The sequence below is a fragment of the Nostoc sp. genome, assembly GCF_036919595.1.
Lineage (GTDB): Bacteria > Cyanobacteriota > Cyanobacteriia > Cyanobacteriales > Nostocaceae > Nostoc.
In genome coordinates this window covers 1-57671 of sequence record NZ_JBALCO010000159.1, presented here as the reverse complement: position 1 = coordinate 57671, position 57671 = coordinate 1, and the positions used below count along the sequence as shown (strand labels likewise).

The 57671-nt window shown below is 42.1% G+C and carries 49 protein-coding genes, 1 tRNA gene and 7 pseudogenes; 31 read left to right on the top strand and 26 right to left on the bottom strand.

The genetic code is table 11. The features are described 5' to 3' along the window. Positions 1-128: 128 nt before the first annotated feature. Entirely contained in the window at positions 129-446 is a 318-nt protein-coding gene (locus V7K21_RS24900) for a hypothetical protein (protein WP_335177962.1), read from the bottom strand. A gap of 85 nt (positions 447-531) precedes the next feature. On the opposite strand from V7K21_RS24900, the gene V7K21_RS24895 reads away from it, so the two are divergent. The 7 genes and pseudogenes from V7K21_RS24895 to V7K21_RS24870 all read left to right on the top strand — a co-directional run bounded on the left by V7K21_RS24895 (position 532) and on the right by V7K21_RS24870 (position 5616). Further along, entirely contained in the window at positions 532-1875 is a 1344-nt protein-coding gene (locus V7K21_RS24895) for an adenylosuccinate synthase (protein ID WP_335177960.1), read from the top strand. A 216-nt stretch (positions 1876-2091) separates the two neighbouring features. Beyond that, positions 2092-2709: a 50S ribosomal protein L25/general stress protein Ctc gene (locus V7K21_RS24890; protein ID WP_335177958.1), complete on the top strand. Its 618-nt coding sequence runs from the start codon at positions 2092-2094 to the stop codon at positions 2707-2709. A 75-nt stretch (positions 2710-2784) separates the two neighbouring features. After that, positions 2785-4329, top strand: coding sequence for a bifunctional aminoglycoside phosphotransferase/ATP-binding protein (locus V7K21_RS24885; RefSeq protein ID WP_335177956.1), 1545 nt, complete (start codon positions 2785-2787; stop codon positions 4327-4329). 12 nt (positions 4330-4341) lie between these two features. Further along, positions 4342-4848, top strand: coding sequence for a hypothetical protein (locus V7K21_RS24880; RefSeq protein ID WP_335177954.1), 507 nt, complete (start codon positions 4342-4344; stop codon positions 4846-4848). A 9-nt stretch (positions 4849-4857) separates the two neighbouring features. Continuing rightward, positions 4858-5163 carry a hypothetical protein gene (locus tag V7K21_RS30885; protein ID WP_442948917.1) on the top strand — a complete coding sequence of 102 codons (306 nt, stop codon included), beginning with the start codon at positions 4858-4860 and terminating at the stop codon, positions 5161-5163. Further along, a pseudogene (locus V7K21_RS24875) lies at positions 5129-5341 on the top strand (YdcF family protein); the annotation flags it as partial. The gene V7K21_RS30885 and the pseudogene V7K21_RS24875, both read left to right, overlap by 35 nt. A 53-nt stretch (positions 5342-5394) precedes the next feature. Continuing rightward, positions 5395-5616 (top strand): hypothetical protein, encoded by a 222-nt coding sequence (locus V7K21_RS24870; protein WP_335177953.1) that lies wholly within the window; start codon positions 5395-5397, stop codon positions 5614-5616. A 5-nt stretch (positions 5617-5621) separates the two neighbouring features. Here V7K21_RS24870 and V7K21_RS24865 read toward each other — a convergent pair whose 3' ends face one another. The 4 genes from V7K21_RS24865 to bchI form a co-directional block, all read right to left on the bottom strand. Next, complete coding sequence (locus V7K21_RS24865; protein WP_335177951.1) at positions 5622-5864, bottom strand: ferredoxin-thioredoxin reductase variable chain; 243 nt, start codon at positions 5862-5864, stop codon at positions 5622-5624. Positions 5865-6133: 269 nt separating this feature from the next. After that, positions 6134-6358, bottom strand: coding sequence for a hypothetical protein (locus V7K21_RS24860; RefSeq protein WP_335177949.1), 225 nt, complete (start codon positions 6356-6358; stop codon positions 6134-6136). A gap of 258 nt (positions 6359-6616) precedes the next feature. Further along, positions 6617-6913 (bottom strand): hypothetical protein, encoded by a 297-nt coding sequence (locus V7K21_RS24855; protein ID WP_273767702.1) that lies wholly within the window; start codon positions 6911-6913, stop codon positions 6617-6619. Between the two features lie 204 nt (positions 6914-7117). Further along, on the bottom strand, positions 7118-8242 hold the full coding sequence (bchI, locus tag V7K21_RS24850) for a magnesium chelatase ATPase subunit I (RefSeq protein WP_335177947.1): 1125 nt from the start codon (positions 8240-8242) through the stop codon (positions 7118-7120). A gap of 58 nt (positions 8243-8300) precedes the next feature. On the opposite strand from bchI, the gene V7K21_RS24845 reads away from it, so the two are divergent. From V7K21_RS24845 to V7K21_RS24835, 3 genes are all read left to right on the top strand, one after another. After that, positions 8301-8429 (top strand): hypothetical protein, encoded by a 129-nt coding sequence (locus V7K21_RS24845; protein ID WP_335177945.1) that lies wholly within the window; start codon positions 8301-8303, stop codon positions 8427-8429. Positions 8430-8674: 245 nt separating this feature from the next. Next, a complete protein-coding gene (locus V7K21_RS24840; RefSeq protein WP_335177943.1) occupies positions 8675-9898 on the top strand; it encodes a glycoside hydrolase family 10 protein in 1224 nt (407 codons plus the stop codon). Between the two features lie 304 nt (positions 9899-10202). After that, on the top strand, positions 10203-12464 hold the full coding sequence (locus tag V7K21_RS24835; protein WP_335177941.1) for a DEAD/DEAH box helicase family protein: 2262 nt from the start codon (positions 10203-10205) through the stop codon (positions 12462-12464). Between the two features lie 3 nt (positions 12465-12467). On the opposite strand, the pseudogene V7K21_RS24830 reads toward V7K21_RS24835, so the two are convergent. Next, a pseudogene (locus tag V7K21_RS24830) lies at positions 12468-12715 on the bottom strand (ribbon-helix-helix domain-containing protein); the annotation flags it as partial. Between the two features lie 104 nt (positions 12716-12819). Beyond that, on the bottom strand, positions 12820-13557 hold the full coding sequence (locus V7K21_RS24825) for a Ycf66 family protein (RefSeq protein ID WP_335177939.1): 738 nt from the start codon (positions 13555-13557) through the stop codon (positions 12820-12822). Positions 13558-13772: 215 nt separating this feature from the next. Here V7K21_RS24825 and gndA point away from each other — a divergent pair, with 215 nt between their 5' ends. Beyond that, positions 13773-15257 carry an NADP-dependent phosphogluconate dehydrogenase gene (gndA, locus tag V7K21_RS24820; protein ID WP_335177937.1) on the top strand — a complete coding sequence of 495 codons (1485 nt, stop codon included), beginning with the start codon at positions 13773-13775 and terminating at the stop codon, positions 15255-15257. Positions 15258-15474: 217 nt separating this feature from the next. On the opposite strand, the gene V7K21_RS24815 is transcribed toward gndA, so the two are convergent. Continuing rightward, on the bottom strand, positions 15475-16629 hold the full coding sequence (locus tag V7K21_RS24815; RefSeq protein ID WP_335177935.1) for a serine/threonine-protein kinase: 1155 nt from the start codon (positions 16627-16629) through the stop codon (positions 15475-15477). A 414-nt stretch (positions 16630-17043) separates the two neighbouring features. On the opposite strand from V7K21_RS24815, the gene V7K21_RS24810 reads away from it, so the two are divergent. Beyond that, positions 17044-17472 (top strand): EamA family transporter, encoded by a 429-nt coding sequence (locus V7K21_RS24810; RefSeq protein WP_335177933.1) that lies wholly within the window; start codon positions 17044-17046, stop codon positions 17470-17472. A 341-nt stretch (positions 17473-17813) separates the two neighbouring features. Here V7K21_RS24810 and cax read toward each other — a convergent pair whose 3' ends face one another. Further along, on the bottom strand, positions 17814-18947 hold the full coding sequence (gene cax, locus V7K21_RS24805) for a calcium/proton exchanger (RefSeq protein ID WP_335177932.1): 1134 nt from the start codon (positions 18945-18947) through the stop codon (positions 17814-17816). 547 nt (positions 18948-19494) lie between these two features. Between cax and V7K21_RS24800 the strand changes: the two genes are divergently transcribed. Then, the gene (locus V7K21_RS24800; RefSeq protein ID WP_335177930.1) at positions 19495-22209 is read left to right on the top strand and encodes a DUF3536 domain-containing protein; all 2715 of its coding nucleotides are present in this window, start codon (positions 19495-19497) and stop codon (positions 22207-22209) included. A 53-nt stretch (positions 22210-22262) separates the two neighbouring features. Here the strand turns inward: V7K21_RS24800 and V7K21_RS30880 are convergent. From V7K21_RS30880 to V7K21_RS24785, 4 genes and pseudogenes are all read right to left on the bottom strand, one after another. After that, positions 22263-22508: pseudogene (locus tag V7K21_RS30880) on the bottom strand (hypothetical protein). 36 nt (positions 22509-22544) lie between these two features. Then, positions 22545-22790: an HNH endonuclease gene (locus V7K21_RS24795; protein WP_335177928.1), complete on the bottom strand. Its 246-nt coding sequence runs from the start codon at positions 22788-22790 to the stop codon at positions 22545-22547. A gap of 4 nt (positions 22791-22794) precedes the next feature. After that, complete coding sequence (locus V7K21_RS24790; protein WP_335177926.1) at positions 22795-23910, bottom strand: Gfo/Idh/MocA family protein; 1116 nt, start codon at positions 23908-23910, stop codon at positions 22795-22797. Between the two features lie 561 nt (positions 23911-24471). Next, a pseudogene (locus tag V7K21_RS24785) lies at positions 24472-24570 on the bottom strand (DUF1822 family protein); the annotation flags it as partial. A gap of 758 nt (positions 24571-25328) precedes the next feature. On the opposite strand from V7K21_RS24785, the gene V7K21_RS24780 reads away from it, so the two are divergent. Next, positions 25329-26840 carry a BamA/TamA family outer membrane protein gene (locus V7K21_RS24780; RefSeq protein WP_335177924.1) on the top strand — a complete coding sequence of 504 codons (1512 nt, stop codon included), beginning with the start codon at positions 25329-25331 and terminating at the stop codon, positions 26838-26840. A gap of 324 nt (positions 26841-27164) precedes the next feature. Here V7K21_RS24780 and V7K21_RS24775 read toward each other — a convergent pair. The 3 genes and pseudogenes from V7K21_RS24775 to V7K21_RS30875 form a co-directional block, all read right to left on the bottom strand. Further along, a tRNA-Phe gene (locus tag V7K21_RS24775) sits at positions 27165-27237 on the bottom strand. Between the two features lie 262 nt (positions 27238-27499). After that, a pseudogene (locus tag V7K21_RS24770) lies at positions 27500-27815 on the bottom strand (ABC transporter ATP-binding protein); the annotation flags it as partial. Between the two features lie 80 nt (positions 27816-27895). After that, positions 27896-27997, bottom strand: coding sequence for a hypothetical protein (locus tag V7K21_RS30875; RefSeq protein ID WP_442948919.1), 102 nt, complete (start codon positions 27995-27997; stop codon positions 27896-27898). Between the two features lie 348 nt (positions 27998-28345). Between V7K21_RS30875 and V7K21_RS24760 the strand changes: the two genes are divergently transcribed. Then, entirely contained in the window at positions 28346-29965 is a 1620-nt protein-coding gene (locus V7K21_RS24760; protein ID WP_335177922.1) for an iron uptake porin, read from the top strand. A gap of 153 nt (positions 29966-30118) precedes the next feature. On the opposite strand, the gene V7K21_RS24755 is transcribed toward V7K21_RS24760, so the two are convergent. Continuing rightward, complete coding sequence (locus V7K21_RS24755; RefSeq protein WP_335177920.1) at positions 30119-30835, bottom strand: Npun_F0296 family exosortase-dependent surface protein; 717 nt, start codon at positions 30833-30835, stop codon at positions 30119-30121. Between the two features lie 220 nt (positions 30836-31055). Here V7K21_RS24755 and V7K21_RS24750 point away from each other — a divergent pair. After that, positions 31056-31349: pseudogene (locus tag V7K21_RS24750) on the top strand (carbohydrate porin); the annotation flags it as partial. A gap of 218 nt (positions 31350-31567) precedes the next feature. Here V7K21_RS24750 and V7K21_RS24745 read toward each other — a convergent pair. Continuing rightward, positions 31568-31693: a hypothetical protein gene (locus V7K21_RS24745; RefSeq protein ID WP_335177918.1), complete on the bottom strand. Its 126-nt coding sequence runs from the start codon at positions 31691-31693 to the stop codon at positions 31568-31570. 231 nt (positions 31694-31924) lie between these two features. Between V7K21_RS24745 and V7K21_RS24740 the strand changes: the two genes are divergently transcribed. After that, positions 31925-32080: a hypothetical protein gene (locus V7K21_RS24740; RefSeq protein WP_335177916.1), complete on the top strand. Its 156-nt coding sequence runs from the start codon at positions 31925-31927 to the stop codon at positions 32078-32080. A 108-nt stretch (positions 32081-32188) separates the two neighbouring features. Here the strand turns inward: V7K21_RS24740 and V7K21_RS24735 are convergent, their stop codons facing one another. Both V7K21_RS24735 and V7K21_RS24730 read right to left on the bottom strand, forming a co-directional pair. Further along, positions 32189-32575, bottom strand: a complete 387-nt coding sequence (locus tag V7K21_RS24735) for a hypothetical protein (protein WP_335177914.1) — start codon at positions 32573-32575, stop codon at positions 32189-32191. 43 nt (positions 32576-32618) lie between these two features. Then, the gene (locus V7K21_RS24730) at positions 32619-32855 is read right to left on the bottom strand and encodes a hypothetical protein (RefSeq protein ID WP_335177912.1); all 237 of its coding nucleotides are present in this window, start codon (positions 32853-32855) and stop codon (positions 32619-32621) included. A gap of 483 nt (positions 32856-33338) precedes the next feature. Here V7K21_RS24730 and topA point away from each other — a divergent pair, with 483 nt between their 5' ends. From topA to V7K21_RS24705, 5 genes are all read left to right on the top strand, one after another. Continuing rightward, positions 33339-35990, top strand: coding sequence for a type I DNA topoisomerase (topA, locus tag V7K21_RS24725; RefSeq protein WP_335177910.1), 2652 nt, complete (start codon positions 33339-33341; stop codon positions 35988-35990). Positions 35991-36255: 265 nt separating this feature from the next. Next, the gene (locus V7K21_RS24720; RefSeq protein WP_273767644.1) at positions 36256-36396 is read left to right on the top strand and encodes a hypothetical protein; all 141 of its coding nucleotides are present in this window, start codon (positions 36256-36258) and stop codon (positions 36394-36396) included. A 7-nt stretch (positions 36397-36403) separates the two neighbouring features. Beyond that, the gene (aroQ, locus tag V7K21_RS24715; RefSeq protein ID WP_335177908.1) at positions 36404-36886 is read left to right on the top strand and encodes a type II 3-dehydroquinate dehydratase; all 483 of its coding nucleotides are present in this window, start codon (positions 36404-36406) and stop codon (positions 36884-36886) included. Positions 36887-37320: 434 nt separating this feature from the next. Beyond that, positions 37321-38262 (top strand): ADP-ribosylglycohydrolase family protein, encoded by a 942-nt coding sequence (locus V7K21_RS24710; RefSeq protein ID WP_335177906.1) that lies wholly within the window; start codon positions 37321-37323, stop codon positions 38260-38262. Between the two features lie 457 nt (positions 38263-38719). Beyond that, a complete protein-coding gene (locus V7K21_RS24705; RefSeq protein WP_335177904.1) occupies positions 38720-41452 on the top strand; it encodes an HD family phosphohydrolase in 2733 nt (910 codons plus the stop codon). A gap of 169 nt (positions 41453-41621) precedes the next feature. On the opposite strand, the pseudogene V7K21_RS24700 reads toward V7K21_RS24705, so the two are convergent. The 3 genes and pseudogenes from V7K21_RS24700 to V7K21_RS24690 all read right to left on the bottom strand — a co-directional run. Then, positions 41622-41744, bottom strand: a pseudogene (locus tag V7K21_RS24700) (DUF2808 domain-containing protein); the annotation flags it as partial. A 296-nt stretch (positions 41745-42040) separates the two neighbouring features. Next, on the bottom strand, positions 42041-42718 hold the full coding sequence (locus V7K21_RS24695) for a DUF6875 domain-containing protein (RefSeq protein ID WP_335177902.1): 678 nt from the start codon (positions 42716-42718) through the stop codon (positions 42041-42043). An 846-nt stretch (positions 42719-43564) separates the two neighbouring features. After that, a complete protein-coding gene (locus V7K21_RS24690) occupies positions 43565-45235 on the bottom strand; it encodes an alpha/beta hydrolase (protein ID WP_335177900.1) in 1671 nt (556 codons plus the stop codon). A 683-nt stretch (positions 45236-45918) separates the two neighbouring features. Between V7K21_RS24690 and V7K21_RS24685 the strand changes: the two genes are divergently transcribed. Continuing rightward, the gene (locus V7K21_RS24685) at positions 45919-46371 is read left to right on the top strand and encodes a hypothetical protein (RefSeq protein WP_335177898.1); all 453 of its coding nucleotides are present in this window, start codon (positions 45919-45921) and stop codon (positions 46369-46371) included. Positions 46372-46574: 203 nt separating this feature from the next. Here the strand turns inward: V7K21_RS24685 and V7K21_RS24680 are convergent, their stop codons facing one another. Further along, the gene (locus V7K21_RS24680) at positions 46575-47645 is read right to left on the bottom strand and encodes a M28 family peptidase (RefSeq protein ID WP_335177896.1); all 1071 of its coding nucleotides are present in this window, start codon (positions 47643-47645) and stop codon (positions 46575-46577) included. A 465-nt stretch (positions 47646-48110) separates the two neighbouring features. Between V7K21_RS24680 and V7K21_RS24675 the strand changes: the two genes are divergently transcribed. Together V7K21_RS24675 and V7K21_RS24670 are read left to right on the top strand one after the other, a co-directional pair. Continuing rightward, positions 48111-49382, top strand: a complete 1272-nt coding sequence (locus V7K21_RS24675) for an urease accessory protein UreH domain-containing protein (protein ID WP_335177895.1) — start codon at positions 48111-48113, stop codon at positions 49380-49382. Continuing rightward, positions 49357-50052, top strand: a complete 696-nt coding sequence (locus V7K21_RS24670; protein ID WP_335177893.1) for a hypothetical protein — start codon at positions 49357-49359, stop codon at positions 50050-50052. Before V7K21_RS24675 ends, V7K21_RS24670 begins: the two co-directional genes overlap by 26 nt. A 107-nt stretch (positions 50053-50159) precedes the next feature. Here V7K21_RS24670 and galE read toward each other — a convergent pair whose 3' ends face one another. After that, a complete protein-coding gene (galE, locus tag V7K21_RS24665; RefSeq protein WP_335177891.1) occupies positions 50160-51158 on the bottom strand; it encodes a UDP-glucose 4-epimerase GalE in 999 nt (332 codons plus the stop codon). Positions 51159-51581: 423 nt separating this feature from the next. On the opposite strand from galE, the gene V7K21_RS24660 reads away from it, so the two are divergent. The 4 genes from V7K21_RS24660 to V7K21_RS24645 all read left to right on the top strand — a co-directional run bounded on the left by V7K21_RS24660 (position 51582) and on the right by V7K21_RS24645 (position 55778). Further along, entirely contained in the window at positions 51582-52235 is a 654-nt protein-coding gene (locus V7K21_RS24660; RefSeq protein ID WP_335177890.1) for a hypothetical protein, read from the top strand. 283 nt (positions 52236-52518) lie between these two features. Then, positions 52519-54270: an ABC transporter ATP-binding protein gene (locus V7K21_RS24655; protein WP_335177888.1), complete on the top strand. Its 1752-nt coding sequence runs from the start codon at positions 52519-52521 to the stop codon at positions 54268-54270. Between the two features lie 62 nt (positions 54271-54332). Continuing rightward, positions 54333-54554, top strand: coding sequence for a sensor histidine kinase (locus V7K21_RS24650; RefSeq protein WP_335177886.1), 222 nt, complete (start codon positions 54333-54335; stop codon positions 54552-54554). Positions 54555-55103: 549 nt separating this feature from the next. Continuing rightward, positions 55104-55778 (top strand): HupE/UreJ family protein, encoded by a 675-nt coding sequence (locus tag V7K21_RS24645; protein ID WP_335177884.1) that lies wholly within the window; start codon positions 55104-55106, stop codon positions 55776-55778. Positions 55779-56050: 272 nt separating this feature from the next. Here V7K21_RS24645 and V7K21_RS24640 read toward each other — a convergent pair whose 3' ends face one another. Further along, on the bottom strand, positions 56051-56353 hold the full coding sequence (locus V7K21_RS24640; protein WP_335177883.1) for a hypothetical protein: 303 nt from the start codon (positions 56351-56353) through the stop codon (positions 56051-56053). A gap of 52 nt (positions 56354-56405) precedes the next feature. Between V7K21_RS24640 and V7K21_RS24635 the strand changes: the two genes are divergently transcribed. Both V7K21_RS24635 and V7K21_RS24630 read left to right on the top strand, forming a co-directional pair. Then, entirely contained in the window at positions 56406-57029 is a 624-nt protein-coding gene (locus tag V7K21_RS24635) for a hypothetical protein (RefSeq protein ID WP_335177882.1), read from the top strand. 18 nt (positions 57030-57047) lie between these two features. Beyond that, positions 57048-57401, top strand: a complete 354-nt coding sequence (locus tag V7K21_RS24630; RefSeq protein ID WP_335177880.1) for a helix-turn-helix transcriptional regulator — start codon at positions 57048-57050, stop codon at positions 57399-57401. Positions 57402-57671 lie beyond the last annotated feature (270 nt).

Sequence of the window (57671 nt, the reverse complement as noted above, 5' to 3'; positions counted from 1 at the left end):
GCCTAGTTTGATAAGTATTTGAGAGTTTTTGTTGTCTCTCCAGACTCTGGCTCTTAATGCCTGTTGTGAGGCTTTGCCTCAAGACTTGCGCCAGCAGCCTAATAAGGTGCATTGCCAGATTCTGGCTCTTAACAAGGTTTGAAACCCACGGAGGTGGGTAAAGCCTCGTGTAGACGAGCCAGTGCGTTGGGGAGCCAGCGCTCTGGAGAGGGAATTTCCACCGCACTTGACGGCAGTTGCTTCTCTATACAGCCCTTTGGGCATCCTACGGCAGGCGTTAGCCTCTCCCAATGTGAGAAGGGGAGACGCGCAAGAAGGGACAAGTCGGGAAACCCGTCTAACGCACTGCCTGCTTTATGCCGGGGAACCCGTCTACCGTAGTGGCTCCCCATGAGCCACTGGCGTGTGGTTTCTAAGCGCCCTTTTAATTGAATTGAAAACAGCAAAGTTATTCTGAAATAAGCTTGACATAATTCAAGCAATATGTTAATAATTATAGTTTGTGGGAACTTTACTTCTTAATATAAGCTCTTGGCCAACGTCATTGTTATAGGTGCCCAATGGGGCGATGAAGGAAAAGGTAAAATAACTGACTTACTCAGCCGTTCGGCAGATGTTGTAGTACGTTACCAAGGGGGTGTCAATGCTGGACACACAATTGTAGTAAAAGGTCAGACCTTTAAACTGCACTTGATTCCCTCTGGTATTTTGTATCCAAATACCGATTGCATTATCGGCTGTGGAACAGTCATCGATCCACAGATTTTGATCGCAGAAATCGACCAATTAAAAGAATTAAATATTTCCACTGACCACCTGCTGATATCTGAGACAGCTCACGTAACCATGCCTTATCATCGGTTGATTGATCAGGCATCGGAAGAACGACGTGGAAGCCATAAGATCGGTACAACAGGTCGGGGCATTGGGCCGACTTATGCTGACAAATCTGAACGTACAGGCATTCGAGTTTTAGATTTGATGGACCCAAATGGGCTACGTGAGCAGTTGGAGTGGACGATTAATTATAAAAACGTCATTTTAGAAAAGCTTTACAACTTGCCGCCTCTAGATGCACAAGAGGTGATTGAACAGTATCTAGGTTATGCAGAACGTTTGCGACCTTACGTTATTGATACATCCTTAAAAATATACCATGCGATTCAGCGGCGGCGCAATATTTTGTTTGAAGGCGCACAAGGCACGCTTCTGGATTTAGATCATGGAACTTATCCCTATGTCACCTCCTCTAATCCTGTGGCCGGGGGGGCTTGCGTTGGTACAGGGGTAGGGCCAACAATGATTGATCGAGTAATTGGGGTATCGAAAGCTTATACGACACGAGTGGGAGAGGGGCCATTTCCCACCGAATTGGATGGAGAGTTGGGAGAATTGTTGTGCGATCGCGGTGCCGAATTTGGCACAACCACCGGACGTAAACGGCGCTGTGGCTGGTTTGATGCTGTCATCGGTCGCTATGCCGTGCGGATTAACGGCATGGATTGTATGGCGCTCACCAAACTGGATGTCCTTGATGAATTAGAGTCAATCCAAGTTTGTGTAGCTTATGACATAGATGGCGATCGCACGGAACACTTACCCACCAGTTCCCGTAAATTTGCCAGATGTCGCCCCATCTACAAAACTTTACCAGGATGGCAAGTGTCAACAACTCACTGCCGCACCCTAGAAGACTTGCCACAGCAAGCACTGGACTATCTAAAATTCCTTGCTGAATTAATGGAAGTCCCGATCGCGATCGTCTCACTAGGAGCTAGCCGCGATCAAACCATAATCGTAGAAGACCCCATCCACGGGCCCAAACGCGCTTTATTGCAGGCCGACGGCACACCTGCTACCTTGCTAAGTGCTTAGTTAAAAGTTAGGAGTGAAGGAGTTAACAGTTAAAAGTGAAAAGTGAAGAGTGAGTAATTAAATCAAAACTCCTAACATTCTGTACAGACGCGATTAATCGCGTCTCTACTCCTAACATCTTGTACAGACGCGATTAAATCGCGTCTCTACTCCTAACATTCTGTACAGACGCGATTAATCGCGTCTTCCAACTCTAATTAACGACTAACAACTTCTATGGCTATTACAGTCGAATCTCAAAAACGCCCAGAAGGCAGCAAGCCCAGGGCTTTGCGCCGTTCTGGATTGATACCTGCCAATTTGTACGGTCACAAGGGTACAGAGTCAATTTCTCTAACCATTGATGCCAAAACTGTTGAGCGTTTGCTCAAAAGAGCTTCAGTCAACAACACCTTGATTGATTTAAACATTACTGATGCACCTTGGCGCGGTAAAACCTTGCTGCGGGAACTTCAGATTCATCCGGCAAAAGGTACGCCTTACCACCTCAGCTTTTTTGCAGTTGCTGGTCACGGCGACACCACTGTAGAAGTACCGCTGCGTTTTCTAGGAAATGCTGTTGGTGTTAAACAAGAAGGTGGTTTTTTAGACACCGTTATCACTGAGTTACAAGTGAGTTGTGCGCCAGAAAACATTCCCGAAATAATTGAAATTGATGTCTCTAACCTGCAAATTGGAGATAGCTTACGTATTCACGAGCTAGTCTTGCCTGAAGGGATCACAGTTCTTGGTGATACAGAGCGAGTTGTAGTTAGCGTTTCGCAGCCACAAATCAGTGCTGCTGCTGAGGATGAGGCTGAGTTAGAGGGTGAACCAGCCTCTGAAGCTACGTAAAGTGTATAATAATTTTTGATGATAGCCAGGGGGAAACTCCTGGTTTTTTTGTTTTTGAATTCGCAAAGCAAAGAGATGACAGAAGCGACTCTTCCAGCTTTAATTCAGCAAATGTTGCAGCCGGGATTTTATCCCCATGCGGTAACAGAACCCATTCAACTAATTCAAACCCACATTTCTTATGTGCTGTTAACTGGGGATTACGCTTATAAGCTGAAAAAATCTGTGAATTTTGGCTTTTTGGACTTTTCTACCTTAGATAAGCGGCAGCATTTTTGTCAGGAAGAGTTACGGTTAAATCAACGGGGTGCTGGTGAACTGTATTTAGAAGTTTTGCCCATAATTCAGGTAGGAGAGCAATACCAGCTAGGGGGAACAGTTGAGGCTGTAGAATACGCGTTGAAGATGCGCCAGTTTCCTCAAAAGTCACTATTAAGTACACTTTTTGAAGAAGGTAACTTAAATGAGACACATTTAGAAGAGTTGGGACGGGTCGTGGCTCAATACCATGCCCAAGCACAGACGAATGATTATATTCGCAGTTTTGGTGAAGTGCCAAACATCCGGGCTGCAATTGACGAGAATTATCAGCAAACTAAGAAGTATATTGGTGGCCCCCAAACTCAGGCGCAGTTTATAGAAACAAAGCAATATACAGATAACTTTTTTGCAGAACGTCCAGAATTATTTGTTAGCAGAATTCACAACAATTATATTCGTGAATGTCACGGGGATCTACACCTGAAAAATATTGCGCTGTGGCACGATAAAATTTTGCTGTTCGATTGCATTGAGTTTAACGAGCCGTTTCGGTTTGTTGATGTCATGTATGATGTGGCGTTCACGGTGATGGATTTGGAAGCACGGCAACGTCAAAATTTAGGTAATGCTTTTTTGAATTCCTACATAGAGCAAACTGGAGACTGGGAAGGTTTACAGGTACTGCCCTTGTATTTGAGTCGTCAGGCTTATGTTCGAGCAAAGGTAACTTCATTTTTGCTAGACGATCAGAGTGTACCTGCGACAGTAAAGCAAGAAGCGACAAAAATTGCCGCTGATTATTACAAACAGGCTTGGGACTACACTAAACCAAAACTGGGACAACTGATTTTGATGTCGGGGTTGTCGGGTTCCGGTAAAAGTACCACAGCAAGGTATTTAGCCCGTCAACTGGGAGCGATTCACCTTCGTTCTGATGCGGTGCGGAAACATTTAGGGGGAATTCCCCTGTGGGAAAAAGGTGGCGATGATTTGTATACACCTGAGATGACCGAAAAAACCTACACACGGCTGTTGTCATTGGGAATTATCCTGGCTAATCAAGGTTTTTCAGTGATTTTGGATGCCAAGTATGATCAACAGCAGTTACGGCAAGAAGCGATCGCTCAAGCTACGAAGCATCAACTTCCCCTTCAGATTATCCAATGCACAGCACCCCTTGAAGTTATAAAAGAGCGTCTGAATAACCGCACTGGTGATATCGCTGATGCCACCGCCGATTTATTAGACTCACAACTGAAACAAGCTGAACCCTTTACTGAGGAAGAACAATCCTACGTAAAGATTTGGGATACAACTCAACCACAACAGGCACAATTAAAATTAGTAATTCCCCAATAGGTTTTTTACCCTATGGCAGACAAAAAGAACGACTTTTTTACTATTTCTCCCAGCTTCTTTTCTCAACTGTTATTTGGGGCATTTTTAACATTTATATTAATAATGACCGGCTCTGCACCAGCCCTGAGCATCTTCTTAGGAATCATGGGGGGTTTCATCCTCACCTGGATCACAAATTTAACCAGTAATAGCGCCCAGCCCCCAACTGTAGCCTCTTCTGATGGTGTTGATACAGGACTGAAATACTGGTTATTTTTTATGCTTGGCTTTGTATATTTAGGGTATCCAGCACCCATGAGTATCTTGCTAGGTGGATTAGGCGGTTTAGCTGGAGGCTGGATTATTGCTTGGTGGGGAAGTAAGGAAGAAACTAGAACTCAGTTGCAGGTTGAAGAGTCAGAAGAGGGCGAAGTTGAACCAACGAACGAGAGGCTGAACAAACGGCAAACAAGAAGAACCGCCCGCCGTTACCGTCGCACTCCTGGAAGTAGTTTCAATTTCAAGTTTTGGGAAAAGTAATATTGGGCATTGGGCATTGGGAATTGGGGAGCCAGCGCCGTGGGTGGGTTTCCCGACTTGAGGCGACTGGCGTCATTGGGCATTAGTCAAGAATCAATAGTTCTTTTTCCCCTACTCCCCTGCTTCTTTCTTAGTCCCCAGCCCCCAGCCTATGCCCCATGCCCTAATATGTTTTTATATCTTTCCAAATTACTGCCACTATTCTTTTATCCACTAGGACTAGCCTGCGTGAGCTTGGTAGTAGCATTAGTCACGTTGTGGAAACGACCGTTTACTGCGGCGATCGCTTCAGATTTTCCAGCGTCAAGGAATTAATGCCATTCCTGCACCCACTGACTTTCTTGTGAGTGAAGGTGAACTGCAAGAACTCGGCAGCAGTCCCAAAGCCGCTATACTGAATTTATTACCTGATACCGACAACTTGCACGAATTTACCAGTGCTTTAAAAGAGTACATTGGTTGTTTAGTTTATCGCTTACGCGGTTGGCTTTAATCAAATTATGAATTATGAATTTTTAACTCCTAACTCGTAACTCAATTAACATTATGTCTAAAAATTTACCTTATATTATGCCTTCCCCTCAACCCCAAGTTGAGGAAGCTTTTGCTGCTTACCAAACAACCCACCAGTTCTACCACGAAGTTCGGTCACGGTCAGAGTTTCAGCGTTATTGTGAATGGTATTATACAACAGCAGAACAGCATCGGCAAGAGCTTAAAAAAATGCGCGGCGAACTGAATATTTTCCAATGGTTTCGCCGGCGATAAGTGATTTAGATGACTTCTAACTCATTTTCACGTAAATGGGCTTTAAACTTTTTACTAAACTGGACTACAATCGGCAGATTAGCGCTTACTGGTCTGCCTCGCCATTGAGTGGCAATACCTACGATATCACCTTCTGTGCCTTTGATGTCAAAAGCCTGACTCCGATGTTCAGGATGATGATACACTACTACCGATTCTTTAACACGGACGCGATCGCCAACTTTCATAACAACATTTACACCTAGCATTTGCTTTTCCACAAGTATCTGCTACAAAATATATGATTAAATCGCTTAAAATTTGATTTAATCAGCTATTTCTTGACGCTTCATCGGGGTAAGACGGCGCGTTTAACCCTCTGCGTCCAGGCAAGGCAGCGCATTGCGGTGAGTCCAACGCTGTAGCAACTGCCGCACATCCTAGCAGTCCGTGCGTACTTTTTTAAGTTTTTTGCCGCGTTAATATTTATCGCCCTTACCCTCCGTCTTTACCCCAAAAGCAGGGAAATGAAAGGAAATCAGGCGACATCAGATGTGCTTAGTACTTTGACAAGATATCTAACTCTTTTATCTTCACTCTCTAATGTTCCCCAGGTCAACTGTCTCACCAATTTTCGTGCATAGGGACGGCGGGTAAAAAGGAAATAAATGCCACGCGGGAGATATCTGGGAAGATAAAAGAGATTTGAGCCTGGGGTTTGGTCGGTGCGATCGCCATAACATACAGCAGTTTTCTTTTGCATGAAGTACAAAGCTACGGGTTTGGAGATAGGAGGCAGGAGGTAGAAACTCTTTATATCTGATGCGTGAGTCCTGCATTTTGTACCTCACTTAAAAAGCAAACTGCTGTATCAACAGAGCATCCCATAAATAGCTTGCCTACGCAGGCTTGGTTTATTTTGGCAAAAATAGGATACTCCCGATGTGGTGTAAATTTATTTATGGTGCGATCGCCATAACATATCAACAGAACATCCCATAAATAACCGTACTTGCATGTATTACTGTTGGTAAAACAATTCCCCGAATTGATAGAGGCTGATAATAAGCAATAGTGATGCTGTTAGTTGGGTAATTCGCGTCTGGGGTGAAGGGGCGATCGCTTCCCGCACTAAGATAGAAATAGATGCTCCAACTACTAAGCTCAAGCCTAAGATTAAATAGGGTCTGTCGGGTAAAATAGTGGCTATTGCTAGCATAGCGATCGCTAATAAGAGCATCAATAATTCTACAAACCTGGGCGGATTGTATTGACTAGATAGAACGAAGCTATTGAACCAAAAAGACCAAAATCTCATAGTCAGTGTTGAATGTTGTTAACGGATAGCTATGGTTTAGCCCGTGCTGAGTTAGGAGTTGTGAGTTATGTAGTCAGTGCTGAGTGAAGAATTAAAGTTGTGAGTTATGAAGCAACTTTCCATTCAAAACTCTTAACTCCTGTACAGACGCGATTAATCGCCTCTCTCCTAACTCCTGTACAGACGCGATTAATCGCCTCTCTTTTAACCTCTAGCCCCTAATTTTTGACCTGTGCCATTTTTTTGTGCAGGATCACTTTCTGGTAGTTCGACGCCAAAGACGCGGCTAAAAGCTTTGGCGACTTTGTAACCAGAATCAATCGATTCTAAGGGATCTTTCCGCAGTCTGTGACGCAAACATAGGGTAATTACGCGGTGGATATCATCAACTGTAACTTCAGTGCGTCCTTCATATGCTGTTAAGGCTTTGGCGGCACGATTACTAACAATGTCACCCCGCAAACCATCTACATCCAGTTCAGAGCAGACTTCAGATATTTTTACCCGCAGATCATAGTCAATTTTCACCTCTGGCAAAAGCTGTTGAGCATTGACAATTTGCTCTTGCAATGCTTCTTGTTCAGGTTTGTACTTTTCGAGAAATACTGGAGGATTTTGGTCAAAATCCGCCCGTTGTTCCACGATTTGCACCCGCAAGACTGGTTCTTTTACTGTGTGAATTTCTGCGTGCATCCCGAAGCGATCAAGCAGTTGAGGGCGCAGTTCGCCTTCTTCAGGGTTTCCAGAACCAACAAGAACGAAACGCGCTGGGTGACGGATAGAAATACCTTCCCGTTCTACAGTGTTCCATCCACTGGCAGCAGAGTCCAGTAGCACATCTACAAGGTGGTCATCTAGTAAGTTGACTTCATCGACATAGAGAATGCCTCGGTTAGCCTTTGCCAGCAGTCCTGGTTCAAAGGCTTTGACACCTTCAGATAGAGCTTTCTCAATGTCGATTGTGCCGCAAACTCGGTCTTCTGTAGCTCCTAGCGGCAGGTCTACCATTTGGACTTTTTTCTGAGCGACAGGAATTTGACCCCCTTGTTCTAACAGTTGGCGGACTTCATCGCTCATCAAGTCGGGGTCGCTAGGATCACTACTGAAGGGGTCATTGGCAACCACGGAGATTTCAGGCAGCAGATCCGCCAGCGCCCGGATAGTTGTGGATTTACCGGTGCCGCGATCGCCCATGATCATTACACCACCAATTTTGGGATCAATCACGTTCAATAGCAGCGCCAGTTTCATTTCTTCCTGGCCCACAATTGCCGTAAAAGGAAATACTACGCGACGCGCACTTGCCGTGGATTGAGCAGTTGGACTCACTAAATTACCTTAACAATATTTTTCTTATTACAGTTCTTTATTGTGACACAGGTAGGGCATGGGAGAAATCAATTCAAAATTCACTCATTCAAAATTGTTCGCCCAGCGTCTGGTAGAGAAGAAAAAGGCTGAACGAGATGTAGCTTTAGCTTCTCGCAGGGTGGGAGTTCAGGAAGATGAAGTATAACCAATCCCCAATGCTCAATAGACATTGGGCACTAATCACTACTAACTGCGTCAAACATCCTATAACTTTGCTAGGTCTGCTTTAGTTTTTCTGGTGCAAAAGTTCCATAAGCAGGGAATGAACAACTACCAACTCATCAATCCTGTACTAAGCATAAATACTTGTAGGCTACATGAATGGTTAGTAGATTCAATCATCAAAGCGAGCAATGGAGTGTGTAGGTAGCTAATGCATCATTCAAATTTATGAAATTACCTTTTCTTGTTCAAAGTTGGCGGCGTAAATGCACAGCAGCTTGTCGTCAGATATTGCTCAAGTATCTTTTTCCGATTCTCATTTTAATATCCTTTGTTACGGTATTGCTGGTAGACAACTTCACCCCTGCGATCGCACAGTTACCGCGTCAGGAAATTCGCGGGGTTTGGATGACCACCAATGATTTTGACACCCTCAAGAGTCGCGATAAAGTGCAGGATGCGGTGAGTGAACTACAACAGATGAACCTCAACACAATCTATCCTGTGGTGTGGAATTCTGGCTATGTGATGTATCCCAGTGCCCTAGCACAACACGCAGGTATTCAACCTTTTGTCAACAAAGGTTCAGATGGGCATGATATTCTGGCAGACCTGATTACCCAAGCCCATCACAAAGGATTGCTAGTAATTCCCTGGTTTGAATTTGGTTTCATGGCTCCCTCAACCTCAGAACTGGCACTGAATTATCCAGATTGGTTCACACAAAAGCGGGATGGTAGCCAAACTTCAATCAGTGCAGCTGGTGAGGTGATGTGGCTCAATCCGTTCCATCCACAAGTGCAACAGTTCATCACCAATCTCGTGCTGGAAACTATTACCCAATATGATGCCGACGGCATTCAGTTTGACGATCATATGAGTTTGCCCTCCGAATTTGGCTACGATCAATATACAGTTGCCTTGTACACCCAAGAAACTAATAATCCTCCCCCAACCGATGCTCAAGATGCGGCATGGGTACAGTGGCGGGCAGATAAAATTACGGCGTTCATGGTACAACTTAACCAAGCAGTGAAGCAGAGAAAACCCCAGGCGATTTTCTCTGTTGCTCCCAATTACTATGATTTGGCTTACAAGTTTCATCTGCAAGATTGGCTAAGTTGGATGCGGCAAAATATTGTGGACGAGTTAATTGTGCAAATTTATCGTCCGAATCTGCAAAGTTTTGTGGCAAATATTTCTCGCGCAGAAATTAAAGAAGCGCAACAAATAATTCCAACTGGAATTGGCATTATGACAGGTTTACGAAATAATCCAGTTCCCATGCAGCAAATTAAGTCTCAGGTGCGGGCTGTCCAAGAACGCGGTTTAGGCGTAACCTTCTTTTATTATGAAAGTCTTTGGAACGATGCCTTAGAATCCTTAAACGAGCGACAAGCTGGATTTGAAAGTCTCTTTCCATCTCCTGCACTCCGCGCCAGAGTTGAATAACTTTTCTCTTTCAAATGAGGTTACTGTAGTATAAATTAAGGTTTTTATAGCTAATGGTAGTGCGATCGCCTGTTGTCCTGAAAGGCTCAAATTCCTAACTTCTCCAAACAAGCCAGGGTGCGATCGCCTTCCTAAAGTATCTCTTAATACATTTAATTCTAAATAAATATCCTGTTAATTAGTTAAACATTGCTCTCAGTTTGGGAATACTGGTAATTAGGATGATTAATTGCTGCAATCCGTTGAGGAAGAACTAGTTCCAGCCTCTCCCCTAAAGCACAGTCTTTCCAGGATTTTACTGTTTATGAAAACTGTTCAAGTTACCTACGCAGGTTGGATCGAAGTTAGAAGGGGTGAAACTCCCAAAGAGTTATACTCCCACCAGAACGAAGCAATCAAGGCGTTGAATAAGAAGAATCAATTTCCCTTTGAAGGCTTGCTAGTTCTACCCACTGGCGGCGGAAAAACTTTGACAGCAGTTCACTGGTTACTACGTAATTTTCTTAACAACAAGAAAAAGGTTCTGTGGATTGCTCATCGCCATGAACTACTTGACCAAGCTCTTGAGACACTTCGACTTAATACATATTCATCATTGTTGAGTAATGTATCAGGATTTAGATACCGCATTATCTCAGGTCATCCTAAACATGATATACCTGTACACATTGAACCCAGTGATGACATCATCATTGCCAGTAAAGATAGTCTAAATAGTGGGCTTGATTACTTGTTGACAAACTGGGTCAGTCACTTACAAGAAGTTCTCTTGCTTGTAGATGAAGCACACCATGCAACAGCTAAGACCTATCGTAAATTGATTAATGCTGTCAAGGATAATCTAAAAGAGCGAAGTCCTGATAACGGCTTTAAAATGCTGGGGCTAACGGCTACGCCCTTCAGAACAGATGAGAGTGAGAAGAGTTTGCTAAAGTTAGTTTTTCCAAATGATATTATCTTTTCAGAACACCTGAGAAATTTAATCGCCAAGGGAATCCTTGCTGAACCGATTTTTGAAAATCTCAAAACGAATATAGAAATCAAGCAAAAATTGAATGCATTAAATGCAAGGCAAATCAAGAATATTGAAGATTTTGACAGGCTGCCAAAGGACATTGCTGAAGAGATTGCTCAGTCTACTGAACGTAACAGGCAAATTGTTGACCAATATATCGAAAATCGGGAGAGATACAAACCTCTTTTAGTATTTGCTATCAATGTTATACACGCAGTTGCATTGAACAAAGTTTTTAAGGATAAAGGAATTAATTCTGATTTTATTGTGGCAGCAGTTAATGCAACAGACAATAAAGAAAAAATACAAAAATTTAGAAATGGAGAGCTTGAAGTATTGATCAATGTAGAAATATTAACTGAGGGAATAGATTTACCTAACGTACAAACTGTTTTTCTCACACGACCGACCGCCTCTACAATACTAATGACACAAATGATTGGTCGGGCTTTGCGTGGGCAAAAAGCAGGCGGTACAGAAAAAGCTTATGTGGTCAGCTTTATTGATGACTGGGAAAACAAAATTAACTGGGTTAACCCAGAAAAACTTCATTTTGAAGAAGATGCGGAATTTCTTGTAAAAGGAATTCCATCAAGTAATAGAACTGCTCGGCTGATATCTATTGAGATGATCGAAGAATTCGCTCGCATTATGGATGACTCAATTGATACTAATGATTGGGAAAAACTAGACTTTTTGAAGAGGATTCCTATTGGGATTTATCATTTTTCTATTCTCGAACCATCCGAAGGATATGAGCCTAATCCTAGACCTTATGATGTGTTGTTGTATGACGATACAGAAGAAGCATACGACAATTTTGTTAACGATTTGAAGCCTCTATTCCAAAGTATTGATTTACAAGATAGGGAAATATTGACAGAAGCAGAACTTGAAGAACTTTGGCAAACTGCAAAGCAAATTTCTTTTCCTGACTATCAAACTTTGCTTGGTTACAGAGATGATGATCTAAAAAATATCTTGCGTTTCTATGCTCAAAAGCAAATTCCACCAGCATTTCTAGCTTTTAGCGAGAGAAGAAAGTGTGATTTGTCTATCGTAGCAAAATATATCTACGACAATTCTTTAGGCGGTAAAGCAGAGGCTGACTATATCAAATCACTTTGGAATGATGAAAAGTCTTTTTGGCAAGTGTTATTCAGCTATAACAAACTATATTTCATAAAGCAGTTGGCTATTGAAATTATGAAGATTGCAGATCCAGAGATATATGATGATTATGTAGTCGGAACAATACCAAATGTAATTCCTGACACTGTACCAATAGAGAAGTTAACTCTATATGAAATCAAAGAGCGAGATATTCTTGAATACATAAAAATTAAAAAAGCTGTATTCGCCAAGCACACAGATGCAAAAGGGTTTATATCTTGTGCAATCAGTGGAGTTAAAAGTCAAATGCGGAGAGATTTTCAAATTGATCACATTAAACCTATGTCTCAAGGTGGTTTAACTATCATAGATAATCTGCAATTGCTGACACGAAAAGCTCATGTAGAGAAAACCCGTAGAGAGAATACAAGACGTTAGTATTTGCGCTTTGCGTAATTTATCTGACAGTCGCGCCATCACAACTTCACCATCTACTACGTCTCCACGTTCGATAGAAGCAAGCCCAACAGCTATTTTTTTCTGGATTTCTTCTTCCCATTCCTGATAACCCTTCTCCCATTCTTCGAGCAGTTTCAATGCTTTAGCAATCACATCTTTAGCATTTTCATACCTATAGCAATTCGGGTTTGTATAAATTGCTCGTATTCCGCTTTAAGTTGGATGTTCATAATTTTTATCCCTCTGAATTAGCGTTTGAAATTAGCCCTAAAATAGTCTGATGGAAATAGTGAAACCCAACATTATATTAGGTTGACGTTGGGTCTCACTGCATTCAACTAGCTTGATTCGGTGGTATTGTTTCCGGTGGTGTTTCGGCTGGGGGAGAGAGTACCGCATCTGGCGCAATTTCTTCTACGGGAATCGGTTGTTTTTCCTCAATTTCAAAATCTGCTTGCGCTGCTTCCACCAATTCAGGAGATGGGGGATGTGGTGGAATCGCTTCCAGTACACTCTTGGTTTTTGCTTTGGTGTCGGTAGTAACTGTCTTCTCTACTGGTTGTTTTGGTATAGAAATAGTTTTGTCGATAATCTCAACAGCAGGTTTCTCTGCCAGTACAGAGGTAATATCTTCAGGTTTGGGGGTTGTGGGTGGCTTTTTACTCACAGTCTGTTGCACCTTGTCTGTCACGCCACTGAAGGTGCTACCAAGACCTTTTTGCAACTGGCCCAGCCGTTCCTGAAGGGACAACTTATTCACCTGTTCCTGAATGCCAGTTTTCACCGTCTCAGGACTGGGTACTTGGGTTTGTTGTGCCTGCGGAGTCAGTTGCCGACGTAATGATAGAGTTTGCCAGCCAAACCAGACCAAAAGAGCCACACTAGCCACATGACCCAGCAACAAACCCCCAGTAATGCGTGGTGCAAACACCCACAAGACTAAGGCATAGAATAGTCCTACACCACTCCAGATAAAGTCATTCTTGCGGTGGATTTCTGGGAAAAAGAAAGCTGCTATATAAATGGCTAAACTACCAAGACCGACCACTAAAGCTAGGACATATGCCAGCATTATTTGGTTACTCCTTACTACGTCCTTTGACTATTTCAATTTTGCAAATTTTGCAAGTTAATTGTTGATTTAGATACAATTTAAAATTAATTATCCGTGTTAGTTGTGGATTTTTGTCGTTTATTCAACTCTTAAGGTCTTCTTTAGGAGAGAACGGAAAATCTCGGATTACGCTTAAAGTAAAAGGATCTGCAAGAGTTAGCCAGAAATTTTTTATGACACTACAAAGCTTTGGTGTGATTGGATTAGCCGTTATGGGTGAGAACATCGCTCTAAACGTGGAGCGCAATGGCTTCCCAATCGCAGTATACAACCGCTCGCGCGATAAAACCGACAAATTCATGGCAGAGCGTGCGCCAGGACGGAACGTTAAAGCCGCCTTTACCCTGGAAGAATTTGTCGCTGCATTGGAACGTCCTCGCAAAATCCTAGTGATGGTGCAAGCTGGTAAGCCAGTAGATGCAGTAATTTCTCAACTAAAACCCTTGTTAGACGAAGGCGATATCATTATCGACGGTGGCAACTCTTGGTTTGAAGATACAGAACGACGCACTCAGGAATTAGAACCCGCTGGACTTCGGTTTATCGGGATGGGTGTCAGCGGTGGTGAAGAAGGTGCGCTCAATGGCCCTTCACTGATGCCTGGAGGTACAGAAAGCTCATACGAGTATCTGTCACCAATTTTTAATAAAATTGCTGCCCAAGTTGATGATGGCCCTTGCGTAACCTATTGTGGTCCCGGTGGTGCTGGTCACTACGTTAAAATGGTACACAACGGCATCGAGTACGGCGATATGCAGTTAATTGCAGAAGCATACGACTTGCTGAAAAATGTTGCTGGACTAGACCATAATCAGCTACATGAAGTTTTTACCGAATGGAACACCACTGACGAACTAAATTCGTTTTTGATTGAAATTACAGCAAAGATTTTCCCCTACATTGACCCAGATACAAATCTACCCTTAGTCGATTTGATTGTTGATGCCGCAGGGCAAAAGGGAACCGGACGATGGACAGTGCAAACTGCAATGGATTTGGGAGTTGCTGTACCGACAATTATTGCAGCTGTGAACGCCCGGATCATGTCTTCCTTCAAAAAAGAGCGGGTAGCAGCATCCAAGATACTCACAGGTCCTTCTGGCAAGTATGAAGGAGATACTAAAGCCTTTATCAATATGGTGCGAGATGCCCTGTATTGCTCAAAAATCTGTTCTTACGCTCAGGGCATGGCACTGTTAGCTACAGCTTCAAAAACCTATAATTTTAACTTGAATTTAGGTGAAATGGCGCGGATTTGGAAGGGTGGCTGTATTATTCGTGCTGGATTTTTGAATAAGATTAAGAAGGCATTTAGCGAAAATCCAGCGCCACCTAACCTGTTATTGGCTCCTGAATTCAAGCAGACAATTCTCGATAGACAAACAGCTTGGCGCGAAGTATTGGCAACAGCAGCAAAACTGGGAATTCCAGTGCCAGCATTCAGTGCGTCATTAGATTATTTTGACAGTTATCGACGCGATCGCTTGCCTCAAAACCTCACTCAAGCCCAACGCGACTACTTCGGGGCGCACACCTACGAGCGACTTGATAAGCCCGGAGCCTTCCACACCGAATGGACACCGATTTCTGAAGCATCAGTGCAAACTTCCACACCAAGAGAGCTGCAAACTTCAGAACCAACTACACCTACAAATTAGAGAGTCTTAAATTGTAAATTTGAAAGTGGCTCTTTGAGAGTCACTTTTTTTGTTCAGTTATCACTGTTAATTGTTAAGCTAATACACATTTAACTTGTATATTTTTCATTCTAGAGAAAAGGCATCAATCTTTCTCCCCCTGTTTTTCTGCTCGTCTGCTGCCTAAATGTGCTTTCTTAAAGATGTAAAAGCCTATGTGGTTCCCAAGACCTTAATATTAAGGATTGTTATTACCAAGATATTTGGCTTTTAATTCTTCTAATTCTTCATCTATTTTGCTTTTACTAATAGGCCCAGATGTAAGATTTTGTGGTTGTATTTTATTTGTTTGAGGTTTGTTGCCACCCAAAAATTGGGTTTTCATTTCTTCTAATTCTCGATCAATTTGACTAGGAGATTTCGATACAAAAGTGGGTGGAGAATTTTGTGGTGATTGAAGGATAGGTTTTGGCGCGTTTGCAGCTGCTAGTTGCGACCGTTGATTTAAGTCTTTGAGAACTTCGTCTACTGTTTGATAACGCCGAATCGGGAAACTTTCTAGCATCTTGTTGAGAATGCGACTCAACTGATTACTGACGGGAGTTTGCAAGTATTGCTGCCATACCCAAGTATCGTTGTTGGTATCATAAGAATCAAAGGGCGATCGCTTAGTTAATAAATTAATACAAGTAGCACCCAAACTGTAAATATCACTAGCAAAAACAGCCTTACCTCTCATTTGTTCAGGTGCAACATATTCTGGACTACCAATGCTAGTACCAGTTTGATTTAAGGCAGTGCCAGTAGCAGATTTAGCAGCACCAAAATCTACTAATACTAGTTTGCGCTGGGCTTCGCCCTTGCCGTAGGCATCGCTTTCGCGGATAATATTTTCTGGCTTAATATCGCGGTGAATTACTTGTCTAGCATGACAAAATTGCAAAACTGACAATAAATCATTTAATAGTTGCCGGATTTGTATTTCATTGAAAGCACCTCTATGTGCCAATTCCTGGGCTAAGTTTTGCCCGTTGATAAATTCTTGTACAAGATACTGCCGGTCTTCTTGGGTAAAATATGCCAGTAGTTCGGGAATTTGGGTATGTTTGCCCAATTCATCTAACTGCACCGCTTCTTGGTTAAATAACTCCACGGCTTTTGCCAGAGTGTTAGTGCCTTGGGCTTGGGGATAAAATTGCTTGATTACGCAGCGTGGTTTTGAGGGTTTATCCTCATCCACAGCTAAGAAGGTTTTGCCAAAACCACCTTGTGCGATTGGTTTGATAGCACGATAACGTTCTTTGAGGAGTAGCTTAGAACCGCAAGTCCGACAAAACTTCACATCAGCAGGATTTTCAGGCTTGGGACAATGGGGGTTAAGGCAGTAGCTCATACAGGCGATCGCTCTTATATGTCTTTATTTTCTCCTGTCCCAGGCAAAAGGGTGTAATCAACAGATTTTGGATTTTAAATTTTGGACTTCGACTTCTCTACGAGACGCTCTTGCGTTCGCTCAGTCGAACGATTTTGGATTTGTGTCATCCAGAAGGGGTGAAAGCGCATAGCAGGAGGTTAGTCTGGCATGAACCAAATAAAATCGTTCGCGTTCAACGTCTCGTAGAGAAAGCGTTCAACTCTTGGAGACGCTGCGCGATAGCGGTTCATTTCCTTATCTATATTTTTCACGACTCATTTAGGATATTTAACAATTGTCTGCAAATCAACGATCGCAGTTTGTACGGAGTAATTTAATCTAACATGAGCCTAAATGACATTGTTAATTTTGACTAGTGAATCAGGAGGGAAGATGGACAACAGCAGAACGTGGTGGATATATGCATTATTTTCGGCTGGCTTTGCAGCATTGACAACTATCTTTGCCAAAATTGGGGTAGAAAATGTGAACGCTAATTTAGCAACAGCAATCCGAACTGTTGTGATATTAGTAGTTGCTTGGGGGATTGTATTTTTTGAGGGAAACGTAGTTAATATCTTAGTCATTCCCCAAAAAACGATGATTTTCTTATTATTATCTGGACTAGCTACAGGTTTGTCATGGATTTTTTACTTTCAAGCTTTACAAGCCGGAAAAGCTTCCCTTATCGCACCAATTGATAAATCAAGTTTGGTATTAGTTTTATTGTTTTCAGTCATTTTTCTGGGAGAGCCATTAAACTGGAAGATTATTTTAGGAACTGGGTTGGTAGTCATAGGTTCTTTAGTTTTAATCATTTAAAGTCTTAACTAAGACTGGAAATTTTATCTTCTCCATTAAGTTCTGCTGTTTTTTTGTTGAGAAAGAGGAGTCTTTTGTCTTTTGGGATTAGAAAAACTATTGCTGATATCTGGTGTGGAAAATCTAAAATCTAAAATTGGCTCGGTCATTACCCATAATCAAGAGCGATGGCTTCGGGTTAAACTATAAGCGATATCTACAATGGTCACTGACTTGTACTGAGCGCAGTCGTTGGCGCAGCCTCTCGCAGAGAAGTAGCTTGTCATACCCCTACGAGGATCTTGCTAGCAAGAGGGTCTTCAAGAGTTGTGCGGGCTATTCGGCGTCGCACTGCTAACTAACTACCCCATACCTTCTATAACTGGATGGAAGTAAAAAGCGAACCCCAAGAGTGTATAAGCAGCTAATAATAAAGTGCCTTCGAGCCAATTGGACTTACCATCGGAACTAATACTGTTTGCAATCAACACTGACACAACCACAGCTACTAATTCAAAGGGTTTGAAATCCAAATCCATTGGTTTACCCAATATCCGCCCTGCTATAACTAACACTGGCGCAACAAATAGGGCAATCTGCATACTTGATCCCACAGCTACCGAAAGGGAAAGATCCATTTTATCTTTCATCGCCACCGTGACTGCTGTGGCGTGTTCAGCCGCGTTACCGACGATGGGAACCAAAATTACCCCTGTAAACAGCGCCGTCAAACCTAGCTGAGATGTGGCCACTTGCAGAGAATCAACTAGCATTTCTGACTCAATTGCTACCAGCAAGGTACACACTAGCAGCACGCCAACCCACAACGCTATATTTGGTTTAGCATCAGATATTGATATTTCCTCTGCTTCTGCTTCTGCCTCCGCTAAACCCACATCATATAGATAGGAGTGGGTTTTCATGGAAAATAGCAGCGTTAGGGCATAAACCAGAATTAACACCACAGCAACAGCAATAGAAAGATTTTGCAGTGTTTGTTGGTTAATTCCTTGAGAAGTGTAATTCATCGCTGTTGGCATCAAAATGGCAATCACTGCCAAATTCATTGAAGCAGCATTCACCCGCGCCACAATTGGCTGAAATGTCTGTTCTTTATAGCGCAGTCCTCCCAAAAGCATGGAAAAACCCATCACCAGTAGTAAGTTGCTAATAATCGATCCTGTGATACTGGCTTTGACTACATCTATTAACCCAGCGTTTAGCGCTACTAAGGCGATAATTAGTTCAGTAGCATTGCCAAAGGTAGCGTTTAACAAGCCCCCCATTGATGGCCCCACTACGACAGCAATTTCTTCTGTGGCTGTACCCATCCAAGCTGCTAAGGGCAGAATTGCTAATCCAGCTGTAATGAAAACTATCAATTCTCCCCACTCCAGAAAGTGGGCTGCTAAGGAAACCGGGATGAACAGCAATAAAACGAGAAGAATAATGTTTTTTGTTGACATTTGTTGTCTTGAGGTGAGGGTATCATCCACAGCGAGGAATCCTAAGTTTTAAATTTGGAGTGTTGAATAAAAAATAACTTTCAATTCAGCACTCCCATAGGATACTCTCAACCGTCTGTAGAGCAATTCAGAAATTGTACTGTTTTCAGTTCACTGCTGTGTATGTAAAATAAAATTGCGATTTAAGGAGTTTTCGTAATCTTTTGTTGCAAAAGTATGAAATTGATCCAAAATAGTACACCAGAAATGGGGTTTAATATATTAAAAGACAATGAAAATTTTGATCGGGGCTGAAGAAAATAAACCCCTAACTGAGGCCTTGTTCAATGGCTGATTACTTTGAGCCTTCAGGGGAAGGGCTGTCTTGCAAAGTTCCTTTAAATCGGCAGAGCCGCCCAACGGACTTTGCGCTGTGCGATAACGCAGATTTCCCATTACAATAAGACTGCTTTGTCAAAAATTAGGTTGGATTCCATAGTTGTTGTTTATACCGGATTTTGTGTTCAAACCATTGGAGAAAGGTTTATGCATATACTTTTCGGTGCAACTGCAAGTTTTCTGTTTTGGATAAATATACATGACTTCTGCTGACCAAATGCCAGCTAGTGGCTCAACGTTAATATTAGATTCAGATCCCAATAACACCAAAGAAACCGATCCCCTGAGAAAGGCCAATGGTGTTTATGTGACGGTGCATGGTCATTTTTACCAGCCACCAAGGGAAAACCCTTATCTGGACGCAATTGAACGCCAACCGAGCGCTGCACCTTTCCATGACTGGAATGAGCGGATTCATTGGGAATGCTATCGCCCGAATGCCTTTGCCAGAGTCTTAAATGACCAAGGCGAAGTGGTGAAGATCGTCAACAATTATGAGTATTTTAGTTTTAATATTGGGCCGACGCTGATGTCGTGGCTAGAACGCTACGATGTGGAGGTTTATCAGCGGATTTTAGAGGCGGATGCCAATAGTAGCCAACGCTTGCATGGTCACGGCAATGCGATCGCGCAAGTATACAATCACATCATCATGCCTCTGGCAAACGAACGCGACAAATATACCCAAATTCGCTGGGGTAAAGAAGACTTCCGCTCCCGCTTTGGACGCGATCCCGAAGGCATGTGGCTAGCAGAAACTGCTGTAGATTACGCAACCCTAGAAGCTCTTGTTGCTGAAGGTATTCGCTTCATTGTCCTTGCACCGTCTCAGGCACTGCGTTGCCGTCCCCTGCCCACTCAAGATCATCCCAATCCTGAATGGATCGAAGTTGGTGGTAGTCAGATTGATTCCACTCGTCCCTATCGTTGTTATTTGCAGCCCACACTAAGCACTTCATCTTCAACTTTGAATGCGATCCCCACTAGTTCCAAGGATAGTGGTACAGAAAGATTACCCTATATTGATATCTTCTTCTATGATGGCCCGATATCGCGGGATATGGGTTTTAGTGATGTCGTTTATAATTCGACTCACTTTGCCGGACGTATCGGTTCAGCCGTGCGTGGGGATCATCGGCCAACACAGTTAATCTCTGTGGCGACGGATGGGGAAACCTTCGGACATCACAAGAAGGGAACTGAGAAAACTTTAGCCTACGCCTTTACCAAAGAGTTTCTTCAACAGGGTTGGACGGTGACGAACTTCGCCCACTACCTGAGCTTAAATTCTCCTAGTTGGGAAGTGGAATTGAAGTCAGTCACAGCTTGGAGTTGCGCCCACGGTGTCGGCAGATGGGAAGATGACTGTGGTTGCGGTGGAGAAGGCAGCGTTTGGCATCAGAAATGGCGTCGTCCCTTGCGGAATGCTCTAAATTGGCTGCGGGATCAGCTAACTGAGGTGTATGAGGAACATGGGAGGCAGTTATTTCGTGATCCCTGGCAAGCACGAGATGAATATATCCAAGTAATGCGCGATCGCTCTGCTGGCAATGTCAACCGTTTCTTCTCTCGTCATCAAACCCACAAACTCACAGCAGCTGAACAAGTAGATGCCCTGCGCCTGTTGGAAATGCAGCGTCACGCTTTATTGATGTTCACTAGTTGCGGCTGGTTTTTTGAAGAAATTTCCCGTCCAGAGGGGACACAAATTCTCCGCTACGCCGCCCGGGCTTTGGAATTGGCAGGGGATGTGGCAGGTGTGCAGTTAGAAAAAGGCTTCGTCAAACGTCTAGGTTTAGCCCCCAGTAATGTCGATGAATTTAAACACGGTGCGGAAATTTATCGGCAACTCGTGTTAACTGCCCAACTTGGCTTTAAGCAAGTAGCAGCCCATTACGCAATTACTTCCCTGTTTAGCAATCACAAACTAGTAGAGACACGCAATTCTCTGCCGAGAAAAGATGCTGCGGACAAACAGTATCAGCGTTACCACAAAAAGGTTTATTGCTATGCGGCCAATGAGCTAGATTACCAACTGCAACGCATGGGATCGCTAACTCTGGCTGTCGGGAATTTAAAGCTGGTATCAGAGATTACTTGGGAAAGTGAGCATTTGGTATTTGCAGTTCTGCATTTGGGAGGGTGGGATTTCCACTGCTGCATTCAACAATTTACCGGGCGGCGTGACTATAGCCAAATCAAAGAAAAGCTGTTTGGGGCGCTACAACAAGCTAGTGCGGCTCATACTATCTTGGTGATCACACAGTTATTTGGGGAAGAAGCTTTCAACTTGCAAAATCTATTTGCTGAAGAACGCCACCGGATTATGCGGCTGCTTAGTGAAGAAACACTGACACGTTTAGGACAGTTGTATACCCAAGCATACCGTGATAATTATGGTGTGCTGATGGCGTTTCATCGAGATGAAATAGCAGTACCGCAAGAATTGCAGGTAGCAGCCGATATTGCTTTAGGGCATCGCTGTCTGATGACATTGCGATGGCTTGAGCAAGATATCGCTGATCCCCAAAAGAGTTGGAATCACATATTAGAATTAGAGGCGATCGCCACTGAAGCAAAACATCTGCGTTGTCGGCTGAATATTCCCGACGGGAAGCAGATGTTAGAACAGTTAATTGCGCGATCGCTTTGGCAATTGTTGCATGATGCCAATGGTAGTTTTAATGCAGATATCCAAGTATTAGAGCGATTGATTGATGTCGGGGATCAATTAAATATTGATATTTCTCTACAGCGATCGCAAGAGCTATATTTTAGTTGTCTGTACAGTCAGATAGCGCCGGTGTGTATCACTAGCCTTGAGAATGAAGGAGATAATCAGTGTCTTCAATTGCTCAAGTTGGGCAAAAAGTTAGCCGTTGATGTCAGCATGATCTCAAATCAGTTAGGATAAAAATCTCACACACAGAGAAGGGGAAAATTTTCCCCTTTTCTTTTTAACTTTTTTTACTTAACCTGGGGGCGATCGCAATGGTATGGATAAAGCCACTCACACTTGAAGAGTCCGTGGGTATGTTTCTCAAAAAAGGTTCCTGCATGGCGTCCAGGTGATATATCGATCCCAGCTTTCGTTTTAATCTCATATAGCTAAGGAAAGGCTACTACTAAAACAGCTATGACAGCGAAGAGGTAGAGAATCGTATTTCTAATATTGAGGAATCTTAAGGAATTACTATTGTGATTTTGAGGCATAGATAATCAGAAACTAGTAGCCCGTCTGATCCTAACCTAAAGCTGAAAATATCGCCGGAAGCGGGGATCAATGTTGTCTGTTTTCTTCTGATTGCAGGTAAGACAGAGAGTTTGGAGATTGCTGATATCGTTTTGACCGCCACGGGCGAGGGGAATGATATGGTCGATACTGAAGTTAGTTTCTGTAGTAGTTTTACCGCAGCTTTGGCATTGGTATTTGTCACGTTCAAAGACATATTTCTTTACTTCCAGTGGGATACGAATGCGGGGAGTTTTGCTCATTTCCTTAGTTGCGAAGAAATCCTTCCAAGCTGGGTACATCTACCCAACTTGCTTTTGTATAGGATTCATGGGATAAATCCATCAACAACTGAGAATAAATTCCTTCTCGCAGCGATGGTATAATTTCCTGATTGCAGTCAATTCCTTGCACCCATTGGTCTACTACGCGGATAAATGCAGAAATGCGCCCATCAGCATGATTTTTGGGAAAAACTAACCGATTCGGTATTTCTATTTCCGTTAAAGGTTTACCTGGTTGGGAACCCCAAACACGAAAACCATGTATATAATCTTTTTGATTTTCACTGCCCACAATTAATGTACCGCGATCGCCATATACTTCTATCCAATGGGTTCTTGGTGCATGAACAACCGCACTGATCGAAAGTTGGCAAGGTGTGCCATTTGCTAATTCCAGCGTTAATATACAGTTGTCATCTGTATTCACTGGCTTAGATTCCCCACTAACAGGGTCAACTCGTGTGGGAATAGCAGTAGTTAAATGGGCGTTTAATCTCCGGACTGGCCCAAATAACCAGTGGATGTAATCGAAGGAGTGAGAACCTAAAGATCCTAATGCACCGCCTCCTTTATCCTTGTCAGAATACCAATTCCAAGGGCGTGAAGTATCAGCACGAGAAGAACCTAACCAATCAATTTTAATTAAGCGCAACTCACCCACATAGTTTTCTGACAATAGTTCAGCAAATAACTGCCATGCAGGTACAAAGCGAAATTCAAAGTCTACAGTTGCAATGAGGCTTTTTTCTTTAGCTAGCTGATAAAGTTCTTTAGCTTCTACTGCATTTAAGGTTGTCGGTTTTTCTAGTAATAAATGTTTCCCAGCTTGCAGTACAGTTTTCGCCATTTCATAGTGCAAAAATGGCGGCGTAGATATACTGACTGCTTGCACTTCTGGCAATGCCACAATATCTGTAAGTGAATTGGAAGCGTGGGGAATATTATGGGATTCTGCTATGGCTTTGGCTTTATTTATATCCCGGTGATAAACAGCAACTACCTCAGTTTGAGGATGTGCTTGGAATCCAGGGATGTGGACTTTTTGACCAAATCCAGTGCCTGCGATCGCAATTCCAATTATATCATCCTTTACTCGCATACTTCTACAAGTTACTATTTATCTAATAATATCATTTTATTTATCATATCTAATATATCCGATTCTTTACTTGGATCAAACTTCATAGCAAATAATTTTCTGATTGCATGATTTTTTAAAAATCCTTTCCTCTAAAATTATTGGATGATAGGCATTAATGTCGCCACTCCAATCTATATATTTCAGTTATCATTAACTACCTTATCTTTAAAATTCAATATGATTGGCTGAAAACATATCTCGTTTGCACAATAAGTGTAATTAAAACGTTTAACAAACTTAGAATTTTGCTTTACAAAAATGTTTATCAATTTTATACATTCTCCTGTTAAACACCAAAATTTAGAACATCCATAAAGAGCAAAGCCTTCAGGAAGTTTGCGTTTTTTCACTAAAGGCATAATTAAAAATGAATATAATCAAGATACAAGAGAAAATTTTAATTCACGCTTTTCAAGAATACAAAAATGTTCATCATTCCAATAGATGTGCCAATATTCTATTCTTATTGAACCGCCTTCTTTCCAGTAACTATAAGGTAATGGAAAATATTCTATAAATGTTATTGGAAAAATGCTGTAAATCTTCAGTGAGTAGTCGGAGTTTAAAACCACGCGGAATGGCTGCACCTACAGTCAGGTTACGTAACTCAAAGCGCCACGTCTGGTTCGCCTTATAGTATAATCAGCAATTCCTAGATTTGACATAATTTTAAATTTTGGATAATGGAAAAGAAGATTCTTGCGTTCCATTATTTAATGCATGTTTGAAACTTGCGAATTTAAACGCGAGAATAATTCTATTATCCAAACATTTTTGGACAAGCAAGTGACTTGATTGTTGGGGTCAACCTAAATTCTATTTTTCATATCCAAAATTGATTGACCTGCGATCGCTAGTTAACAAGATAAAATAGCCTCTGGTTGCGTTTGGTCAACATCCTGCACCCTAGCCGCACTCAGTAGTAAAGTTGTATAATCTCCTGTAATTACGGTTAAAGTTGAGCGATAGCCATGACTAAAACATTGTTAATTTCTGTTTGCTGAGAGATTCTACTTTATTCTTCTTGGGCTACAATTTCATCGATTAGGGATTGTTGTTGACTTCCGGTAAGATGGTCCAGCCACTCCCACGAATCATTAGACATTTGGTGAAATTAAATATGCGTTATGCAGAACCCTTGTAGAGACGCAAATTTCGCCTACATTCTTTTTCACCAGATGTCTATTGCCATCTTTGGGAGTATTGAGAGACTTCGGGGTAAAATAATCATACTTGCGTAGATATTTAGCAGAATTTAGCAGCCATTTTTACACTACTTGAGATGTTCCCGATGCCTGCTCCTTAAGAACTATAAGACTTACGCACAATAGATTCGCTCTATGTCGTAAACTTAATAACACTAACAGATTTTCAATATGCGAGTTCAAATAACTGTAGTTGCGATCGCGGTAATGTTAGTGGGTGGGAAAAATCCACAAGCCCTTGCAGACTTGCAATCTTCTACTCAGGATGGGGCTAGTGGTATTGTAACGCCGGAAGCTACGATCCATATAGAGGGAGGGTATGCCAAATATGGTAATTATATAGGAGCGACTTCAGGAGATAGCCAAGCGCTTGAATTTTACCAAAAAGTTGTCAAAGACATCCAGATTCGTTTTATTAATCACAAAAATGAGTTGCTCGATGACAAAGGTCAGTCAATTAAAGGGCGGACTCAGACAGATTTAATCATTGGTCTGCTGAGACTCAAACCCGGTCAGGTATTCCGTGAGGATTTGCTTCAAGCAGACTTGCAACGGTTGAGGAGATTAGAGTCATTTAATCAAGTAGATGTTAATCGAGAAGAAGATGCCTCCAGTGTTAATATCATTTATAAAATCAAAGAGCGTCGCTTTCCTTCTCTAATTTTAGGAGGCGGTAGTAACGATGATGTTGGGCTATACGGTCGGGTGGGTTATAAAGATGCAAATATCAGCGGTCTTAACGATAAATTAGATACAACTGTGCAATTTAGCACTAAAGATGTCCAGTTTAATAGTCAGTTCACTAGTCGTTATCGTCCTGGAGAACCAAACCGCTTAGGCTATAGCATTAGAAGTTTTCGTAGTCGAAATGTATCGGGAACCTTCAACGAAGATATCAGATTGGCTAACGGCAACAAAGTGCGGGAGGGAAGGTTTGGCGGTTCTGTGGGACTCTTACGCTCTTTCGATGACTGGGATACATCTGTGGCTCTCAACTATACCAGGATTAGCCTACGCGATCAAGAATATAACGTTGCACAGGTCGATAGATTAGGGAGTCCCCTATCTGTCAGCGGTACTGGTATTGATGACCTATTCACAGTATCATTTGCTGTATCCAGAGATCAACGCGATCGCCGAGACAATCCGACTCAAGGATCAATCCTCACCCTCAGTACAGAACAAGCGATTCCCATTGGACTGGGCAATATTTCCAGCAACCGCCTACGGGGAGACTATATTCAGTATTTACCAGTCAGTTGGATAGGTGATGGTAGACCAACCGACAATCCAGAAATGTTGGCTATTAATTTACAAATTGGCACAACTTTTGGAGACTTTCCACCAGCTGATGCTTTTAATATTGGTGGGCTAAATTCTGTTAGAGGTTACGGTTATGGTAAAGTTGCCAGTTGTCGGAGTTATGGTTTAGCTTCTGTGGAATATCGTTTCCCAATTTTTCAGTCAATAGGAGGAATTCTCTTTACTGACTTAGCCTCAGATTTCGGGTCTAGCGAAACCGTGCTAGGAGAACCAGGAGTGCTGCGAGACAAACCTGGAAGCGGCTTTGGCTATGGCTTAGGATTGAGACTTAAGTCATCCTTTGGGCTGATTCGAGGCGACTTAGGAATTAGCGACCAAGGAGAAGTTAGATTTGAAGTTACAACAGGTCAGCGATTTTAATCCCAACTGTAATTACTTTGCGTTCCTTTGCGTTAACTGATACTTTTTCGCCAACATTCATTAACAAATACACTTAGGAAATCGAAAAGTCAAGAAACTTTATCACACACAATTAAATGTTTATCAGAAAATATTTTGCTTAAAACAAAGGGAGCATTTGATGTCAAATCATTATTTCAAATTTTAGTACGGGCAGCAACGGGAGATACAATTTGCGACAAGCTACAAGCCATTTGTCCGACATAACTGGTAATCAGCTTTCCCTTTATACCAGATCCATGCCACTTTATGCGTTATGTCAAAAGTCAATTTGGCTGTAAAGAATGCCAGGAACCGGACTTGAACCGGTGACACGAGGATTTTCAGTCCTCTGCTCTACCAACTGAGCTATCCCGGCTGGGGCTTTTGTGAGCCACGATTAATCAATGTAGCAAACATAAAAGAAAATAGCAAGTCTTTGGAGAAAAATATTTATGCAGCTTTCAATCTCAACTTGAACCAGATCAAAACGGCTACAAATAGCACAAACGGGCCAGAAGCAAGGTTGAAAATACCTGATCCAATGATGCCAGCATTGAAGAAATTCATATTTATGGGCATTAATGTTGGTGCTGGTAGCGACTGAAACTTGGGCTGTAGGTTGCTAACAGGTTTTGCAATCAAAGGGCAATTTCCGGCTGATTAGTACAAACAATGTTTTGGTTAAGGCAAAGCACGCGATCGCAATAGCGATTTACCATATAAATATCATGAGAAACTTGCAATACGTCCAACTCTCCTCCCGCTTTGATTCATTTAGCAAAGCCTAAAATCTGTTGAACCTTGCACATCAACATTAGCAAAGCCTTCATCTAGTACTAACAGTTTCCGAGGCATTATCAAACAATAAGTCAATAAAATCCGCTTAAGTTCAGCACCGCTAAGAGTACTAATAACTTGATGCTGTAAATCATAAGCATCGGTTTGCCATAAAGCTTCTACTTCTATTCCACCAATTTCCAGAGAATCCAGAGGACGCATTAACTTCAAATCTTTGGAGAGGCTGGTTAAATTTGTTATCTACTACCTGGTTCACTAAATGAAGCTTTAACTTTGTACTTTTTTACAGCATTGACTGCATTTTGCACATCCCTTGGTGAAAGTTGATCTTCGGGAATTTGTACTACAGCAACTTGCTTCAGGTTATAGCGTTTAGCTAAATATCGAAACGCATCATAAGGTAATAGCGGATTGCCTTTTTCTAAATTTTACCATATAATGATTCTCATTCTTAAAATAGTCAGAGAATATCATTCTGCGTTTCCTGTGTAATGAATAATAACAAAACTTTTTCAGACGGTACAGCCCTTTACAATTTAGTTTTCCTTGAATAATTAGGATTTCTTGACTTTTTTTGTTAAAAAGTTTGCTTACTTCTGATAAGATTGCTGACAAATATTCTCAGAAAATACACGTTTAAAAAAATGTGGTTTGGGTGTGAATTGGAGATCAATGTGAGGAGAAAAATGCAAAAATTCTGTAAATATCTGCTAGTTAGTCCAGCAATCTGCGGTGTAATGCTATTTGTGAATACTGTTGCATTTGCAGGTGAAACATCTGGCAGGTCTGAAATCAATCAAGCGCAAGTTTTAGCTAATCCAGACACAAGAGCTACGAACATAGCGCCAGATCAGACAATGGCGCAAGTTACCTCCGTGTCTCAATTTTCTGATGTACAACCCACTGACTGGGCATTCCAAGCATTGCAGTCCTTGGTTGAGCGCTATGGCTGTATTGCCGGATACCCAAATAGCACTTATCGTGGTAATCGGGCATTAACGCGATATGAGTTTGCTGCTGGTTTGAATGCTTGTCTTGACCGCGTTAACGAACTTATTGCTACAGCCACTGGCGATTTAGTTAACAAACAAGATTTAGCCACATTACAAAAGCTGCAAGAAGATTTTTCAGCAGAACTTGCGACACTCCGAGGTCGTGTGGATGCAGTAGAAGCACGCAGTGCTGAATTGGAGGCGAATCGGTTTTCAACCACAACCAAACTGAATGGGGAAGTGGTAATTGCGATCGCGGATGTTATAAGTGGAAATACAGTTAATGGTCAAAAAGTCAACCAAAATACTGTCCTTGCAGATCGGGTGCGTCTGAACCTCGACACCAGTTTTACTGGTAAAGATTTACTCAGAACACGACTTCAGGCAACAAACCTAGATCCCTTCTCTCAGACTGCCACCTTTACACCAGAAGGTGACTTCCGATTTGCTGGTGGTAACAACAGTAATGGAGTAGTGATAGACGCACTGTTGTATCAGTTCCCTCTCGGTGATAAAACAGACATCATCCTGGAAGCAAATGCAGGTGCAATTGATGATTTCACTAACACAGTCAACCCGTACCTTGATGGGGACGGTGGTAGCGGTGCCCTTTCCCATTTTGGGACTCGCAACCCAATTTATTATCTAGTCAATGGTACTGGTATAGGAGTCAAACACGAGTTTAGTGATCAGCTGGAACTAAGCTTCGGCTATTTAGCGAATGATGCTGCTAACCCTCAGCTAGGCTCTGGACTGTTCAACGGTGCTTATGGTGCTATGGGGCAGTTAACTGTTAAGCCTAGCAAGCAAATTACCCTTGGTTTGACCTACATTAACGCCTATAAAAATACTTTTTTTGCCAATGGTAGTGGTGGTAGCAATAACGCTAATGACAACATATTGCAGAATGCTTCTAGCAACTCCTACGGTATTGAAGCATCCTTTCAACCTAGCTCAAAATTCGTGATTGGTGGTTGGGCTGGCTTAACCAAAGCTCGCGTTCTTTCAGTTGGTGATGCTGACATCTGGAACTATGCCGTCACACTGGCTTTCCCGGATCTTGGTAAAACAGGTAACATTGCAGGCATTATTGTGGGTATGGAACCTAAAGTTACCAGTGTGAGCAATTCTCTCAGCAATGCAGGTATCAACAAAGATCCAGACACTTCATATCACATTGAAGGTTTCTATCAATATAAGGTGAGTGACAATATCAGCATTACCCCAGGAGTTATCTGGTTAACAGGGCCAGATCATAACAATCAAAACGATGATATCGTCATTGGTACAGTCAGAACCACATTCACTTTCTAATTTTCCTAATTTTAGCTGAAGATGCAAATTAATTCTTTGTGTCCTTCGCTTTTTTAGATGATTCCAAAGTAAAAACCCAGCATTTTTGCTGGGTTTTATATTTTCAAACGAGAATGACATTGTTAATTTTTCAGACGGTGTAAATAGATGATTTTAAACTAACTTTAATTTCCGTTTCACAAATGAACCAGCACTCATAACACCGAACGCTAGCAAGCCAAATGTTGCAGTAGGTTCAGGGACACTAGCTAGTCTGTAGCTGTGGTTATCAGTTTCAAATGCAATACCAGTTGTTCTTAAAACTACCTTATCAAAACTCTCTCCTATACTAGTATTTGCTAACAAATTAACATAGACATTATTTGCATTACCACTCTGTTCACCATTCGCTGGAGCGTTTGGAACATCTGCGCCACTAAATGTTTTTAGTAAATTACCTCCACTATAGACATCCACAATGTTATATGTGTCTATTGACCCCCAGTAGAAGCCAAAGTAATCAATAGCCTTAGCAAAGGTAATAGTTTCATTACCAGTGTTTCCTGGAATATTCTGACCATTAGCTTGGGCACCTTGTGGCGCAACCGTTAAGTATTTGCTGGTATCACCGAAGGGGGCAGCATATTGACTATCTACACTCCCTTGGACAATTCCATTAGTTGCAGAGTAAGTAACAAATCCGTTTGGATCGGTTGCTGTCCCGGAATTGAAGTTGATCGTTGTAGCTCCTTGAATATTAGTATATTGACCTTCTCCTGCAACAGGTGTGGAACCTCCTTGAGTCAGGCTAACAGCGCCAGCTGGGTTAGCACTCATGCAAACAACTGCTGTTCCAATTAAAGCTAATGATAGTTTTTGTATAGTAAACATTGATTTATTTCCTTAATCATTTGATACCCATACCTTGGCATATCATCCGAGTATTTGTGTAGTAAGGAAGAATCATTTTTACCAAAACTATTTATTGAGCCAATAAATCTGAAGATAGCAAAAAGCTATTCAAAGTATAGGATGTGAAGACAATTGCGGACTAAAATATTTTATATATATATACGTAGATGAATATTAAACCTGTATTATTATTTGAGCTAACATCTGGAACTCTACCGTCACACTGGCTTTTCTGAAATTTGGTATAAAAAATAACATTTTAGGCATGATTGTGGGTATGGAACCTAAAGTTAGCAGTGTCAGCAATTCTCTCAGGAATGCAGGTATCAACAAGGATCCAGACACTTCAGATCACGTTGAAGGTTTCTATCAATATAAGCTGAGTGACAATATCAGCATTACCCCAGGAGTTATCTGGCTAATAGCGCCAGATCATAACAATCAAAACGATGATATCGTCATTGGTACAGTCAGAACCACATTCATTTTCTAACTTTAAAAATTTTCGATGCAAATTTATCTTTTACGTCTTTTGTTTTTTGTGTGATATCAAAAATAAAACCTAGCAAAAATGTTAGGCTTGATATTTCAAAACAATATATATAGAAATTCCAGGGCTATTTCATTTTCATTTAGCCCATGACCAGAAGGAAAGGTAATAGTTTTAGACTTTTTTAGTGTGGTTCTAAATGTGTAAAGCCCCTGAAGCCGTTATGTTTGTATAGCAAATTCTTCTGGTTCTATTCCCCAATTTACCCAGAAAATTGCCTCACGCGCTGAGTTCATATTCGGTGGAACACGCAAGGCGTGAATAAAACTTGTGCTAGGGCAAGTCATTTTTAATAAATTTTAATAAATCGGCTCGATATCCACATTATTATCAATTTTTAATAGTGTATATTTTTGCCAAGTATCTAATTCAATAGCTTGTAATTGTTGGCAAATTATAGCGTAACCAATACCCTGAATTAACACTCGGCGTAGTTTGGCGTTTTCCTCTAAGAAAAGCCATTCAGCTTGTCATTGCTACGGGTGGATTTTACCGTATTTTTCAGGTAAGGTTACACTGTGGTAGAAGTAAAAGCTATATCCATCGGTAAATTCAATAGCAGGATCGCCTTAAACGTGGAGAGTATTTTGATTATCAAAGCGCAGGTGAAGGGGGCGATCGCATACTATACAAAATTTTTCAAATGGAGAAATAAAACCACAATCCTTAATTAGCGCCTGAAATAAATTCCATTTGATTGAGTTATGAGTACAATTTAACACTGAAATACAGCAATCTATTAATGATGCGACATCTTACTCTGTATCATTTAATTTATTTATTCAAAGCATACCTAAGTACAATGAATCTTGCCTTAATAAAATATGAGCATCGCTAGAAAATTCTGCACTTAATTTATTAATAATTTCTATATGTAGCTGTTGATATATCTCACGCAAACCAAAAATTAACTTCCATAATCCCTGATATAACTTATATTTCAATTTGCTCTCCAAGTCACCATTAATGGCAGCCCAAGCAGCATAAAGACGATCAAAAAATAAAATCTCAGGCTCAGATAATCCCACAAATACATAAGCAGCTTTTACCACCTCGGTCACTTTTGCACGAGCAATTCGCTCAGTTGAAAGCGCGATCGCTCGCCACTTCTCTCGATAAACTGGAATCAAAGCCTCTTGCTCAGGCGTTAAATTTTCAATCAGCGACATATCGCCAACCTTCAGGCTCGTATTCCCGCTGAATTTTCACCATTCAATCACCTTGGGGAATAGAAATAGCTTTATGCTCCTCATGAGCTAGCAATGCCGACTCTGAAAACACACGCAAATAGAGTGTGCTATCTTTTTCGTATAATTGTGCGTTTCCCTGAGTAATGCGATGTTTATGCCCGGTAACTTCGCCTTCTGCCAAAGTTAAGTGAGGTATTTTTTGTCCTTCAATTTGCTGCACAGGCAGTAAGATTACATCACCTTGACGAATCGGTTGCATGGTTTTGCTTTCCTAACATGGGTACAAACCCCACTTCGCTTTTGCTCTCAAGTTTGGTTTAATTTTGGCACAAGCTTTATGAAAGTGGGCATTGGGCATTGGGCATTGGGGAGAATGAAAAATTTTACATCTTTCGCCTCTGCTCTTTGCTCTTTTGCTTCCCCATTCCCTATTCCCGATGCCCCATGCCCCATTCCCCAATTGACGTATTACACTTCTTGCAGGGTATTTTGAAAACTGTAGTCGCCAATTATGCGTTAGATAAGTTAAAGATTGAAATAGCTGGAAATTCACACCCAGCGTTACCCTCCCCTATCCTCTGGGAAAGACTGGGCCCTAAGTTCAGCGCATTTTCTCCCAAGCAGGGAGTTTATGTGAGGATTAAATCACCGCCCTAAGCGCGACCTTTTATCTTGACAATTTGCAAAAACTACCTCAATTTGACTGTTTTGCTTAGTAGCTCTTCTTTTTATTGAAATTTCCATGTCAACTCTCGTCATCGTCGAATCTCCAACCAAAGCTCGTACCATTCGCAACTACCTGCCATCAGGCTATCGGGTGGAGGCGTCTATGGGTCATGTGCGTGACCTCCCCCAGTCGGCTAGTGAAATTCCCGCTGCCGTCAAGGGGGAAACATGGGCGCAGCTAGGGGTAAATGTGGACGCCGACTTTGAACCGGTATATGTTGTCCCGAAAGACAAAAAGAAAATTGTTACCCAACTCAAAGATGCCCTCAAGGATGTAGATGAACTGATTCTGGCAACGGACGAAGACCGGGAAGGCGAAAGCATTAGTTGGCATTTATACCAATTGCTCAAGCCGAAAGTTCCGACTAAGCGGATGGTGTTTCACGAAATTACCCAAGACGCGATCAAAAAAGCGTTGAAAAACTGCCGCAATATCGATGAGCAGTTGGTTCGCGCCCAAGAAACGCGGCGGATTTTAGATCGACTCGTGGGCTATACCCTGTCTCCCCTGCTATGGAAAAAAATCGCCTGGGGATTATCTGCTGGGCGAGTGCAATCTGTAGCCGTGCGACTTTTAGTCACTAGAGAACGCCAACGCCGTGCTTTCCATGAAGGTACGTACTGGGATTTGAAAGCCAGTTTGTCAAAGGAAAAAACCCCCTTTGGTGCCCAGTTGGTCACATTGGGAGGAAGCAAAATCGCTAACGGCAGCGATTTTGACGCAACGACTGGACAAATTACCGCAGGTCGCAATGTCTTGTTGCTAAACGTTGACCAAGCAGTAGCCCTCAAGGAACGCCTGACTGGGAAAACCTGGAATGTTGCTGACATCGAAGAACGCCCAGTGACGCGCAAACCTGCACCACCGTTCACTACCTCGACGCTGCAACAAGAATCTAACCGGAAACTGCGCCTCTCAGCTCGTGACACGATGCGGGTTGCCCAGAATTTGTACGAGCAGGGGTATATTACCTATATGCGGACAGATTCAGTGCATTTGTCAGATCAGGCGATCGCAGCTGCTCGGAGTTGTGTAGAAAAGCTCTACGGTCAACAATACCTTAGTCCCCAACCTCGGCAATACACTACCAAATCCAAAGGCGCACAAGAGGCGCACGAAGCAATTCGTCCAGCAGGTAGCAGCTTCCGCACTCCCCAAGAAACTGCTTTGGGCGGTCGAGAACTTGCCGTTTACGATTTGATTTGGAAGCGCACTGTCGCCTGTCAAATGGCTGATTCCCGCCAAACTCAAATTACCGTGCAATTGCAAGTTGAGGACGCTGGATTCCGTTCTTCTGGTAAACGGATTGAATTTCCTGGATACTTACGTGCCTACGTCGAAGGTTCAGATGACCCAGAAGCAGCACTGGAAGACCAGGAAGTAATTTTGCCGAATCTGAAAGTGGGAGATCATCCGAATTGTACAGATTTAGAAGCAGTTGGTCATGAAACCCAACCACCAGCTAGGTACACCGAAGCTACTTTGGTGAAAACCTTGGAAAGCGAAGGTATCGGTCGTCCCAGTACCTATGCCAGCATCATTGGCACAATTATCGACAAGGGTTATGCCCAATTGGTGAGTAACGCTCTCATTCCTACCTTCACCGCTTTCGCTGTCACCGACTTGCTGGAAAAACATTTCCCAGACATCGTTGATCCCAGTTTTACCTCGAAAATGGAGCAAACGCTTGATGACATTGCCACAGGTGAAGCGAAATGGCTACCCTACTTGCAGCAATTCTATCTGGGAGAAAAAGGGCTGGAAACCCTGGTAAAAGAACGGGAAAGTCAAATTGATGCCCCCAAAGCTAGGACTGTAGAACTGGAGAATCTAGATGCTAAAGTCCGCATTGGTAAATATGGCCCCTACATTGAAGTCGAAAATGGTGAGGGGGTTATCACCGCTTCAATTCCCAAAGACTTGACACCAGCAGACCTCGACCCCAAACAGGTAGAAGTATTGCTACGTCAAAAAACCACAGGCCCTGACCAGGTAGGTCGCCATCCCGAAACTGGCGAACCGATTTATGTGAAAATTGGTGCTTATGGTCCTTATGTTCAATTGGGTGACAAAACCGACGAAAACCCCAAACCGAAACAAGCCTCCCTACTCAAAGGTGTTACCCCAGAAACCGTTACCCTGGAAATGGCTGTTGGTCTGTTGGCACTACCCCGAACGTTAGGGGTTCATTCAGTTACTGGCGGCAAAATCCAAGCAAGTTTGGGACGCTTTGGCCCTTATGTGGTTCATGACCAGGGTAAGGAAGGGAAAGACTACCGCTCCCTAAAAGCTACTGATAATGTATTGACAATTACCCTAGAACGTGCATTTGAACTGTTATCCGAACCAAAAAAGGGACGCAGTTCCACCAACAGCAAGTCCAAGGCAGCTTTACGCGAATTGGGTACACATCCAGAGGATGGGGAAACAATTAACATCTACGATGGCCCCTATGGCCCTTACATCAAGCATGGCAAAACTAATGTGAGTATCCCAGAAGGTCAATCGGTAGAAGATGTAACCCTGGCTGCGGCGCTGAACTTGTTGGCAGCTAAGGCATCGACAGCGAAATCGACTCGCAAAACGAGTAAATCAACGAGTTCTAAATCTAAGTTAACTGCTAAGTCATCAACGACTGCTGCGAAAAAAAAGGGTACAGAAGGTTAATTACAAGTCAAGAGTCCAAAGTCCGATCCTTAACTCTTGAACTCTTGACCCTAGATATCCATCCTTGATAGGATGCAGTTCGGTAGGTGCAAGTGTGATAATCTAAAAAGTAAGGGAAAACACAACGCCAAATTTTAGAAGTGGCTTATGTCCCAAACACGGGATTGTGGATCAGCCCGGTTGGAAGCCAGAGGTGCGAAAATATGCCATTTTCTGCGTACCTGTTAATCAAAAATTGAGGTAGTATCTCAGGAGCGGTCAGTTCATGGACTATATAGAAAAGGTAGTGGAAAAGCTTAAGGAATTAGCACGTAGGCTAATTGAGAGCCTGTTAGGACCAGAGGCTGAACCGGAACCGGAACTGATTCCGATTCCTGTGAACGATCGCTCGCGTCGTCGCCACTAGCCCGAAAGTGCTGAACTCGACTTTACAACCCTTAAGCATTCTGGCACTGCACGGGCCAAACTTGAATTTGCTAGGACAGCGAGAACCAGGAATTTATGGTTCTTTGACACTAGCTCAAATTAACCGCCTGTTAGAAGAAGAAGGATTCAAGTTACAGGCGAAAGTTTTTCCTGTGCAGTCAAATCATGAAGGAATTTTGGTAGATACTATTCATGGGGCATTAGGACAACATCAGGGAATTTTGATTAATGCAGGGGCATATACCCATACAAGTGTGGCATTGCGAGATGCGATCGCTGCTGTTAATTTGCCTACAGTAGAAGTACATCTAAGTAATATTTACCGCCGGGAAGATTTTCGCCATCACTCATACATCGCTCCAGTAGCAATCGGGCAAATAAGTGGTTTTGGCGGACAAAGTTACTTGTTAGGCTTACAAGCCTTGGTGCATTTTTTAAGAAAAGATGAAGAATCAATCAGTTATAAGTAGCTAGGCGTAAATAAATTAAAGTTTGTAGTGAGTTAGCACGGTCTTCTCTTTTGGCGTTAGCCTGCATCAATGTAAGAAGTAGGGGACTGACAAAAAATAATTTATCCAAAATTATTTGTACATTTGTAGCAGGGGCGCAAGGCCTTGCGCCCCTGCGATGGGATGTTTTTTTTTACTGGAAGTCGCTGGAGCCACTACCGTCTTCTCTTAAGGGGAGACAATGCCTGTTTGAGTCAGACGCTCCTACATCGCTCTAAGCGAACGCAAGAGCGTTTCTAAGAGTTGCCATCCCGCAGGCTTTAGGCTGCGTTACCCTATTCATGCCTACCTACTTAGAGTTTAGACTTTGGATTAAATTTTTCAATCTAAAATCTTCAACTGAACGAACGTAAGAGCGTCTTGTAGAGAAGCCGAAGTCCAAAATCAAAAATTGTATGCGTTATTCTCCTATAAGTCGGTTTAGAGGTACTTTACTCGGAGCATTCCTGGGGGAAAGTTTAGCCACTGGTGGTAAAATCAAGTCTCAGAGTTACCTGGATTTGGGCAGAATGGCGGTTTTGGGTACTGAAAGTTTGATTACCTTGGGTAGATTAGATTTAGATGATTGGATAAGGCGTCAGCAACAAGAATCTCTTCATTTAGCAGCAACTGATGACATCTCGATAAAAATAATTCTTGCGACACTACCAGTAACGCTTTTTTTTCACGAAAATCTAATTAAGCTCCGACAAAACTTGCTGCATGTACTCAAAATCTGGGAGGATGACCCAGTAGTAAGGGATGGAACACTAGCAGTAGGATATGCGATATCTCTTGCTTTAACTGAAAAACTCGATCCCCTAACCCTCATCCCGCAAATAATTTCTTTTCTCGGAGAAACACCGACATCAATACCAAAAAAATTATTAAGAGTTCAAAATTTATTAGAGCAAGGGGCTGGATTGTCAAGGGCACAAGCTGAGTTTGCTAGGCAAGAAGAGCTAAGTAACACTATTGCTTTGGCATTTTACTGCTTTTTGAGTACCTTGGAAGACTTTCGCCTTGCAGTTTTGCGGGCTACTCACAATGACAATTTCAAAGTGGAAGATGCTACGCCTCTAAGCTCACAGGCTACAAGTGCAATTACTGGTGCTTTATCAGGAGCATATAACGGTATAGGTGGAATTCCCGTAAATTGGCAAGTCTTGCTTTTGCAGAGGAATTCCTCGGTATGGGGACTAACTAGCTTTTCCCAAATGTTAAAATTAACCGATGCATTTGTGGCAGTGTGGTCAGGAGTGTATAATTTTGCCCTGCATCCAAGCGAGTTAACAGAGGAGGGATCTGAGGCTTTGCTTGCAGTTTATGCAGCTCCTCGCGTAATTCGGTCGCGTTAATCCTGTTTTCACCGAACAACAGTGCGGATGCCAAACGCTGAAAACTACACAATCTAGCCAACAACTAAAAAACTTACTACTAAAACAAAACTTGGGTCTTAAGGTTCTTATTAAAGGTAAGTAAGTGGGCAAGAATAAATAAAACTATGTTACGCAATGTAAAATTAATTCAATTAGCTAGTACTAAGGCCTTCAGCCTTTAAAATAGGTCTGTATCTGCTTATTACAAACCTCTAATTATTCACGCCCACTTACTTATGCAAACTGACGCCACAATGTACTAGTCTTATATACTAGAATTTTTCAGCAAACCCTCAGACTGATTCTGTAGGTAGCTATTGTGGCAAATCGGCAACAAAAAAGCCCCCGCTACCGTAGTTGCAGCAGCCGCAGATAAAACTTCCCTGATGATTGTCTTATTTTGAGCTATCAAAGTCAGCAATTGCAGGCAGAGATAATGAAAATCCAGCAATTTTTGCAGTTCTTAACCCAGCAATTAACTCACTGGCGGCGACAGTACAAAGGACTACGCCGTAAAGGAAAGTTAATGAGAAGTCCCAAAAGCAAAAGCCATAGAAGGGAACTTCTAAAGACTATTTTTAAGAATGTAATCTTATTTTTATCAAAAACCAATGACAAAAGCGTAGGTGCAGCCCGCCGTAGGCATCGCCAAAAACAAGAAACAGCGCTCAAGTCAAAGGCAGAATCGGTCAAAACTAAGAGTAGCATTTATACAGTCGGTTTAAATTGGGTGCATGAACAGCGTTTCTTGGTGATTTTAGCGATCGCTATAGTCTCCCTCACAGGCGTTATTGGCCATAAATTATATAACCAAACTCAACTCCAAGTAGGAAATCCCGCGCCCCAAACGATTACAGCACCTTACACAGCTAGCATTGAAGATCAGAAAAAAACAGAATCCAAGCGCAAAGCCGTTAGTAAAAGTTCCTTACAAATGTTGATGGTTGATGCACGAATGAATCAACAAATCAACGAAAATTTGCAACAACTTCTAGATGATGGCTATGAAATTCGCACCATTGCTGGAGCTTTTCCTTTTTTTGATCCTGTAGTTTTGTCCATCTCTACCCAGCGTTATCTCCGCTCTTGTCCTAGCCAGGAATGGCAAGCACTGCTAGTAGCTGTAGAAAATAGTAAAAATCAGCAGAAGAAAGGAACAGGACGAACCGCCTCCCGTTCATCATCTATAGCTGCACCTAATCAGGAACGCCAGCCGCTCACAATACCCAAATCTGATTCTCAGAATCCAGAAAAGACAGAGCCAGTTGATTTTTCTCAAAACACTGACTTTACTCAAGCAGTAGCAGAACTAGAATCTTACCGTGTCACAATTTCTGAGAAAAACTTGTCTTTACTGATTGCCCAAATTTCCCAAGCACGCCAAAGATACACCCAAGCCACTGCCAAACTTTTAAAATTAGAGACTGTTACCCCAGAAGTAGTATACGAGGAATCCCTGCTTTTGGATTTGTCAGATGTGGAGTGGGAAAAAACACAAATGGGAATCCATCAGAGTGCAGAGCGGATTCTCACCCAAGGCATCCCGCAAGGACTGCCAAAAAATATCTTAGAAAATGCAGTGAGTTTACAATTGCAAACCTCTGTACCAGAATCCGCTGAAACTTTGGCAAAGAAGCTATTGTTAGCTGTACTCAAGCCGAATTTGCAAGAAGATGAAGAACAAACGAGACAAAACGCTCAAAAGGCTGCTGCTGGGGTGCCACCCGTGATGGTGAAGATCCGGCATGGTGAGGTGATTGTCAAAAAAGGAGAGCAGATTACTGCATGGAACTTTCAGGTGTTGGAACATTATCACCTGATTCGCTGGGAATTAAAGTGGCAAGAATTGGTGAAGTTAGCAGGCGTGATTGCGATCGCCATTAGTATTTTTGTCTGGGTAGAACGGCATATTCATTACGAATTGCGACAACGCGATCGCCTATTGGTGTTATTGCTGACTCTGAGTGTGCCAGGTGTGATCACAATCGGATTGCCTTATACAACCTGGAGTGCCCTTAGTCTATTATTGGGAAGCTTCTACGGCCCCACTTTGGGCTTGACAGTTGTCGGACTGCTGTTGCCGATATTAGGCATTAGCTTGGATATGAGCAAGGCTGCGCTTTTAGCTGGTGTTGGAGGAGGAATATTAGGTAGTTACATTGCACAACGATTGCGATCGCGTGAAGAATTAGCATTATTAGGTGTTGCGATCGCCTTAACTCAGGGTAGTATTTATCTGGTTGTTAAAATCTTAATTGGTCAAGCATTTGGTTCAACCTGGTATATCGTCCTTCGAGAAGCCGGATTGTTTGCTTTATCTGGTTTAGGTTGGAGTATCGTAGCTTTAGGGTTGAGTCCTTATCTAGAAAAACTTTTTGATTTAGTCACTCCCATCCGTTTAGCAGAGTTGGCGAACCCTAATCGCCCCTTATTAAAACGACTCGCTACTGAAACTCCCGGAACTTTTCAACATACGTTATTTGTGGCTACCCTTGCCGAAGCTGCTGCCAAAGAACTAGGATGCAACGTTGAACTAGTCAGGGCTGGCACATTATACCACGATATTGGCAAAATGCACGACCCCCTTGGCTTTATTGAAAATCAAATGGGGGGGCCGAATAAACACGATACCGAGATTAAAGACCCTTGGAAGAGTGGAGAAATTATCAAAAAGCACGTAACTGAAGGGTTGGTGATGGCGCGTAAACACCTTTTGCCTACAGCGATTCAAGCTTTTATTCCAGAGCATCAGGGAACGATGTTGATTGCCTATTTCCATCACCAAGCCCAGCAAATGGCTCAGGAAGATCCAAGTTTAACAGTAGACGACGCAGATTTTCGCTACGATGGCCCAATTCCCCAATCACGGGAAACCGGAATTGTCATGTTAGCAGATTCTTGCGAAGCAGCGCTGCGATCGCTGCAAGCATCGGCTAAACCTCTGCTAGAGAAGCGATCACTTAAAGATGTCTCTACCGAACAAGCTTTAGCAATGCTCAATAATATTCTGCGTGCCAAATGGCAAGACAATCAACTCGTAGATTCAGGACTAAAACGGGAAGAAATGTCACAGATTGCTCAGATATTTGTGGATGTTTGGCAGCAATTTCACCATAAACGGATTGCTTATCCTAAGTTGAAGGCTAGTAGCGTTGCGCGAAATTCGTAATTCGGATATATAGCAGTCCTAATCATTTGTAAAAATAAATTAACCGCAAAGAGCGTAGACAGAGAGTTGGGTCTGTGGCGAAAACTTTCTCAAAAAAATAAAGGAGAAGTATAATTATTATCCTCAATGGTTAAAATCACAGATTCTGCGTCGAATGTGTTAAATGAACTTAATTCCCTGTAGTCATGGGTGCGTAAAATTGCAAGCGACCGATGCCGAGAAATTGACCAGCGGTTTGCTCACCAGAGGGAAAAGCCTTCACACCAAATAAATAGACGCCATCATAAAAAGGACAGATATTTAAATTTAAATTTAACTAGTATTTTTACCATGATTTTTATTTGATGCTACCTGCACTTAGCTATTATAACTAGCAGAAAATTCGTCATTTTCATCCCAGTCATTCCAAACTGTAGCCAACCTTACTGACGGTTTCAAAATGCGGTTAAATTCAATAAAAGTTGATTATGGGTTGAACTAATGGAAAGATTTGAAGCACGTTAAAATTACATTTTATTGATTTTGTCAAGTTCTTTTAAAAACTAATTTCAGGCGATCACCCCGAATTCAAATATTTTATTTTATATGCTAATACACCAAATTTTTGTCTTTAAGTTCTTTTTTCGCTAAAGCCAATGCTTGATGAGCATTTTTAAACTTTGTTTCATCTGTAAATTTATTACCAAAACACTTTAAATAAGCTTCTAGATACCTAATACGTAAGCGTGGATCAGCCGGACTCTCAAGAAAGGGAAGGTCAAGTTCAACCATAAACCGAATAGCCAACAAGGGGATAGGACTACGAAGTGGACGAAAGTTTGGGTTGTGCAAACCAGGACTTTCATTACGTTTATGAAATTCTCCTATCATCAGTCCTGACTCAACAAACAAAGGTTTAAGTTTTTGTTGTACACTATCTATTAGCTTACAAGCATCTTCTATATGGATATCAGGAAAGATAAGTAAAAAAGTTCTATTTATTGCCAATTCCTGCTCTTTAACTTCCATCTTAAGAAAGATATCTCGGTAGCGTTTAACAACTTCTTCTAATTGTTCTGGGTACAAATCTTTTGTATGAATAACCGCCAGACGAATACTGTTTGACTTGAGAGAGTGAGGTACAAAAGGGCAGACGACACCCGGCCTTCCTAAGTTAGGATGAGGTCTTGCTAAAAAACTTTTCACCCACTCCAAAATTTCAAGTAAGTAAGGAAGGTCTTCGTATTGCTGGAGTTGTTTGATTTCAAGAGGTGTATAGAGTTGCATAAGCTTAAGTAAAATTAAATAATTGTTTAATTACGAATCCAAAACTATTTTTACAATATTAAATGTCTGAAATCCAATTATTATCTAAGTAAACAAAACAAGTTTTGATATTTTTTTTGGTTCATCTGTGGCTTGTAGCAAATAAAAATGCTCTAGCCTTTTTGTGATTTTTAAAATAATTATGCTAATAAATACACAAACTTGTTTTCACACTAAGCAACTTGTGTTCATTTATTTTTGGTATTGTAACTTGATACTACATATATATTGTTCAGTAGATGCTCCTACTTTTTTTTACACTCTCAAGTTTCTATTATTTTTAGCTAAAATATTATAAAGTTTATGTCTAAATAATTCTTTTTACTGTAAAACTTTAGTATTGTTTCGATAGCAACTATAGGCTTAATATCAAGTTAATCTAATTTAGTATAAATAAAATTTATGTATAAATAGTTATTTTTACTGTAAAAATTTAGTTATCATACAGTAACTATACGTCTAGTATCAAGCTGTATAATATCATACAAGTTAAGTTAGCAAAAATTAAGTCCAATTTTATAAGCTGTACATTACTTGAGTAGGTTGGCGTAAAAATTTGTCGTTGGGATGAGTTAGGAAGCAGGAGGGAAGAGGGTTTTAGCCTAGTTCATCAATATAAACAGAGTTTGGTTTTATCGTATCAACTGACTTATCTATTAATCATAGAGGAGGCAGGATGAGCAGCGGCTTCTGCCGTTTTGCGTATCCCTACTCTTAGTTCTAAGCGGAGGAAACCTCTACTCAGACAACTCTGGGCAATGCACTGGCTCCCTTACAAAATTGGATATTTTTTTAATTGGAAGTCCCTTATTTCTCAACAAATTCTTTCACCACTGCCATAGCATCAGGAGGAATCTGTGTAATTAGGCGAAATGGAAATGCGGCAGTTGAAGCAAACTGGGCATAATCTGATGTCAGAAAGATAGCGTAGTTTTTAGCTTCTGGAGTCATCTGTGCAGCAAACGCCAAAGCTAGAGCTTTAACGTACTTGCGAACATCTGCTGCTTGTTCACCCACAACTTCACCGCCACTAATTGGTGTATTCGGTTGTCCTATCTGATCCAAAGTCTTACTGGGGTCTTTTACACTCAGATGAGTACCCCCAACTATGCCAACTAGCCATTTGGGAGATGGAATTTTGTTAAATCCTATAATCTGTTCAGTTAAAGCTGGGGTGGTTTTATCTGCGGAACCTGCTAACACTAGGGTAGGAACTTGCACTTTAGTTAACCCAGTTTCGCCAAAAATCAGAGAAGTTGTAGGATTGAGAGCGATCGCCTGTTTTATTCTGGTATCCCGTAGTTGATAGCTATTTTCTGGTAGTTCTTGAGCGATGCACTGTATAGCTTCTCCCAGACTCAAGCTAGTCAAGTTCTTTTTGCACCGTTGTTTGAGATGTTCGAGTTGTAACTCGGCTCCAGCAACTGCTAAAGCTGTACCACCACCAAAAGAATAGCCAACAACCATCACTTTATTGGTTGCAAGTTTCCCTTGAAGCGGATTATTAGCTGTTTGATTGAGTTTTTCTAATTCATCAAGAACAAAACTAATATCTTGAGGGCGATTCAAAAACTCCTGAGGCTTCATAACTCTGGTTTTACCTTGAAATGCGAAGTTTATATTTGCCTCATTACTACCGGGATGTTCTAAAGCTGCTACCACATAACCGTGGGATGCTAGATGTTCTGCTAGGTAACGCAAGTCCGTGCGGACTGACCCGAAGCCGTGAGAAAAGACAATTAAGGGTTTATTGGCAGTCGCAGCAGTTGACCAGTAAATATCAACTGGAATTTGGCGATCGCGCTTTTGGTCATTCAGGCTTAAGTTGAGTATTTTTACTTGAGCTATTCCTGGTTGGCTGGGATCAAAAGGGAAAGCAATCTGCGGTGTTTTCGGGTCGAGTTGGGGAACGATGTCTGACGACAAGCCGCTACGTGTCAACGCTAGCATAAATTGCTGGGTACGCCAAAAAGCTGTGTTCAAACTCCTTGCAACTATTAAAGCCTGTGGCAAATTAATTTCTAGGCGTTTACTGGGATAAGCAGCGATAAAACTCAATATAGAAAGACCCTGCGGTGCAGTAGAGCCTAATACCAATCCTGCTCTGAGTGCTTGTACGCCAGCTTTATCTTTTCGGGCTAAGGCCGTAGCGAAGTCATTGAGAATAGTTGTGCCAATCTGAGTATTAACTAACTTATTAACAGTGACAACACTCATCGGTACATTCATGCCCAACGCCCCCAAGAGGAAGCGGCGTTGTTGTTCAGATAATTTTTTAACGTAAGGCTGCAAACTCCCAGACAATTCCCCAGTTTTTGCAGCCTTTTGCAACTCAGCAAGGGAGATGGATCCCGTAAATAAACCCAAACGCACAACAACTGTGTCAGCCGCAATCGCCGAAGTATTTGCCCCGAATGTCAGTACAATTGCGCTAAAGAAACCCGCAACTGTTTTAATATTTCCCCAACTTCTTCCCATAAACTTTTATACCAATTGTTATTTACGGGAATATAACCAATATTTGTGTATTTGACTACTCTATTAATTGTCTAGAAACAAAAGCAAATTTTTTCTTGAACTTGATAGCGATGTCTTTGGTGGTCACTGAGCGACTGGTGAGCGCACTTGTACTGAACGTAGCCGAAGTAGTAGAACCATGCCGTATCCCTACTCTTAAGCAAGCTAGCAAGAGCGTCTTGTATGTAGAGAAGTGCGGGCTATGACGCTCGTTCGCGCCAGCGTGCCGTAGGCAAGACTCGCTAACACAACTCTTAGAGACGCTCTTGTGTTCGTTATCAGCGTCGCTTTTATATCCTCAAAGCATCTGCTAATGCGAACAGAGCTATATCAAAAGCATAACAAAAGCAACGAATTGTAGAATTTATCACAGCTAAAAATTTGAGCATAAATCGGTGTTTACAGCCACAAAAGCCCGATTGTTTCTCAACTAAGTTTAATACTGTAACGAAGCTCTAAAACAGGGTAAGCGATCGCATCTCCAATCTGCACTTTTTGTGAACTGATATCTTGAGTGCAATTTTTTTTGACAGGAAACTTTAACCGACCGCTGAATGTTTTGTCTTTGCCCCTTAGCTTGCTGCTGTGGCTGCACAATCATTACTCATCAAATACCAGCTGCATCAACAATTTTTCTTGGCTTTATGCGTCACAGACTCCCCTATATTTTAATTTTGCTGCTCTCCCTAAGTATTATTACACTTTACTGGCCTGTGAATAATTCTGATTGCAATTTTGAGGCGATTCTTGCATCAAAAACTACAAAATTCCAAGTACATGCTACTAAGGTTATTGTTCAGCCGTGGCATGGTCGTCACCATGTTTATGGAATCTTTATGATTCCTGATGAATACAAACAAGCTCAATTGTTTGTGTTAACAGTCAAAGGTGCTGGCAGTTACTGTTCAAAACAATTTGGTTCTCGAAAAAACTTTAATGATATCTTTGCTGAACCAGGAACTTATTTAGTGAGGAAGTTTATTAGAACTCGAACAGCTCTACGGCTGATTGTCCAAGGTTTGTACTTTCAGATTAATGATAAACAGAACTGGACGTTGACTTTTCCTGAACTAAAAGTTGGTCAACATAATTCGTAATTATAGCTCCATGCCTGTTCCTACAGCGTGCCGTAGGCAAATAACTAATGAATAAATTTATTTTTTCATTAGTTATTTTCAGGTAAATAGACCACACCCTATGTACACAGTATTGCTGTATCCTGACAACATCTGTGGTTCAAAGAAATGAAAACTGCTGTAATAAATTAAGTCACTCTGTCCCTGAATTGATTAATTACGAATTAAGAATTATTTACTGAGCTTAGTGGTTGAGTTTCCAAAACCTCATTTTTCTCTAACAAGGCAGTAGTAGCATTGATTACAATTTGTGCTGCTCCTGTGAAAAACGATCGCTCGATAGTCGCTGGAACATCGCTAGGTTTATGATAGTGGGGAGTCCGTAAATTTGCGGTATCTGTCACCAGTACAGCACCTACGCCCTGATACCAAAATGCTGCATGGTCGCTGCGTAGGGTGTCTGGTGTCAGTAAACCTTTAAAAGGAATTGGTAGTGTTAAGACTGGTGGCAGATTTGATTCTTGTTTATTTAGAGCGGTTGAAGGGAACATCTGTGAGCTTTGAAAGGCATTCAGCAAAGGCAAATGTTCTGTATCACCAACTACTGCCAAAAAGTCGCCTTTGTCGCTAGGTGGGGTAACAGGCAATCCGGCAGGGTATTTTTGACACCCAGGAGTGTAACATGCATAACCTACCATATCCATAACGATGGCTCCGCCCAAGTTTTGTAAGCGTACTGTCTTGCTAACGAAAGCCTGACTACCTAAAAGTCCTGCTTCCTCTTTGTCAAAAAAAGCTAGCTGTAACCTCCGTGGCGTGGGACGGGAACCAAGCAACCGAGCAACTTCCAGCACCACAGCTACACCACTGGCGTTATCATCAGCACCAGGGGATAAGGCAACAGTATCATAATGCGCTGCTACGAGAATTGCTTTAGCAGCTTTGTTAGTTCCTGGGCGTTCGGCAAAAATATTCACACCGTCAGAGAACTTTTCCAATTTCGGCTTCCAGCCTAATTTTTTCAGTTCAGTTGTGATATAAGTGCGAGTAAGCGATCGCTCTGTTGTTGTGTAGCGCTGAAAATTCAACTTTTGGATATGGGTTAACAGCTTGTCAATAGATACTTGTAGGGTATTGTCAACCTCCTTTGATTTTGTCTGTGGTTGGGGTGTTTTCACTGGAATGCTTTCAACAATTGCTGGTGAGGGACGCTGTTCAAAAAACGTGCTACCTCTGCTACCCACCACCGCAACTGCCATCAGCACCAACAGCATCAGCCAAATCCATTTTTTCATGTCATTTATCTTTGACTTTCAGACTTAGGGTAGCGCGAATCCCCAGTCAGAATGACTTAGATAAACATCTAACTATTGCCAACTAAAATGGTATTCATTTTTAATGGTGTATAGACTCCAGAAACACTGCTGAGAAAGAATGTTGTGCGGTTATAGATACTTTAGCTATAAACATTAATGTATTTCTTGAGTACATTAGCTTTGGTAATTCCCAAAAGCATCGGATTTTAATTCTCAGTTACATAGCCATATTCTCAATAGGTGATTTATTACCCTAATTTTTAGCGCCCTCCTAATCAAGTTTGACAAATCGTCTTTTGACAGCGATCGCAACTTCACTTACACTGCCGCACTAGAGGAGTGCTGAGTACTGAGCAAAGAAGAAGAGAAAACAATTCCTTCTTACTTCTTCAAAATCTTTATTTTGACACTCAGGACTGATGACTCAGAACTCAGGACTTTTTTATGGTAGATTTATTGCTGATCTCAATCTTGGGTTTCCTGGGGAGTTTTGGACATTGCTTTGGGATGTGTGGCCCTCTAACAGTGGCGTTTTCCCTGTCTCATCAGCCGAAAATTCCACAAAAGGCTTCCTTGGGACGGATATCAACCTTAGAAAAGTCCGACACTTGGCAACAGCAATTAAAATTTCATCTTTTGCTAAACCTGGGGCGGATGTTGAGCTATGCTCTAGTCGGTGCTGGGATTGGGGCGCTGGGTTCGGTATTGCTGCAAGGTGGACAGCTAGCGGGTGTTGGTAGCAACTTCCGGCGCTGGATGGCAATTATAACTGGTATAATGCTGATTTGGTTTGGCTTAGGACAAGTAAAACCCGATTTACTGCCGCGCATTCCCGTATTACACCCCTTATTACAAGGTAGTTTACACGATCGCCTCAGCACAGGAATGGTTAAGCTTTCCTTCAAAACCAAATGGTGGACGCCAATGCTTCTAGGAATGACTTGGGGTTTAATGCCCTGTGGTTTCCTATATGCTGCCCAAATTAAAGCGGCTGAAACTGGCAATTTATGGATGGGTGGGGCAACTATGCTGGCGTTTGGTCTGGGAACTCTGCCCACTATGCTAGGTGTAGGCGTTTCCACATCATTGGTAAGTAAAGACAGGCGCAGTCAGTTGTTTCGATTAGGTGGTTGGGTGACACTCACCATTGGCGTCATCACCTTATTGCGGACTGGTGACACAATGGTAGATTACACCGGACACGCCGCTTTATTTTGCTTAATCTTGGCGCTAATTGCGCGTCCTATTAGTGGGTTGTGGGCTTCACCACTGCGTTATCGCCGCGCCCTGGGGGTGGGAGCTTTTGTGCTTTCTGTGGTTCATACCGCCCACATGATAGAACACTCATTGCAATGGAATTTTGCCGCCTTTGATTTTATGCCGCCAGAATTTCAGTGGGGTATGGCTGCGGGTGCTGTAGCATTGGTATTAATGTCCCCCGCCGCTTTTACGAGTTGGGAATCCTTGCAGAAATCTTTGGGCAAGCGTTGGCGACAGATTCATCTATTGGGTGTGCCAGCCTTGCTCTTGAGTGCCATTCATGCTGTGTTGATTGGTTCCCATTACCTGGGTTCCTTGCAATCAACTTGGGGAAATAAATTAGCGGCAGTACTGATGGGAATTGTTACCCTCAGTGTCTTAATGGTGCGATCGCGCTTTTTTTGGTCAAAGTTAGCCGTAGAAAAGTTTTATGTTCCCCCAACCAAATCGCGGTAAATCATCCTTGTTTTCTGGCTCCATCCCAACGAGTCATAAACAGAGAGGTTACCCGCTCAAAAACATTTCCTGGCATCAAGGAACAATAAAGTATTTATTATTCCTGAGTTGCTTAGTCATCTCAATAACTAATCTTTACCCTGCTGCTGCTCATCAGGTAGAAGTAACAGCAGATGTCGGTGGCACCCTCCACATTGAACCAAATGATAACCCCCAGGCTGGAGAACCAAGCCAAGTCTGGTTTGCACTTACCCGCAGAGGTGGAAGGGTGATTCCCCTGTCACAGTGTAATTGTCAGTTAGCTGTTTATGCCGAACCCTATGCAGCCGGAGAGCCACCACTCCTAGAACCACAGTTAGAATCTGTGGCAGCTGAACGCTATAAAGGCATTCCAGGTGCGGAAGTTGTCTTTCCCAAGCCAGGTATTTATGAGTTGCAACTAAATGGTAAACCAGTCTCTGGGGGAAGATTCAAACCGTTTAAGTTTAAATTTGAAGTTACTGTAGCAGGTGGCTCTACAGATGATACACGAAACCTGCGAGATGTCAATGGGGATTTAGTAAAGGGTGAATCTCAAAAATTCCCAATTTGGGCGATCGCACTTCCAATCTTCGCATTTATCGCCATCTTAGTTGTCGTACTGCAAAGTATGAAAGGCGGTAGGGAGTAGGAGAGTGGGAAGGGGGACAAGGAAGCAATTTTTCTTACTTGTCCCCCTTGTGGCAGTGAAAGCACAGAGGTGTGCCACAATCCAATAAATATTAATTACTTTCAAATTTACTGATGTCGCTTTTGATGCCACTGCCACGCATGAGCGACAATATCTTTTATGGAAAGGTACTGAGGTTGCCAGCCTAAGATTGTTCTGGCTTTCTCGCTGGTGCCAATGAGAATTGGGGGATCGCCAGGACGGCGATCGCGTTCTTCTACTGGTATCGAAATTCCTGTCACCTGTTCGGCTGCTGCAATTACTTCTCTGACGGAGAAGCCGCTGCCATTACCTAAATTAAAAACTTCGCTATCGCCACCTTTTAATAAATATTCCAATCCCAAAATATGGGCATCTGCTAAATCGTTAACGTGAATATAATCGCGAATACAAGTACCATCAGGCGTGGGGTAATCGATGCCGAAAATTGAGATAGATTCTCGTTTGCCTAAAGCTGTCATCAGCACCAAGGGAATCAAATGGGTTTCTGGGTTATGATCCTCACCAAGCAAACCACTGGGATTAGCACCAGCAGCATTAAAATAGCGAAAACGTACTGATTGGAAACCGTAAGCAACATCAAAATCAGAGAGAATCCGCTCTACCATTAGCTTTGTAGCGCCATAGGGATTAATCGGATTTTGGGGATGGGTTTCTGGAATGGGTACAAATTCTGGTACTCCATAGGTGGCACAGGTAGAAGAGAAGACAAATTTCTTCACAGATGCTGTCAGCATTGCTTCTAACAGAGTTAAAGTACCAACAACGTTATTACGGTAATATTTAGCTGGGTCAGTCACCGATTCTCCTACGTAGGCGTATGCAGAAAAGTGCATCACAGCAGCAATATCGCGGGTTTTAAATAGGTGATCTAGCAAGGCGCGATCGCCTGTATCCCCTACTATCAGTTCTACCTGTAAAACCCTTTCTACCAGGTCACGATGCCCATAGACCAGATTATCAAGGATGACAACGTTATAACCCGCTTGCTTCAAAGCAAGCACTGTATGAGAACCAATATATCCAGCTCCCCCCGTTACCAAAATGGTAGGCTTTTCAAGCGACATAGTTTTCCTTTTGAGTGGATTACTCAATTAATTTAGTTTATCGGTGCCACATTACTCTTCTGGAAAATTATAAATAATAGACGCAGTGTCAAAAAATTGCACTAAAATCACTACGACGGTAGTCTTTGGGTGTGAGGTTTGAGGTATTTTAAGTCAAACAGTACGATTACAATTTGACAATAAAATAAATCCATTTCCCGAAACCTCTAGGTTGACCCTTACGGGTGACGCTCCTAGCGTCGCTATTGCTAAGAAGTCGCTAGTTGTTTTATACCGGGAAACCATACATAGCAGTTCTTTTTGGGGAGCCACTTCTTCAACTAGGGTTCTCCCGGTTGAAGAAGTGGCGTGGAAACCCCGATCAAAGCAGACTGCCTCACCACCACACTGGCTCACCGCACCAGAAAATTTGAGAGTTAATCTATGTTTCTATTGCTAAGTCGGGTACTGCTGTGGCTGCTGATTGGCACTATCGTATATTCTCTGTTCCAGCGATTTTATCCCTCTGGAAGTTTTGTCGGGCGATTGATCCTAGTCGTTATTCTGGTAATCATAGCCCTATCATTTGTTAACCCCAATGAACCAGCTGTAGCCTCGTTGTCGAGGATGCTGTCTTTTCCACTCAAGCCTCTAGGAGCCTCTATTTTAATGATGATTTTTGCAGCTCAGAGAATCAAAGGAGGCGGGATAGACAAACCAGGTGGATACTTGGTAGGTTGGGCACTGACAATTTTGCTGTTAGCAAGTACACCAGCAGTTGCCTATTTACTTTATAGGGCACCTCTAGCAATGGCAGGTGAAACCTATGTAGCAACTGCTGCACCAACATCTGGGATACTGGTGGCATTAGGACAACAAACCACCCCAGCAAACATTTCAGATGTGACAGGCGATCGCATTCTTTCTTATAATTTAAGAGTGCCTCCCTACCTATTACAAGGAAGTCCTCAAGATATTCGCGCCCGCGGTTTACGACTTGAAGACTTTGTACCGAATGCACAAACGTTGGAATTGACAACCAGAACTTGGGAAACTTATCTCTTTGAAATTTACAGGTTCTTGCGTGTTCAGCGGTAATAAACTTAAAAAAGTAAAACTCAAAAGGTCACAATGCCACGCCCTAGTACCGCATTCCCCACAGGGTAGCGGTACTAGTAGCTGGATTAATTAAAGCTGTGATTGCCGCCACACCAAAAGTTGAAGTAGACATTAACATTCGGCTTTGGACCAAAGGGAACGGCAATAACTATCCAGTTAAAAGAGGTAGCAAAAGCTTAATTTATAAGCGATATTCCCTCTACATAGCTGCCCTCTTGGACTAGCAGTTAATCTAGGATGATAAGGTTGCAAAATTGCTTTAATGGCAAAATCTCGACGAATCGCTAAACTCACTGCTTACTTACGACCCCATTGGCGGGAAACGTCCTTGGGGATTCTCGCTTTGTTGTCTGTCAATGCACTGGGCGTTTATATCCCTTGGTTGATTCGTGCTGGTGTTGACAAACTCTCGACAACCTTCAGCTGGAACCAAATACTACATTACGTAGTTATCATTGTCTTGCTCAGTTCGGCAATGTGGCTAATGCGGATGGCATCCCGCATTTGGTTATTTGGGGTGGGGCGTCAGGTGGAATTTGACCTGAAACAACGGATTTTTGAACACTTACTCAAGCTGGAGCCGGCTTATTTTGCCAGTAATACTGCTGGCGATTTGATTAATCGCGCTACCAGTGATGTGGACAATATCAAGCGGTTATTAGGTTTTGCAGTTTTGAGTTTGGCAAATACGGTATTTGCCTACGCCCTGACACTGCCAGTAATGCTGGCGATTAGTGTGGATCTGACACTAGCCTCCCTGGCAGTGTACCCTTTTATGTTCTTGTTAGTGAGTTTGTTTAGCGAGCGCTTACGCAAACAACAAGCAGCAGTCCAAGAGCAACTCTCTGACATCAGCGAACTCATCCAAGAGGATATCAGTGGCATTGCCTTAATTAAAATCTATGCCCAAGAAGCAAACGAGCGTCGAGCCTTTGCTAAGAAAAATCAGCAGCTATTGACTGCTAACCTGGAACTGGCAAAAATCAGAAATACACTGTTTCCGCTAATTGGCGGGCTAGCCAATGTCAGCTCACTGGTAATCATCTGGCTAGGAGTAGGGCGGATGTCTTCTGGAACCCTTCAGGTTGGCGACTTTTTGGCACTGTTAATTTATGTAGAGCGTCTAGTTTTTCCTACTGCTCTTTTAGGATTCACAATTACTGCCTACCAACGGGGTGAAGTTAGTATCGATAGGCTTGAATCTATTCTCTCTGTCACACCGAAAATTCAAGACAGAGGCGATGCCATACATCTACCAGTGGCTGAACTTAAAGGGGAACTGACAGCTAAAAATCTCACCTACAATTACCCTGGTTCAACTACTCCAGCTTTAGAAAATGTTAACTTTACCATTATTCCGGGAGAAACCGTGGCAATTGTTGGGGCCATTGGTTCAGGGAAATCTACTTTGGCGAATGCTTTGCCGCGCTTGTTGGATATTGAATCAGAACAATTATTTTTAGATGGGCTGGATATTACTAAGATAGCTTTGGCTTCTTTACGAGGTGCGATCGCCTACGTTCCTCAAGATAGCTTTCTATTTAGCACTACAATCAAAAATAATATCCGCTATGGTGACCCAATTAGCGAACAAGAGCAGGTAGAATCTGTCGCTCAACTTGCCCAAATTGAATCAGAAATTAACAATTTTCCCCAGCAATACGAAACTCTCGTTGGTGAACGTGGTATTACTCTTTCTGGCGGTCAACGACAACGGACTGCCTTGGCTAGAGCGATGCTGGTCAATGCGCCAGTGTTGATTTTGGATGATGCCCTCTCTAGTGTGGATAATCAAACAGCCACACAAATCCTCAAAAATCTCTCTGGTGGTACTGAACGCAAAACAGTAATTTTCATTACTCATCAATTATCGGCAGCGGCAGCTGCTGACCGAATTTTTGTAATGGAAAAGGGAAGAATTGTTCAGATAGGCAATCATTCACAACTGGTGCAACAACAGGGTCTGTACAGAACTTTGTGGAGCCAGCATCAAGTTGAGGAATTATTGCATTAGTACTGCAAGGCGGAAGTCACTCATTCAAAAGTCAATAATTGGTTGTCATCTGTTAGTGGTCAATGCAAAAACAACTGGCAACCAACAATCCCCAGATTCGCATTTACACTGAGATTTTAGACAGCAATCAAGTGATAATTCGGATTGCTGATAATGGCTGTGGAATGACAGAAGAAATAATCCAAAAAATATTTGATCTATTTTATACAACTAAACCTGTTGGTTCAGGTACAGGTTTAGGGATGTCAATTAGCTACCCAATTATCAACAAGCATGGTGGTTAACTCAAGTGTATTTCTACACCGCTTCAAGGCACAGAGTTCATCATCTAGATTCCGATTCAGATAAAGTCTATTTGATGGTAATTTGGTCTACCCATTAAGACGTAAAACAACCATTCTCAAACACTACCGTTTCAGGAATTACAGTATGCCCGTTTTGCTAATGTGACATATAACACGAATGGATTGTCATTACCTTTAAATTGGGCGATCGCATGACTGCATTATATTTCAGTAATATCTGGTAGGTCTTGCTGATTCCATTTACACAAAGTCTGACGATGATTCTGAAAGTAATTTAAGTCTACTGCGATCAAGTAGATACCGTCTTGAATGTCAAGTATTGATGATTGGTGGTAGCAATGTCTGCGACGGGTAACTCTTGGAGAGGCTACGCCAACGCTTATGCAGCCCGTTATTAGAAAACTTTTACAATAACCGTGGATTTGCATAACTTGATAAAGCTAGTATAATCTGGCGTGATTACCACGTTACTTTTATTGAGTATGTGGGTAGTATAAATTACCGAAAAAACTAATTTGACAGATGGTAATGTTCAAAACTAAATTATCAGAACCCCCTGCTTGGAGCGAATTTTACACCTTGAAGTTAATGCATCGGCATATTGGGGCGATCGCAGCTCTAATCTTAATTAGCTTACTGAGTTCATTGAGTGGAATATCAGATCATCATACTATCTTTAACTGCTGGGAAGGCTTTCTCTGGGGACTGGCAGATCCAGTAATTGGCTTGGATTGTTTAGTTGGTATTATTGCTATTGGCTTACTCTCATCTATGTTTGTTCGTGGTGCTGTGATAGCTGGATGTTTTGTTTTAGCAGCAGTCTTGGGCATTGTAATTCATTTATTCCAGCTAAATTTACTAGGCACAGAAATAGCCATCGCCATTTCTACCATCGTTTTTGGTACTATGCTGATGATGCCAAATCAACCAAACTTTATGGTACTTGCTCTGGTGGGCGTCAGTGCTGGTTTATTTCAGGGTTACGCTGATGCTGAATCTATTATTGGGGCAGGAATGATGCCACTAGTTGCCTATACACTAGGCATTACCTTAACTCTGTTTGCGGTTGCAATGAGTGCCAGAGAAATTGGTGGTGCGATGGGTATGGGAGAAATAAACCGAATTTTACCCTGGAAAATTAGCATTGCTGGCTTCGGTTTGTGTGCGATCGGGATCGTGTTTTTGAGCAATTCGATAATTTAAATCACATATTTCAATTCAGTGGAATACATTCATTCATGAACTCTAAATCACTCTGAAACTGGATATTTACCCTGCACCGTTACATTGGTTTAGAGGCTGTCTCTAAAGAAATGTAAAGAGATAAAAGTAAGGCGATCGCAGCAGAAACCATCAGTCATTGCACAGATGTAATATAGCAATCCTATCTGATTTCGTTCAAATTCGTGGTGTCCAGATCCCCAACTTCTCCAAGAAGTCGGGGATCTAACTTTTCACAAATAATTTAGGAATTGCTATATATTAAGAGCGATCGCCAAACTTGGGCAATTACGCCATAGCACAGTCCAGATAAAAACGGCACAAAACTTGATTTTGTCAACTGAAACATCTGATATTGAAAAACTACTCGATAAATGCGGTAAGCGTAGCCATGTCGTCAAGCTTATCGCCCTCTTGTTGCAGAAATTTTCAGTTGCGTAGACGCTCTTAGCGGTGAGCCAGTCCGGTGGACGGGTTAAGAGGGATAAAGGAACTGGCTGTCTTCGTAACGTCTCGTAGAGAGGTGCGAGCGTCACCCATAGGCTTGTCGTAGACATCGCTCTTTATTCTGATTGATACTATTCTCAACAAGCAGTTAAGAGTATTACCATGACAATTCGTCTAACTGGGACAGAAGACTTTGGGGAATTTTGCGAGGATGTGCAGTTTAATGACTATGAGGGAAAAGCACAACTGTCTACTTGGTTCGGTCAAAGCAGCTTTTACTGGACTTTTCTTCGCCATAACCTTGAGCTAGTAATCTTTAACAATGAGTATTCTCAACCAGTGATTTTCGAGAGTATACATGATGATTTGCCTTTTCTTACATCTAAGTTTTTTCTGTCTGGTGGTATGAGAACCACTACGCCAAATGTACCTGGAGTCATTGACGATTATGAAGAAGTTGCAGGTTATAACTATTTATTTTTCTTGCCAGATATTCGGGAGTTTGAGCATTTTAATCCGAAGCAGCGCACTCAGTGTATTGGCATTTATTGGTATCCTGAATTACTTGATAGTTTCCAGGGAAGCTTTGATCAATTGCCAACTTTGCTTCGGCAATTGATAGAAAATCCAATAAAAGAGCGATTTCATCAGCCGTTAGGAGCAACCACGCCTGCAATGCGGTTAGTACTCAAACAAATATTGCAGTGTCCGTTTCGAGAAAAACTTAGACTAATATATTTAGAAGCAAAGGTGTTGGAACTACTGACACTCCAGATTGCTCAATAGGGAGAAAATAATCAGGTATTGGGGCGATCGCTTTATTTCCGTCCCAATGAAATTCAACGTTTACATCACGCCAAAGCTATTTTAAATCAAACGCTCCACAATCCACCTTCTCTATTAAATCTAGCTAAAGAAATCGGACTCAATGATTTTAAGCTCAAGCGGGGATTTAGAGAAGTTTTTGGGACTACAGTATTTGGATATGTGCAATCTTTGCGGCTAGAGCAAGCACAACGGCTACTGCGAGACACTAATTTCACAGTTGCAGAAATTTCTTCTCAAGTAGGGTACGAGAGTATAGGTCATTTTAGGTATCTATTTAAGCGGCAATTTGGTATCACTCCTAGAGAATATCGTCAGCAAAAATATTTATAGCAAAAAATACATCCCGATTCCGTCTTAAAAAATCCGGTTTTAGTATCTATGCAATCGCTCAGATTTCTGTATTCTCTTAAACAGAGTTATTTAAAAATAATTCTCAAATAATTGACTCTGTTGTGAAAAATCTGGTTAGGTGTGTGGAGTGATGAAACTGTTGCGATCGCTATTTATTTGTATCCGCTCAGAAAACCGGGGCAGGGAGAAAAAAGTAAGTAAGTGCGTCGTAGAATATGAAACATGACGCAACAATCATCACCAGATCAA

Coding starts and splice junctions, on each gene's coding strand:
- V7K21_RS24890 (WP_335177958.1), top strand. CDS start 2,092: ATGGCTATTACAGTCGAATCTCAAAAACGCCCAGAAGGCAGCAAGCCC.
- V7K21_RS24885 (WP_335177956.1), top strand. CDS start 2,785: ATGACAGAAGCGACTCTTCCAGCTTTAATTCAGCAAATGTTGCAGCCG.
- V7K21_RS24880 (WP_335177954.1), top strand. CDS start 4,342: ATGGCAGACAAAAAGAACGACTTTTTTACTATTTCTCCCAGCTTCTTT.
- V7K21_RS24870 (WP_335177953.1), top strand. CDS start 5,395: ATGTCTAAAAATTTACCTTATATTATGCCTTCCCCTCAACCCCAAGTT.
- V7K21_RS24865 (WP_335177951.1), bottom strand. CDS start 5,864: ATGCTAGGTGTAAATGTTGTTATGAAAGTTGGCGATCGCGTCCGTGTT.
- V7K21_RS24860 (WP_335177949.1), bottom strand. CDS start 6,358: ATGCAAAAGAAAACTGCTGTATGTTATGGCGATCGCACCGACCAAACC.
- V7K21_RS24855 (WP_273767702.1), bottom strand. CDS start 6,913: ATGAGATTTTGGTCTTTTTGGTTCAATAGCTTCGTTCTATCTAGTCAA.
- V7K21_RS24845 (WP_335177945.1), top strand. CDS start 8,301: ATGGGAGAAATCAATTCAAAATTCACTCATTCAAAATTGTTCGCCCAG.
- V7K21_RS24840 (WP_335177943.1), top strand. CDS start 8,675: ATGAAATTACCTTTTCTTGTTCAAAGTTGGCGGCGTAAATGCACAGCA.
- V7K21_RS24835 (WP_335177941.1), top strand. CDS start 10,203: ATGAAAACTGTTCAAGTTACCTACGCAGGTTGGATCGAAGTTAGAAGG.
- V7K21_RS24825 (WP_335177939.1), bottom strand. CDS start 13,557: ATGCTGGCATATGTCCTAGCTTTAGTGGTCGGTCTTGGTAGTTTAGCC.
- gndA (WP_335177937.1), top strand. CDS start 13,773: ATGACACTACAAAGCTTTGGTGTGATTGGATTAGCCGTTATGGGTGAG.
- V7K21_RS24815 (WP_335177935.1), bottom strand. CDS start 16,629: ATGAGCTACTGCCTTAACCCCCATTGTCCCAAGCCTGAAAATCCTGCT.
- V7K21_RS24810 (WP_335177933.1), top strand. CDS start 17,044: ATGGACAACAGCAGAACGTGGTGGATATATGCATTATTTTCGGCTGGC.
- V7K21_RS24800 (WP_335177930.1), top strand. CDS start 19,495: ATGACTTCTGCTGACCAAATGCCAGCTAGTGGCTCAACGTTAATATTA.
- V7K21_RS24795 (WP_335177928.1), bottom strand. CDS start 22,790: ATGAGCAAAACTCCCCGCATTCGTATCCCACTGGAAGTAAAGAAATAT.
- V7K21_RS24790 (WP_335177926.1), bottom strand. CDS start 23,910: ATGCGAGTAAAGGATGATATAATTGGAATTGCGATCGCAGGCACTGGA.
- V7K21_RS24780 (WP_335177924.1), top strand. CDS start 25,329: ATGCGAGTTCAAATAACTGTAGTTGCGATCGCGGTAATGTTAGTGGGT.
- V7K21_RS24760 (WP_335177922.1), top strand. CDS start 28,346: ATGCAAAAATTCTGTAAATATCTGCTAGTTAGTCCAGCAATCTGCGGT.
- V7K21_RS24755 (WP_335177920.1), bottom strand. CDS start 30,835: ATGTTTACTATACAAAAACTATCATTAGCTTTAATTGGAACAGCAGTT.
- V7K21_RS24745 (WP_335177918.1), bottom strand. CDS start 31,693: ATGACTTGCCCTAGCACAAGTTTTATTCACGCCTTGCGTGTTCCACCG.
- V7K21_RS24735 (WP_335177914.1), bottom strand. CDS start 32,575: ATGTCGCTGATTGAAAATTTAACGCCTGAGCAAGAGGCTTTGATTCCA.
- V7K21_RS24730 (WP_335177912.1), bottom strand. CDS start 32,855: ATGCAACCGATTCGTCAAGGTGATGTAATCTTACTGCCTGTGCAGCAA.
- topA (WP_335177910.1), top strand. CDS start 33,339: ATGTCAACTCTCGTCATCGTCGAATCTCCAACCAAAGCTCGTACCATT.
- V7K21_RS24720 (WP_273767644.1), top strand. CDS start 36,256: ATGGACTATATAGAAAAGGTAGTGGAAAAGCTTAAGGAATTAGCACGT.
- V7K21_RS24710 (WP_335177906.1), top strand. CDS start 37,321: ATGCGTTATTCTCCTATAAGTCGGTTTAGAGGTACTTTACTCGGAGCA.
- V7K21_RS24705 (WP_335177904.1), top strand. CDS start 38,720: ATGAAAATCCAGCAATTTTTGCAGTTCTTAACCCAGCAATTAACTCAC.
- V7K21_RS24695 (WP_335177902.1), bottom strand. CDS start 42,718: ATGCAACTCTATACACCTCTTGAAATCAAACAACTCCAGCAATACGAA.
- V7K21_RS24690 (WP_335177900.1), bottom strand. CDS start 45,235: ATGGGAAGAAGTTGGGGAAATATTAAAACAGTTGCGGGTTTCTTTAGC.
- V7K21_RS24685 (WP_335177898.1), top strand. CDS start 45,919: ATGCGTCACAGACTCCCCTATATTTTAATTTTGCTGCTCTCCCTAAGT.
- V7K21_RS24680 (WP_335177896.1), bottom strand. CDS start 47,645: ATGAAAAAATGGATTTGGCTGATGCTGTTGGTGCTGATGGCAGTTGCG.
- V7K21_RS24675 (WP_335177895.1), top strand. CDS start 48,111: ATGGTAGATTTATTGCTGATCTCAATCTTGGGTTTCCTGGGGAGTTTT.
- V7K21_RS24670 (WP_335177893.1), top strand. CDS start 49,357: ATGTTCCCCCAACCAAATCGCGGTAAATCATCCTTGTTTTCTGGCTCC.
- galE (WP_335177891.1), bottom strand. CDS start 51,158: ATGTCGCTTGAAAAGCCTACCATTTTGGTAACGGGGGGAGCTGGATAT.
- V7K21_RS24660 (WP_335177890.1), top strand. CDS start 51,582: ATGTTTCTATTGCTAAGTCGGGTACTGCTGTGGCTGCTGATTGGCACT.
- V7K21_RS24655 (WP_335177888.1), top strand. CDS start 52,519: ATGGCAAAATCTCGACGAATCGCTAAACTCACTGCTTACTTACGACCC.
- V7K21_RS24650 (WP_335177886.1), top strand. CDS start 54,333: ATGCAAAAACAACTGGCAACCAACAATCCCCAGATTCGCATTTACACT.
- V7K21_RS24645 (WP_335177884.1), top strand. CDS start 55,104: ATGTTCAAAACTAAATTATCAGAACCCCCTGCTTGGAGCGAATTTTAC.
- V7K21_RS24640 (WP_335177883.1), bottom strand. CDS start 56,353: ATGTCTACGACAAGCCTATGGGTGACGCTCGCACCTCTCTACGAGACG.
- V7K21_RS24635 (WP_335177882.1), top strand. CDS start 56,406: ATGACAATTCGTCTAACTGGGACAGAAGACTTTGGGGAATTTTGCGAG.